We start from the raw sequence: 43,594 nt of genomic DNA, 5'->3' as shown, positions 1-43,594 counted from the left end.
AGAACAGCCCCTCGACCTGCCCCTGATCGTCCAGCCGGATGGTCTGGGCCGCCGGATGGCGCGGCAGGCCCGGCATGTTCATCACCTGCCCGCAGATCGCCACGACAAAGCCCGCCCCCGCGTTCAGCCGCACCTCGCGCACCGGGATCACATGCCCTTCGGGCGCGCCGCGCAGGTCGGGATCGGTGGAAAAGCTGTATTGCGTCTTGGCGATGCAGACCGGCATGCGGCCATGGCCCGCCGCCTCCCATGCCTCCAGCTGGGCGCGGATGCCGGGCGCGGCCTCGATCCGGGCGGCGCGATAGATGCGGGTGGCCACTGTCTCGATCTTTTGCCACAGGGGCATCTCGTCGGGATAGAGGGTGCGGAAATCGGCCCGCCCGCCCGTCGCCAGATCGTCGACGGCGCGGGCCAGATCCTCGGCCCCCGCGCCCCCCTCGGCCCAGTGACGCGCCAGCACAGCCTGTACACCGTGACCGGCACAATAGGTCGTCAGCGCGGCAATCTCGGCCTCGGTATCGCCTGCGAAATGGTTGACGGCGACGACGACGGGCAGGCCAAAGCTGCGGATATTCTCAAGATGGCGGCCCAGATTGGCGCAGCCGCGCGTGACCGCCGCGACATTCTCGGCGCCCAGATCGGCGCGCGCGACGCCGCCGTTCATCTTCAGCGCCCTGACCGTGGCCACCAGCACCACCGCCGCAGGCGACAGCCCGGCCAGCCGGCATTTGATGTTGAAAAACTTCTCGGCCCCCAGATCGGCGCCGAAACCGGCCTCGGTCACGACATAATCGGACAGGCGCAGGGCGGTGCGGGTGGCGATGACGCTGTTGCAGCCATGGGCGATATTGGCAAAGGGCCCGCCATGGACCAGCGCCGGATTATTCTCCAGCGTCTGAACCAGATTGGGTTGCAGCGCGTCCTTCAGCAGCACGGTCATGGCGCCGTCAGCTTGCAGGTCGCGGGCGGTCACCGGCTGGCGGTCCATGTCCTGCGCCACGACAATGCGGCCAAGCCGCGCGTGCAGATCGTCCAGATCGCGGGCAAGGCACAGGATCGCCATGACCTCGGAGGCGACGGTGATGTCGAACCCGGTCTGGCGGGCAAAGCCGTTGGCCGGACCACCCAGCCCCGCCGCGATGTCGCGCAGCGCCCGGTCGTTCATGTCCATCACCCGCCGCCAGGTGATCCGGCGCGTGTCGATGCGCAGCGCGTTGCCCCAATGAACATGGTTGTCGATCATCGCGGCCAGCAGGTTATGGGCCGAGGTGATGGCGTGGAAATCCCCGGTGAAATGCAGGTTCATCTCTTCCATGGGCACGATCTGGGCATGCCCGCCGCCCGCCGCCCCGCCCTTCATCCCGAAATTCGGGCCAAGGCTGGCCTCGCGGATGCAGATGGTGGCGCGGTGGCCCAATCGGTTCAGCGCATCGCCCAGACCCACGGTGGTTGTGGTCTTGCCCTCGCCCGCAGGCGTCGGATTGATCGCGGTGACAAGGATCAGCCGCCCCTCGGGGCGCCCCTCCAGCCCGGCCACGGCGTCATGGGTGATCTTGGCCTTGTCATGGCCGTAAGGCAGGATCTGTCCGGCGCCCAGACCCAGCCGGGCGGCGATCTCGGCAATGGGGCGCTTTGCGGCCGCGCGGGCGATCTGAAGGTCGGTCTGCATGGCCGTCAGATTGACGAAACCGGCCCGGCTGTCAACGACACACCGGGCCGCCTGCGCCTAACGCACGACCAGAACCGAGACGGGCGAGTGCCGCACCACCGCGTTCACATCGCGGCTGACAAGGATGCTGCGCAGCTCGTCCGGCTTGGGGCTGGCCATCACGATCAGATCGGCGTCGAACTTGCGCGCCGATTTGAGGATGGTTTCGGCCACATGCCCGTGCCCGACATGGATCTGCACCCGGTCATTGCCCGGGATATGCCGGGCGGCGAACCGGTCCAGATCCTCTTTCATCGACTGGAGGATCTTTTTCTCGTAGCCGGTGGGCAGGAAGGTCGCCACCATCGAGCTGCCGAAATCATGCACGATCCCCAGCAGATGGATCACGCCCGCCGTGCCCGCCATCCTGACGGCGGTGGGCAGGGCCTTGTCCCAGCTTTCAGGGTGCTGAAGATCGACGGGCAGCAGAATGTTGTCATGCATGACGTTTCCCCTCTTGCGACAATTCCGGTTCGGGCGCGGGTGCGCGGCGGCGCTGGACCCAGATGACGAAGGCCATCAGCAGGAAGGCCGGGATATAGATCCAGTAGCGCGAGGGCACCGAGGTGGGCGCCTGCACCGACAGGATGGTCTGATCCCAGTCCAGTCCGGCCTGTTGCGCCGGGCTGCCAAAGGCCACGTTGTCGATCATCACCTGATCGCCGCCCTGCGCCAGCTCGATCCCGGCGGCGGTCAGACGATCCTCGCCGGTCTCGCCTGCGGGAACCGGCAGCAGGGCCACGAACTCGACCGGGCTGCCGATGTCGTTCAGCCCCGCGATGCGCAGCCGCAGACCGTCACCCACCTCGCTGTTTTCCAGCGCCTGCACGAATTCTGTGCCGGGGCGCTCGTCAAAGGGCGCGAAGACATAGCTCCAGAAAAAGCCGGGGCGGAAGATGGTGAAGGCGATCAGCAGCAGGGTCGCGCTTTCCCACATGCGGCTGCGCACGAGGAACCAGCCCTGCGACCCGGCGGCAAACAGCAGCATGGCGATGGTCGCGGTGACAAAGACAAAGATGCCCTGCACCCAGCCCACATCTATCAGCAGCAGATCGGTGTTGAAGATGAACAGAAAGGGCAGCGCGGCAGTGCGCAGGCTGTAGAAGAACGCGACGACCCCGGTGCGGATCGGATCGCCCCCCGACACGGCCGCGGCGGCGAACGAGGCCAGACCGACAGGCGGCGTCACATCGGCCATGATGCCGAAGTAGAACACGAACAGATGCACCGCGATCAGCGGCACGATCAGCCCGTTCTGCTGCCCCAGCGTCACGATGACCGGCGCCAGCAACGCCGAGACGACGATATAGTTCGCCGTGGTCGGCAGCCCCATCCCCAGGATCAGCGACAGCACCGCCGTCAGCAGCAGGATCAGCATCAGATTGCCGCCCGACAACAGCTCGACCACATCGGCCAGCGCCGAGCCGACGCCGGTCTGGCTGACCACACCCACGATGACGCCTGCGGTCGCCGTGGCGATGCCGATGCCGATCATGTTGCGCGCGCCCGCGATCAGCCCGTCGACCAGATCGTTGATGCCGGTGCGCACCGCGCCAAGCGCCCCCGATTGCCCGCGCAGCAGCGCCATCAGCGGGCGCTGCGTCAGCAGGATAAAGATCATGTAGGCCGTCGCCCAGAAGGCCGACAGGCCCGGCGACAGACGGTCCACCATCAGCGCCCAGACCAGCACCACGACCGGCAGGATATAGTGCAGCCCCGACCGCACCGTCGGGCCCGGCAGCGGCAGGGCGGTGATCGGCGCATTGGGATCTTCCAGCACCAGCGGCTCTTCGCGCGAGGCGACCCACATCAGCCCGACATAGGCCGCCGTCAGCATGCCGAACACGACATAGCCCGCATTGTCGCCAAAGGTCGGGCGGATCCAGCCCATCGTGTAATAGACCACCATCGACAGCGCGCAGATGCCCGCGATGATGAAGGCCGCGACCATCAGGCGGCGCAGGATCGGCGGCGGCGTATAGGCGCGCGGCAGGCCCTTCATCCCGGCCTTCATCGCCTCCAGATGGACGATATAGACCAGCGCGATATAGCTGATCGTGGCGGGCAGGAAGGCGTGCTTGACCACGTCGAAATAGGGGATGCCCACATATTCGACCATCAGGAAGGCCGCGGCCCCCATGACGGGCGGCATGATCTGGCCGTTGACCGAGGATGCAACCTCGACCGCGCCGGCCTTTTCAGCCGAAAAGCCCACGCGTTTCATCAGCGGAATGGTGAAGGTGCCGGTGGTGACCACATTGGCGATGGACGAGCCCGAGATCAGGCCGGTCATGGCCGAACTGACCACCGCCGCCTTGGCCGGACCGCCGCGCAGATGGCCCATCAGCGAGAACGCCACCTGAATGAAGTAATTGCCCGCCCCTGCCCGGTCCAGCAGCGCGCCGAACAGCACGAACAGGAACACGAAGCTGGTCGAGACGCCAAGCGCGATGCCGAACACGCCCTCGGTCGTGACCCATTGGTGGTTGGCGACCTCGGACAGCGAATTGCCGCGATGCGCGATGATCGAGGGCATATGCGGCCCAAGGAAGGTATAGACCAGAAACACCGTCGCCACGATCATCAGCGCCGGGCCAAGGCTGCGGCGCGCGGCCTCCAGCAGCAGCATCAGGCCTATCACGGCCACGATCAGATCGGTCTGGATCGGCGCGCCGACGCGGCGGCCCAGCTCGTCACTGTAGACAAAGACGTAAAGTGCCGCGCCGACCCCGCACAGGGCCAGCGCCCATTCCCAGAGGGGCACGTAGCTTTTGGGACTGCCCAGCAGGATCGCCCCGATCACCGCCGCGCCGATCAGCGCGATCAGCCAGACGGGAAAGCTGGCAGGGGCGCCATAGATGAACAGGCCCGACAGGACCAGCGGCACAAGAATGCCAAGACCAAGCTGCACCGGCGAGCGTTCCGCCGGATAGGCCATGAAGGCCAGGAACAACGCAAAGGCCAGGTGCACAGCGCGCGCATCGGTGGCGCTGATGATGCCGAAATTCAGCATGAACGGCACCGGCGAGGCGATCCACAGCTGGAACAGCGACCAGCACAGCGCCACGCCAAGGATCAGCTTGCCGACAAATCCCGGCGGGGTCCGCGCGCCCGTGTCGGACGAGGCGACCAGCTCGTCCAGCTCGGCCTGTGACAGCTCGCCGCGGCCTGCCGCTGCCATCTCGACCGCACCTGCCTGTTGCTGGCGGGTCGTTTTGTCATTCCTGTCCGTCTCATTCATCACGGCACCCCTGCGACGCATCTTGTTATGATTGCTTCATGATGAAAGGGCGGCCCCCAGGGGCCGCCCGATCCAGTCCCGGATCACTCGATCCAGCCACGCTCGCGGTAGTAGCGGGCCGCGCCGTCATGCAGCGGCGCGCTGAGACCGTCCGACACCATCGCCTCGGGCTCCAGCGATGCGAAGGCCGGGTGCAGGCCCTTGAAGCGGTCGAAATTGTCGAACACGGTCCTGACCACCTGATAGACCGTCTCTTCGGGGACATCGGCCGAGGTCACGAAGGTCGCCAGCACACCGAAGGTCTCGGTGTCCTCATCGTTGCCCGCATACATGCCGCCGGGGATCGTGACCTTGGCGTAATAGGGGTTCTCGCTGACCAGCGCATCAATCGCCTCGCCCGCCACCGTCACAAGGCGCGCCGCCACGGTCGAGGTCGCCTCCTGGATCGAGCCGTTGGGATGGCCGACGGTGTAGCTGATCGCATCCACCTGATTGTCGCCCAGAGCTGCCGACTGCTCTGCCGGGCGCAGTTCGGAGGCCAGCGCGAAATCGGACATGCTCATGCCCATGGCCTCCAGCACGATCTCGAATGTCCCGCGCGAGCCCGATCCGGGGTTGCCCACATTCACGCGCTTGCCGGTCAGATCCTCGAAATTGGTGATGTCGCTGTCGGCGCGGGCCACGACGGTGAACGGTTCGGGATGCACGCCAAAGACGGCGCGCAGTTCCGGGAAGGCATCGCCCTCATAGTCCGAGCTGCCGTTATAGGCGTGGAACTGCCAGTCGGATTGCGCCACGCCCATGGTCATGTCGCCCGCCTTGATGGCGTTGATATTGGCGATCGAACCGCCGGTCGACGGCGCGGTGCAGCGCAGCCCGTGATCGGCGGTCTCGCGGTTGACCAGACGGCAGATCGACTGGCCCACGACATAGTAGACGCCGGTCTGCCCGCCGGTGCCGATGGTGATGAACTGCTCTTGCTGCGCCAGCGCGGGGCCGGCGGCCAGCGCGAAGGCGCTGCTCAGAAGGACGGATTTCATATAGCTCATTCGGCTTCTCCCATGTTCTTTTGCATCATGCGCGTCTTGGCCCTGCGCGGCAGCCAGCCAGAGGCGGCCACCCCGCAGAGGCCCTGCGTCAACCCGGAGCGTTCCGTGATGTGGACGGTCCCGTCAGGTCAATCCCGGAATTCTAGACGCGGTTCGGTATGTTAACCATCCCCAGCGCAGATTTTTTGCCTGCGGTTAAGGATCTGCCCGATTCCCGTCCTCGTCGCCCGCCATCGCCGCGCGCACGGCGCGGCGCAGATCGGGCAGCAAGTCGGCCTGAAACCAGGGATTGCGCGCCAGCCACGCGGTGTTGCGCCAGCTGGGATGGGGCAGCGGAAACACTGCGGGCGCATGGTCGCGCCACCGGGCCACCGCCGGGGTCATCTGCCGCGCGCCCAGATGCCAGCGGATCGCATGGCCGCCCACCAGCAGCGTCAGGCGGGGACGCAGTTGCGCCATCACCTGATCGCGCCATGTCTGCGCGCAGAGGGGCGGGGGCGGCAGGTCGGCGCCCTTCGCATCATAGCCCGGAAAGCAGAACGCCATCGGCACGATCGCCACCCGGTCCAGATCGTAGAACGACCCCGCATCCAGCCCGGTCCACTGCCGCAGCCGGTCGCCCGAACGGTCGGTAAAGGGCCGCCCGCTGTCATGGACCCGCGCCCCCGGCGCCTGCCCGACGATCAGCAGCCGCGCACCGGGCCGGAACCAGACCACCGGGCGCGGCATGTGGCGGCTGGCCGTCGCCGCGAAACGGTCGCGGCACAGACGGCAGGCGCGGATCCGGCAGGCCAGCGGAGCCTCGGCGGACAGGGGCAGGATCGCATGAGGCATGTCGGGCATTTAGGTTGCCTTTGCATGAAATAAAGGTCGCCTGATGACGGTTTGTCAGGCAGCATCGGCCATGCTGGACAGGCTGCTGACCGGGGCCTATGGTCCGGCGAATGCCGCCGAGGTTTCCGGCAAGGCATGCGTCGTGCGTAAATTGTAATTGGTAAAGCCACCCAAATGCTTGAATTCGATAGTGTGTCCAAGTCGTTCTGGACCGGGAAGCAGCACAAGATCATCCTTGATCAGGCGTCTTTCCGGGTCAATCTGGGGAATTCCCTGGGCATTCTTGCGCCCAACGGCACCGGCAAGACGACGTTGATCAACATGATGTGCGGACTGGAAAAACCCGACGAGGGACGGATCCGCCGCGACTGCCACATCTCGTTTCCTCTGGGCTTCATGGGTGGCGTCATCGGCCGCCATTCCGGCAATGAAAACGCCCGCTACATCGCGCGCATCTACGGGCTGGATCCCGATTACGTGTCGGCCTTTACCCGCTGGCTGACCGATATCGAGGAATATTTCGACATGCCCGTGGGCACCTATTCCAGCGGCATGCGCGCGCGGTACAATTTTGCGCTGCTGCTGGCGCTGGATTTCGACATCTACCTGATCGACGAAGGCATGCCGCATACGACCGATGCCGAATTCAACCGCAAGGCGGGGCGTGTCCTGTTTGACCGGCTCAAGCGGGCGACGACGGTGATCGTGTCGCACCAGCCCTCGACGATCGAGAAATTCTGCGACAGCGCCGCCGTCCTGCGTGACGGCAAACTCTATGTATTCGAGACCCTTGACGAGGCGAAACAATATTATGACTACACCTCCTAAGGCTCGGCGCTATCACGCGTCTGTCTCGGATTCCGTGACGCCGGGCGCCGCTCTGGAAACCGCAGCCGCCTCGCAGCGCACCGTTTCCGGGGCCGTCCGGGTCGAGGTCAGGCGCAAGACGCCCGCAGAGGGGACGCCCGCAGAGGGGATCACGCCCGGCACCACGACCGCCAACACCGGCCAGGGCAGCCGCCCGGCCACCGCCGATGAGATGATTGCCCGGCTGACGGCGACCGAACCTGCCGATGACGGTTTCGGCGGTCTGGGCCCCAAGGCCGCCGGGCCGCACGATACCCCGCCCGCATCGCCCGACGGGTCCCCCGCAGCCGAGGATGATCTGGAGGAAAAGCTGGCCGCGATCCGCGCCGAAAACCTGTCCGAGCGGCAGTTGCGGATCGCCCGGCGCATTGCCGGGCTGCATCAGATCCCTGTCAGCTCTGACGAAGAGGCCATTCTGCGGCTGCGCGAACGCGGCATCGACCCCTCGCATCGCGGCAGTCTGGGCAAGATCCTGACCGGGGATCGCGGCGCGAAGGCGCCACCTGTCACCGGGCCGGCAAATCCGGGTGCCGCAAAGCCGGGTGGGGCGAAATCGCTTGTGCCGGTGCCCAAGGGCATGCCGAACGCTCTTGTCCCGCAACCCGAGGGGGGCGGGCTGACGATGCCGCTTCCGTCGCGCGAGGATCTGACCGAGGAACGCCGCGCCGCCGAGATCTATCGCATCCAGCATGATCTTGCCCGGCGACGGCGCAAACGGATCATCCTGCTGGCCGCGCGGCTTCTGATCCTGGTGTTTCTGCCGACGGCGGTGGTCAGCTGGTACTACACAAAGATTGCCAGCCCGCTCTATGCCACCATCTCGCAGTTCCAGATCCAGAGCGCGGATGGCGCCGCAGGCGGTGGGCTGGGCGGGCTGCTGAGCGGGTCGGGACTGGCGGCAAACACCGATTCCGTGGGCGTGCAGAGCTATCTGACCTCGCGCGAGGCGATGATGCGGCTGGACGCGGATCTGGGCTTTACCCGCGCCTATCAGGACCCGGCGATGGACCCGGTCCGCCGCCTGCCCCCCGACGCCACGAACGAGGCCGCCTACCGGGTGTTCAGCAACTCGGTCAAGATCGGCTATGACCCGACCGAGGGCGTGCTGAACATGGAGGTGATCGCCCCCGATCCGGTGCTGAGCCAGCAGTTCTCACTGGCGCTGATTTCCTACGCGGAAGAGCATGTCGACCGCTTCACCGCCCGCCTGCGCGCCGATCAGATGCAGGGCGCCATCGACAGCTATCAGGATGCCGAGGCCAAGATGCTGGCCGCCCAGCAGCGCGTGCAGACGCTGCAGGTCCAGCTGGGCGTGCTGGACCCGGTGGCCGAGGGGTCGGTCGTCATGGGGCAGGTCTCGAATCTGGAAGGGCAGCTGACGGCCAAGCAGCTTGAGCTGGGACAGATCCTGACCAATCCCAGCCCGGTGCAAAGCCGTGTCGACGCCCTGCGTGGCGACATCGAACGGCTTGAAAATCAGATCGTACTGACCCGCCTGCAGCTGACCGAAGGCAATGAGACGCGCCGCTCGCTGGCCGCCATCTCGGGCGAATTGCGCGTGGCCGAGGCCGATATGGCGACCCGGCAGGAATTGCTTGCCGCCGCCGCCGCCCAGATGGAAACCGCCCGGATCGAGGCGAACAAGCAGGTCCGCTATCTGTCGCTGTCGGTGGCGCCGGTGGCACCGGACGAGGCGACCTATCCCAAGGCGTTCCAGAATTCGCTGGTGGCGCTTCTGATCTTTATGGGGCTATATCTGATGCTCTCGCTGACCGCGTCCATCCTTCGCGAACAGGTTTCGACATGACAACGCACCGCCATATCCCCATCGGCGCCCTGACCTGCGGCAATGATCTGCCGCTGGTCGTGATCGCCGGCCCCTGCCAGCTGGAAAGCCGCGACCACGCGCTGATGATCGCCGAGGCGATGGCAGCGGCCTGCGCCGCGTCCGGGGCGGGGTTCGTGTTCAAGGCCAGCTATGACAAGGCCAACCGCACCTCGCTGTCGGGGCGGCGGGGGCTGGGCATCGACGAGGGGCTGGCCGTTCTGGCAGATGTCCGCGAGGCGATCGGCTGTCCCGTGCTGACCGATGTGCATGATGCCGGGCAGGCCATCCGGGCCGCCGAGGTCGTGGACATCATCCAGATCCCCGCCTTCCTGTGCCGCCAGACCGACCTGCTGCTGGCCGCAGGGCGCACCGGCGCGGTGGTGAACATCAAGAAGGGTCAGTTTCTGGCGCCCTGGGACATGCCCAATGTCGCCGACAAGGTCGCCTCGACCGGCAACGAGAATATCCTGCTGACCGAACGGGGCTCCAGCTTTGGCTACAACACGCTGGTGGCGGACATGCGGTCGCTGCCGACCATGGCGCGGACCGGCTATCCGGTGATCATGGACGCCACCCATTCGGTGCAGCAGCCCGGCGGTCAGGGCGGCAGTTCGGGCGGGCAGCGCGAATTCGCGCCGGTCATGGCGCGGGCCGCAGTGGCGCTTGGCGTGGCTGGCGTGTTCATCGAGACGCATGAGGACCCCGACAGCGCCCCCTCGGACGGTCCGAACATGATCCCGCTGGATCAGATGCCCGCGCTGATCGCCTCGCTCATGCGGTTCGACGCATTGGCCAAGGCCGAGCCGATGGCTGCCGCCCAGGGCTGAACCGGCGCGGCGGGCTGATCGGGGTTTGGCTGATCGACCAGTGACCCCGACGCGCAGGCGCGCGCGGGGTGTCCGGATCAGAAAACGGCTGCCTCAGAAAGCGTCGGGCTCAGAAGCCGAAGGAGAACCGGCGCACCACGCCGAGGCGCAGCGAGGGCTGGTACTTTTCCTGCACCACGGGCGAATCTGCGGCATCGCCGATCAGGCGGCCATAGCGGACCTCGCCCAGCAGCGCGGTGCTTTCGGTCAGCGCATAGCGTGCCTCGAAGCTGATCGCCGCCTCGTTAAAGCCGGTGCCGGGGGCATAGGCCGCAAGCCCGCTGGCCGCGCTTTCATCCTCGGTCACGCCGAAATAGGTGTCGTTGAAACGCCCGTTGCCATAGACGGCCTGCACGCCCGACCACAGGGTCAGTTCGGGCGACAGTTCGGTGCGGTATTTCGCGCCCACGGCCCCCGTCACGCCCTCATGCCCGCCAAAGCCGCGCCGGACGGTCGCATAGGTGCTGACCGGACCCATGCCATAGCCGATCCGGGCGCCGATCTCGAAGGCGCGGTCGATCTCGTCCAGCCCGGCCAGCGCATCGCCGTCACTGCTGTCGCGCTTGCCCTTCAGGCCAAGGGACGGGCTGACCGAAAACCCCTGACCGTCCGCCGCCGCGCCATTGCGCAGGATGAACCACGGCGAGACCTTGCCATCATCCGCGCCCGGATATTCCGGCCCGGCAATCGCGCCCAGCCCCAGATCCAGTGTCGCATTCCGGCCCATCATCTGGGCGTGCAGCGGCGTTGCGGCAAGGGTCAGTGCGGTGGTCAGGCCAGCGGCCAGCGCGAAAGCAGGGGTCATGAGGTGATTCCCGGTCTTGAGGGGCGTGTCTGTTCCGCAGATATGCCGCAGGGGGGGGCGGAGGCAATCGGCCACAGGTCATGTGCGGTTTTTTTCCGCCCGACTGTGGCCCAGAGCTTCTGCGGCCCAGACCATATGCGGTTCAGACCTTATGCGGTTCAGACCTTCTCGGCGCGGTCCAGTTTTTCCAGCGCGGCCATCCACAGCTCTTCTGCAAAGGCCAGCGCCTTCACGGCCTCGGCCCGCTTCTTGCCCCATTTCTCGGCCTCGTAAGGGTCGTTATACAATCCGGGATCGGCCAGTTTGACATCCAGCTTGCCCATCATCTCGGTCAGCTTCTGCACGCGTTCCTCGGCCTTGCGCGCCTCGGAGCGCAGCGCCAGAACGGCATCGCGCGAGGGGCGTTTGGGCGCCGCCGGTTTCGCCGCAGCCTCGGGCTTGTCGGCTTTTTCGGCAGGCGCATCGCCCGACAGCAGAAAGCGGCGGTAATCGTCCAGATCGCCCTCATAGGGGGCCACCGCGCCATCCTTGACCAGCCACAGCCGGTCGGCCACCAGCCCCAGCAGGTGCATGTCGTGGCTGACCAGCACCACGGCGCCGGTATAATCGTTCAGCGCCTCGGACAAGGCCTCGCGGGATTCGATGTCGAGGTGGTTGGTCGGCTCGTCCAGAATCAGCAGATGCGGCGCGTCGATGGTCGCCAGCAACAGCGAAAGCCGCGCCTTCTGCCCCCCCGAAAGCGCGCGGACCCTGGTTTCGGCCTGCGCCTCCATCAGACCAAAGCCCGCCAGCCGCGCGCGCTGTTTGGCCTGTCCCTCATTGGGGCGCACCGACCGGATATGGTCCAGCGGCGTCTCGTCCAGCGACAGCTCATCGACCTGATGCTGGGCGAAATACCCGACCCGCAGCTTGGTCGACTGGGTGATCTTGCCCGCCATGGGCGACAACCGGTCGGCCAGCAGTTTGGACAGGGTCGATTTACCCTGCCCGTTGCGGCCCAGCAGGGCAATGCGGTCGTCCTGATCAATCCGCAGGCCAAGATGCGACAGCACAGGCCCCTTGTCATAGCCCACGGCCACCTGTTCCATCGCCACAATCGGGGGCGACAATTCCTCGGGCTGGGGAAAGCTGAATCGGAACAGCCTGGCCTCTTCGGGGGCGACAATCGGCACCATCTTGGCCAGCATCTTCACGCGCGCCTGCGCCTGCCGGGCCTTGGTCGCCTTGGCACCGAAGCGGTCCACGAAACTTTGCAGATGGGCGCGTTTTTCGGACTGCTTCTTGGCCTCGGCGGCCAGCAGCGCGCGCTTTTCGGCGCGGATGCGGGTAAAGCTGTCATAGCCGCCGGTATACAGCGTCAGCTTCTGGTTTTCGACATGCAGGATGTGACCCACGGCGCGGTTCAGCAGGTCGCGGTCGTGGCTGATGATGATGACGGTGTGGGGATAGCGGGCCAGATAGGTCTCCAGCCACAGGGCACCCTCAAGGTCCAGATAGTTGGTCGGCTCGTCCAGCAGCAGCAGGTCGGGCTGCGCAAACAGCACCCCCGCCAGCGCCACGCGCATCCGCCAGCCACCCGAGAAATCGCTTGTCGGGCGCTGTTGGTCGTTGGTGTCAAAGCCCAGTCCGTCAAGGATCGTGGCCGCGCGGGCCTCGGCGGACCATGCGTCGATATCGGTCAGGCGGGTCTGGATTTCCGCGATGCGGTGGGGGTCAGTGGCGGTGTTCGCCTCGGTCATCAGCTCGTTGCGCTCGGTATCGGCGTCCAGCACCGTGTCCAGAACCGAGCGATTGGTCGAGGCCGATTCCTGCGCCACACCGCCGATGCGGGCGCGGGTCGGCAGGGTGATCGCGCCGCCGTCCAGCCCCAGCTCGCCCCGGATCAGCTTGAACAGCGTGGTCTTGCCCGCGCCATTGGGGCCGACGAGGCCCACCTTGTGACCTTCGGGAACGGAAGCCGAGGCGCCGGTGAACAGCGGGCGGCCCTGAATGGAATACGAGATGTCGTCAATATGCAGCATGCGCGCGGCATGGCCCATCGGGGCCGGGGCGTCAATGGGGTCTGCAACCGGGCGGGCCACAACCGGCTTGCCACTAGATATGTTATACTATAACTTTTACTTGTCCCACTGATGAGGCCCGCCATGACCCAAGACCCCCGCCTTCCCGTCACCGTGCTGTCCGGCTTTCTCGGCGCGGGCAAGACGACGCTGCTGAACAATGTGCTGAACAACCGCGAGGGGCTGCGCGTCGCCGTCATCGTCAACGACATGTCCGAGGTGAATATCGACGCCGATCTGGTGCATTCCGGCCTGAACGGAACCGAAGGCGGCGTGACCCGGACCGAGGAAACGCTGGTCGAGATGTCGAATGGCTGCATCTGCTGCACCCTGCGCGAGGATCTGCTGGCCGAGGTGCGCGCGCTGGCACAGGCGGGGCGCTTTGACTATCTGCTGATCGAATCGACCGGGGTGTCCGAACCCCTGCCCATCGCCACCACCTTTGAATTCGAGGATGAGACCGGCGCCAGCCTGTCCGATGTGGCGCGGCTGGACACGATGGTCACGGTGGTCGATGCGGTGAACCTGACGCAGGACTTTTCCAGCCATGACTTTCTGGCCGACCGGGGCGAGGTCATGGGCGACGAGGACAACCGCACGCTGGTCGACCTGCTGACCGACCAGATCGAGTTCGCCGATGTGATCGTGCTGAACAAATGCGCCGATGCGGGGCCCGAACGCGTCGATGCCGCGCTGAAAATCATCCGCGCGCTGAACGCCGATGCCCATATCATCCGGACCGACCACAGCCGCGTGGCGCCGCGCGACATCCTGAACACGGGCCGCTTCGATTTCGACCGCGCCCATACCCATCCGATGTGGGCCAGGGAACTCTACGGCTTTGCCGACCACATCCCCGAGACCGAGGAATACGGCGTCACCTCTTTCGTCTATCGCGCCCGCCACCCCTTTGATCCGCGCAAGATCCACGAGCTGCTGAACGGCCCGCTGCCCGGCGTGATCCGCGCCAAGGGCCATTTCTGGGTCGCGACCCGGCCCGACTGGGTGGCCGAGTTTTCGCTGGCGGGGGCGCTGTCCAGCGTCCGGCCTCTGGGGCAATGGTGGGCTGCTGTCCCGCGCGACCGCTGGCCCACCCATCCGCAGGGGCGCGCCTATCTGGACAGCCACTGGGCCGAACCATTTGGCGACCGCCGGCAGGAGCTGGTGCTGATCGGCGCCGGGATGGACGAGGACCGGCTGCGCGCCCGCCTTGACGCCTGCCTGCTGGGCGAGGAATGGGGCGAAGATCCCCGCCAATGGGCGCATCTGCCCGACCCCTTCCCCCGCTGGCAGCGCGCGACCGAGGCCGCCGCATGACCCCGGACGCGGCGCGCATGGTCCCGCGCTGCGGCAATCTGGGCCGGACAGCGCAGCGCCTGCGCCGTCGCAGGCGCGACCCGATGGCCGCGTTCGACGCCCTGCCCGCGCCGCTGCGCCACTGGCTCGCCCATGCGGCGCTGCCCTGGTCGCCCGCCTCCTGCCTCAGGCTGTGGCAGCGGGGGGCGGCCCGTGGTCTGGATGTGCCGCAAAGACTGGCCGCCCTCGACCGCGCCGAGGCCCGCGCACTGGCCCGCGAGGCCATACCGGCCCCCTCCCGCGCCGCCTGACCCCAACCGGCCTCAACCCGCCTCGCCCAACCCCGTCTCACGCAGATAATGGCGCACCGCGTCGGCCACATGGCGAAAGCGGTCGCCCCCCAGATGCTTGCCCCCATACCAGCGCGTGACGATGACCACATGGTCCTGAAGCCCCGCCCGCTCCAGCATCTGCAGGATCAGCAGGCCCGCGCCCCCCTCGCCGTCATCATCCTTGACCGGCTCGCCCGACAGGATCGCGGCCCAGCTGTGATGTGTGGCCGCCCGGAACCGCTTGCCGCGCTTCAGCTCAGCCAGCATCGCCGCGACCCCGGCCCGGCTCGCCACAGCCCCGCCCGACACCGCATAGCGTGACCCCCGATCCGAGATGATCCTGTCGAAAACCTGCACCTGTCACCTTTGCCTTGGCCAAAATATCCCGGGGGGAGACGCCGCAGGCGTCGGGGGGCAGCGCCCCCCCCCTTAAACCCTCTGGCGCCGCCGGACATACAGCTCCAGCCGGTGATGGACGATCTCATAGCCCATCTCGGCGGCAATCTCGGCCTGCAACCGCTCGATCCGGTCGCTGGTGAACTCCATCACCTCGCCGCTGTCGACGTCGATCATATGGTCGTGATGGGCGTCATCGGCGGCCTCCCACCGCGCGGGCTCGCCCTGAAATTCCAGCTTCTCGATCACGCCCTGCCCGCGCAGGGTCGTCAGCGTGCGATAGACCGTGGCCAGCGACACACCCGCCCCCGCCGCCACCGCGCGCATGTGCAGCTCGGCCGCGTCGGGATGATCCGAGGCCGCCGCAATCACCCGCAGCAGCGCCGCACGCTGCCGCGTCACCCGCACCCCCGCGGCCCGCAAGGCCGTTTCCAGCCGATCTGCACGTTCATCCGTCATCGCCGCAATCTGCCGCAATCCCGCACCAGTTGCAACTGGTTCTCAACTCTTGACAGTTGCGAACGATTCGCAGATGTAGGGCGCAAAGGAGATCCCATGTCCCGCATGCTCACCGCCCTTCTTGCGCTTTTGCCGCTGTCGGCGCAGGCCCTCCTGCCCCTGTCGGCCCAGGCCGATCAGATCAAGGTCGCCACCAGCTTCACCGTGCTGGCCGACATGGCCCGCAACGTCGCGGGCGATCTGGCCGAGGTGCAGTCGATCACCCGCCCCGGCGCCGAGATCCACGGCTATCAGCCCACGCCCCGCGATGTGCTGGGGGTGCAGGACGCCGATCTGATCCTCGTCAACGGCATGAACCTGGAAGGCTGGATCGAGCCGTTTCTGGCCCGGCTGGGCGATGTGCCCATTGCCACCCTGACCGAAGGCGTGACGCCGATCGCGATCGCGGGTGGCGGCTATGACGGCCAGCCCAACCCGCATGCCTGGATGGCGCTGGACAGCGCGCAGGTCTATGTCGACAACATCGCCGAGGCCCTCGCCGGCGTCGATCCCGACAATGCCGCGACCTATGCCGCCAATGCCCAAGCGTATATGTCCCGGCTTGAGGCCGCCATCGCGCCCCTGCGCGACGCCGCCCGCGCCCTGCCCGGGGACCGCCGCTATCTGGTCACCTCCGAGGGCGCGTTTTCCTATCTCGCCCGCGATTTCGGCCTAACCGAGATGTATCTCTGGCCGATCAATGCCGAGGGTGAGGGCACGCCCCAGCAGGTCCGCCGCCTGATCGACCTGATGGGCGAAACCGGCGCGCCGGTGATCTTTTCCGAAAGCACTGTCTCGGACCGCCCGGCCCGCAGCGTCGCGGCGGAAACCGGTGCGCGCTATGGCGGCGTCCTCTATGTCGACAGCCTGTCCGAGCCGGATGGCCCGGTGCCGACCTATCTGGACCTGCTGCGCGTCACGGCAGACACCATCGTCACCGAGCTGTCCGCCCCATGACCGGCACCCCAGGCATCGAGGTCAGCCACCTGACCGTCGCCTATCGCAGCGGCGTCACCGCACTCAGCGATGCCAGCCTGACCGTGCCCACCGGCTCGGTCACGGCGCTTGTCGGCGTGAACGGTGCGGGCAAATCGACGCTGTTCAAGGCGCTGATGGGTCTGTTGCCGCATGGCAAGGGCTGCGTGCGCATTCTGGGCCTGCCGGTCGCGCAGGCGCTGAAACGCAACCTGGTGGCCTATGTGCCGCAGGCCGAAGAGGTCGACTGGACCTTTCCGGTACTGGTCGAGGATGTGGTGATGATGGGCCGCTACGGCCAGATGGGCCTGATGCGCAGCCCCCGCGCCGCCGACCGCGCCGCCGTCACCGAGGCACTGGCCCGCGTGGGCATCGAGCCGATGCGCCACCGCCAGATCGGCGAGCTGTCCGGCGGCCAGAAAAAGCGCGTCTTTCTGGCCCGCGCACTGGCGCAAGAGGCCCGCGTGATCCTGCTGGACGAGCCCTTCACCGGCGTCGATGTCGAGACCGAGCGCCGCATCATCGACCTGCTGGGCGCGATGCGCGACGAAGGCCGGGTGATGCTGGTCTCGACCCATGATCTGGGCGCGGTGCCGGAATATTGCGACCGGGTGGTGATGGTGAAGGGGACCGTGCTGGCCTCGGGGCCGACCGCCACGACCTTCACGCCCGAGAACCTGCGGCTGGCTTTTGGCGGCACGCTGCGCCATTTCGTTCTGGGCGGCGCCGATCTGCATGACGATGCAGACAGGCGGGCGCTGGACGTGTTCACCGATGATGAACGCCCGCTGATCCTCTATGATGATCGCCCCCAGACGCGGGGCAAAACATGAACCTGATTAATGTACGCACATATGCCGCCCATTGGCGCGCCTGCGAACCTGCCGACAGCGGGGCCCGGTGATGGACGCGCTGCTGGCCCCCTTTGCCTATGACTACATGACGACCGCGATCTGGGTTTCGGCGCTGGTGGGCGGGTCCTGCGCCTTCCTGTCGGCCTATCTGATGCTGAAAGGCTGGAGCCTGATCGGCGACGCGCTGTCGCATTCCATCGTGCCGGGCGTGGCGGGCGCCTATATGCTGGGCTTGCCCTTTGCGCTTGGCGCCTTTCTGTCGGGCGGGCTGGCGGCGCTGACCATGATGTTTCTCAACAACCGCACCGGGCTGAAACAGGACGCGATCATCGGGCTGATCTTTACCGGGTTTTTCGGCATCGGGCTGTTCATGGTCTCGCTCAATCCGATGGCGGTGAACATTCAGGCGATCACGCTTGGCAATATTCTGGCCATCGCGCCCGAGGATCTGCGCCAGTTGCTGATCATCAGCGGGGTCACGCTGGCCGTGCTGGTGGTGATCTGGCGCGACCTGCTGGTGGTGTTCTTCGATGAAAGCCATGCCCGCACGGTCGGGCTGCGGCCGGGACTGCTGAAGGTGATCTTTTTCACGCTGCTGGCGGGCTCGACGGTCGCGGCGATGCAGACGGTGGGGGCGTTTCTGGTGATCGCGCTTGTGATCACACCCGGCGCCACCGCCTATCTGCTGACCGACCGCTTTTCGCGGCTGATCATCCTGTCGGTGACCATCGGCGCCTCGACCTCGGCGATCGGCGCCTATGGCAGCTTTTTCCTCGACGGGGCGACGGGGGGGATCATCGTGCTGCTGCAGACGGGGCTGTTCCTGATCGCGCTGGTGCTGGCGCCCAAACACGGGCTGATCGCCAGCCGCCGCCGCGCCCGCCAAGGGATACCCGCACCATGATCGAGACCCTGTATCTGCCGTTTTCCTTTCCGGTCATGCGCGAGGCGGCGCTGATCGCGGTGATCGTGGCGGTGCCTGCCGCGCTGCTCAGTTGTTTTCTGGTGCTGAAGGGCTGGGCGCTGATCGGCGACGGGATCAGCCATGCGGTGCTGCCCGGCATCGTGCTGGCCCATCTGGCGGGGCTGCCGCTGCTGATCGGCGCCTTCGGGGCGGGGATGGTCTGCGCGCTGTCGGCGGGCTGGCTGGACGCCAACAGCCGCATCAAGCCCGACACGGCGCTTGGCGTGGTCATGGCGGGGATGTTCGCGCTGGGGCTGGTGCTGATCCTGGCCTTTCCGGGGCAATTGCACCTGAGCCATCTGCTGTTCGGCAATATTCTGGGCATCACGCCCGCCGATTTCGCGCAAAGCCTGCCCATCGCCGCCGTGGTGGCCGTGATTCTGGTGGTGAAATGGCGCGATTTCGCGCTGATGGCCTTTGATCCGGTGCAGGCGCGGGCGGCGGGGCTGGCCACGGGCTGGCTGCATTACGGGATGCTGGCGATGATCTCGGCCATGGTGGTGGCGATGCTGTCGGCGGTGGGGATCATTCTGGCCGTGGGTCTGCTGATCGCACCGGGTGCCATCGCCTTTCTGCTGGTGCGCCGCCTGTCGCAGATGCTGGTCCTGTCGGCCCTGATCGCGGGCGGTGCCAGTCTGGCGGGGGTCTGGGCCAGCTTCTGGCTGGACAGCGCGCCCGCCCCCACGATCATCGTGATCCTGACCGGCGTCTTCGTGCTGGCCTTCATGTGGCGACAAATCGCGGCCGCACGCGTCTGACCCCTTTCGCGACCCGTTCCGAACTGGCACTGTCAGCGCAAACAGAAAGGGTTCCCATGCTGCCGCCGCGCTCTGATTTCCCCGCCGATTTCGTCTTTGGCGCCGCCACCTCGGCCTATCAGATCGAGGGGACGGCGGGCGCGGGGCTGAACCACTGGGACACATTCGCGGCCACCCCCGGCAATATCACCGATGGCAGCGACGGCAGCCGCGCCTGCGATCACCTGAACCGCTGGCCCGAGGATCTGGACCTGATCCGCGATGCGGGCTTTGACGCCTATCGCTTCTCGACCGCATGGGCACGGGTGATGCCCGATGGTGTGACCGTGAACGCCGAGGGGCTGGATTTCTACGACCGTCTTGTCGATGGCATGCTGGAACGCGGGCTCAAGCCCTTTCTGACCTGCCATCACTGGGATCTGCCGGTCGATCTGGCCGCAAAGGGCGGCTGGCAGAACCGCGACATCGCCGCCCGCTTTGCCGATATGTGCGTGACGGTGCATGCCCGGCTTGGCGACCGCGTGGCCAGCACCGCCACCCTGAACGAGCCGTGGTGCATCGCCTGGCTGTCGCATTTTCTGGGCCATCACGCCCCCGGCCTGCGCGACATCCGCGCCGCCGCGCGCGCCATGCACCATGTGCTGCTGGCCCATGGCACCGCCATCCACGCCCTGCGCGCCGAAGGCGCGACCGATCTGGGCATCGTGCTGAATTTCGAGACCGCGCATCCCGCCGATGACACCCCCGAGGCCGCCCGCACCGCCGAGGTGCAGGACGCCATCTATAACCAGTGGTTCATCCGCGCGATCATGGGACAGGGCTATCCCGAGGCCGCGCTGGCGGCGCTGGAGCCGCATCTTCCGCAGGGCTGGCAGGCCGACATGGCCCTGATCGCGCAGCCGCTGGACTGGCTGGGGGTGAATTACTACACGCGCAGGCTGTACACCCATGCCCCCGGCCTGTGGCCCAATGCCGCCGAGGCGCCCGGCCCGCTGGCCAAGACCCAGATGGGCTGGGAAATCCGCCCCGAGGGCCTGTCGGAATTCCTGACCCGTCTGGCCCGCGACCACACCGGCAACCTGCCGCTTTATGTGACAGAGAACGGCATGGCGCAAGAGGCGGGCGCCGACATCACCGACGATGCCCGCCGCGTCGGCTTTATCGGCGATCACCTGCGCGCAGCCCGCGCGGCACTGGCGCAAGGCGTTGATCTTCGGGGCTTCTTTTACTGGTCGCTGCTGGACAATTACGAATGGGGCTTTGGCTATGGCCCCCGCTTTGGCCTTGTCCATGTCGATTATCAGACGATGACCCGCACCCCCAAGCAAAGCTGGCACGCCTTCCGCCAGATGCTGACCGCCTAGCGCGCGCCTTCGCGGGCAGCCGTCAGAATCATCTCGCTGGCCTTCTCGGCGATCATGGTGGCGGGTGCATGGGTATTGCCCGACACGATCGACGGCATGATCCCGGCATCCGCCACCCGCAAGCCCTCGATCCCGTGCACCCGCAGCGCCGGGTCCACGACCGCCATCGGGTCGCAGCCCATCTTCGTGGTGCCGACCGGGTGAAAGATCGTGGTGCCGACATCGCCCGCCGCCCGCAACAGATCACCGTCGCTGACCAGTTCCGCGCCCGGCTTGACCTCGACCGGCGCGAATTCCGCCAGCCGCTGCGTCGCCATCAGCCGCCGGGCATGGCGCAGGCTGTCGATGGCCACCTGCCGGTCGCCCCCGGTCGACAGATAGCGCGGCGCAATGGCCGGGGCGGCGTACGGATCGGGCGCCGTGATATGGCACGACCCCCGGCTTTCTGGGCGCAGATTGCAGACCGACACGGTCAGCCCCGGAAAATCGTCCAGCGGCTTGCCGAACGCCTCCAGCGACAGGGGCTGGACGTGGTATTCGATATTGGCCGTCGCAAAGGCGTCGGATGATTTCGCGAAAATCCCCAGCTGGCTGGGCGCCATCGCCATCGGCCCGGTGCGGCGCCAAGCATATTCCAGCGCGATCCCCGCCTTGCCCCAGATCGAGCGCGCCCGGTCATTCAGCGTCCGCGCACCCTTGATGCGGAACACCGTGCGCAACTGCAGATGATCCTGCAAATTCTCACCCACGCCGGGCAGATCATGGACCGGCGCGATGCCCAGTGCGGTCAGCCGCGCCGCCTGCCCGATGCCCGACAGCTCCAGCAGCGCGGGCGAGTTGATCGCGCCCGCCGCAAGGATCACCTCACCCCGCGCCCGCACGCGACGGATCATCCCGTGTTGCGCGACCAGCAGCCCGGTCACGCGCCGCCCCTCGAAGGTCAGGCGCGTGACCTGCGCGCCGGTCTCGATCCGCAGGTTCGGGCGGCCCCGCGCCGGGTCCAGAAATGCCTTGCGCGCATTCCAGCGGATGCCCTTGCGCTGTGTGACCGGGAAATAACCGACGCCCTCATTGTCGCCACAGTTGAAATCGGGGCACCAGGGCAGCCCCATCTCCTGCGCCGCCTCGGCCACGGCATCAAGGATCGGCCAGCGCAGCCGTTGCTGCTCGACCCGCAATTCGCCCTGATCGCCATGCAGGTCGCAGGCGGGTTCATAGTGGCGTTCGCTGCGCCGGAACAGCGGCAGCACATCGTCCCAGCCCCAGCCCGGATTGCCCGCCTGCCGCCAGCGGTCATAGTCGGCGGCCTGTCCGCGCATATAGATCATGCCGTTGATCGACGAACAGCCGCCCAGCACCCGCCCGCGCGGATAGTTCAGGCGCCGGCCGTTCAGCCCCGGCTCGGGTTCCGTCCGGTAACACCAGTCCAGCGCCGGATTGCCCATCGCATAGAGGTATCCCACCGGCACATGCACCCACAGCCGGTTGTCATGGCCCCCCGCCTCCAGCAGCAGCACCCGGTTCCCTGGGTCCGCCGACAGCCGGTTGGCCAGCACGCAGCCCGCAGATCCTGCGCCCACGACGACAAAGTCATACTCCCCCAGATCCTGCATCGCGCCCCCTCTGCCGGTCAGGCTAATGCGCCGGTCGCGCAGCGGCAAGATCGCGGCGACAGGTGAAAAAATCCGGCGGCGTTCAGCATTGCTTAATTCCTGCCCGGTAATCTCCAGCTGTGATTCCAGAGGGAAAGGCCACGCCGTGACGCATACAGACCCGAACGCCCCGATGGACCTGCAGGCACGGCTGGATTTTCTTGATCTGGGCGCGGATGATCAGGCCCGGCTGCGGGGGATCGCGGATCAGGTGGCGGCCAGTATCGGACCCGCCCTTGCCAGATTCTACGACAAACTCGCGCAGACCGAGGAACTGTCCCGCCATTTCCGCGATGACAGCCACCGCGACCACGCCCGCGACCAGCAACAGGATCACTGGCACCGGATCGTGGCGGCGGATTTTGCGCAGGATTACGCGATAGCGGTGCGCCGGATCGGCGAGGTGCATGCCCGGATCGGACTGGAACCGCGGTGGTATATCGGCGGCTATGGGCTGGTGCTGGATCACCTCATCCGTGATCTTGTCAGAGGCCGCCGCACATGGACGTCAGGCGGGCGCGACGGGCTGGCCCGCGATCTGTCGGCCCTGATCCGCGCCGCGCTGCTGGATATCGAAATGTCGGTCTCGACCTATCTCGACCAGATCGACCACCGCCGCGCCACCGCAGAAGACGAACAGCACCGCGCCTTCGCCGAGATTTCAGACGCGCTTGGCCGCTTGTCACGCGGCGATCTGGATGCCCGCATCAGCGGCCCGCTGTCCGAGCGGACAGGCTTCAACCAGACGCTGGAAGAGCTGGCGGCGGTCATCAGTTCGGTGCGCCGCGCGGCGCAGGACATCGGCACCGCCACAACCGAAATTTCGGCGGCCTCCGACGACCTGTCGCGACGCACCGAGCAGCAGGCGGCCAGCCTCGAACAGACCGCCGCCGCGCTGAGCGAAATGAATGGCGCAATCCAGACATCCGCCCGTCGCAGCCGCGACGCCGAGACGATGGTGGCGCGCGCACGCGAGGCGGCGGTACGCGGCAGCCAGATCATGGACCAGACCCGCGACGCCATGTCCTCGGTCTCGTCCAGCGCAGGCGAGATGGGCCAGATCATCAACGTCATCAGCGAGATTGCGTTTCAGACCAGCCTGCTGGCCCTGAATGCCGGGGTCGAGGCGGCGCGGGCGGGTGATGCAGGACGCGGCTTTGCCGTGGTGGCCGCCGAGGTGCGCGCGCTGGCCAAGCGCTCGTCCGAGGCGGTGCGGACCATCCAGTCGCTGATCGACCGCAGCGTCGAACAGACCGGCCATGGTGTCGAGCTGGTCGGCGCGACGCACACCGCCCTGGCCGAGATCGTGTCGGTCTTTGCCGATATCGAGGCGACGGTCACCGAGATGTCAGGCACGGCCCAGAACCAGGCCATCAGCATTTCCGAGATCAACAGTGCAGTCAGCCATCTCGATCAGGTGACCCAGCAGAATGCCGCGATGGTCGAAGAGGCGACCGCGACCAGCAGCCTGCTGCGCGCCGAGGCCGATGCGTTGACTCACCTTGTCAGTCGCTTCAGTGGCGAGCCCGGCGACCTGCCCGGTCTTCGCAAGACCGGATAGCGTCCGCCTGCGGATCTGTGCCGCGGCAGATGAACAGACGCGATCCCCGTGGCGCGCAAGCCCCCGCGACGCTCTGCCCCCCATGTGATCCGGGCCGCGACGTCGTGAGGCCGCCGCCCGGCCCCTACCCGTCCAGCAGCAGACGGGCGGTGACGTCATCGGTGATCAGGCTGTTGGCGATTCCCTGCCCCACGATGACGCGGATGATGTCGACCTTGTGCGGCCCTGCGGCGGCCAGCACCCGGTCGGGCACCTGCCGCAGCAGGTCCAGCGAGATGCCGATCGTGCGTTCGTCCAGCCGCGGGCAGACCGCCCGTCCCTGCCCGTCCAGAAAGCGGCAGACGACATCGCCGATGGCACCGTCACCGGTCAGGCTGGATTTGCTGACGCCGGCGGGCAGCCCCGACGAAATCAGATAGGACGCCGCCGAGATGTCGCTGCAGGTCAGGATGGCGGCATCCAGCGTGGCGAATTTTGCGAAATGCGTCTGAAAGATGTCCTGCGCCAGAAAGGCGTCGCGCTGCACGCGGTCGGCCAGAAAGATCGGCGCGGCCAGCAGCGAATAGCGCGCGCCCAGACGCTCCGCGAACCCCGAGGCAATGCCAAAGGAATTGAACGTCTCGCCCCGGCTGGTGCCGCCGATGATCGAGATGATCTCGACATCCGGCCAGGACTGACGCGGCATCCGGTCGATCGAGGCCTGCAGCGTCATCCCCCAGGACACGCCGATCCGGCGCCAGTCCCCCGCGCGCAGCCGGTCCTGCATATAGCTGGCAAGTGCGGCGCCGACGGGGCGGTTGAAATCATAGGCGTCGGGCCGGGCGGGCGCCACCAGCACCCGGTCCAGACCAAACCGGTCGCGCAGCCGGTCCTGCAGATCGAAATACGGCATGGCGGGCGATTCGATCTGGATCCGCACCATCCCCTGCGCGCGCGCCTTTTGGATCGCCTGATTGACGCGCAGCCGGGTGGCGCCAAGAAACTTGGCAATCTCGGCCTGCGTCATCTCATTGACGTAATAGTGCCAGCACACCTCGGCCACAAAGGCGTCTTCGGCGGGAAATTCGTCATCGCTCATGGTCGTATCTGATCCCTGCGCCGCCATGGGGTCAAGGCGCCAGCGCATCACCGCCTATTACACATGTATTGCTTAACTTACATATGGATTTTTTTCTTGCCTGAACGGCCGGTCCTGCGCCATGATGACGGCGCAATGACGAGGACCGGCCTCAGCGATGCCATGGTCCCGCGTGCCTTAGGGGAGGATGACATGAGCAATCACTGGACGACCGGCGCCTCGGCGCTGGCAATGGCGCTTGCCGCGACGACGGCCTTCGCGCAGGACGACAGCTTCTGGGCCGAGGCCGCGGCGGGCATGGAGGGGGTGACCCTGCGCGGCGTCACCGAATCCACGCCGCCCTCGAACTATGTCAGGAATGTGCTGGCGCCGAAATTCGAGGAACTGACCGGCATCCGCGTCGACATCGAAACCACCTCATGGGACCAGATGTATGACAAGGCGATCAAGGACATGGAGGCCGGCACCGGCATCTATGACATGGTCTATATCGAGCAGGACATCGTCTATGCCTATCTGTCCCGCGACTTCCTCGTCGATCTGACCGCAGCATTGGAGGCCAAGCCCGAACTGCGCGCGCCCAGCTTTGACGAGGCGCGGCTGACCAGCTTTGCCGACTATTTCCGGGGCGAGAACGGCAACCTCTACGGCATGCCGATGGAGGCTTTCGTCAAGCCGTATCTCTATCGCACCGACCTGTTCGGGGACACCGAGATTCAGGCGGCCTTCCGCGAAAAGACCGGCCGCGATCTGGCACCGGCCACCACCCATGACGAATACACCGAAATTGCCGAGTTCTTCACCGAATGGGGGCAGAACAACGGCGGTGACCTGTGGGGCACGACCGCGCAGGCCCATACCGGCCATCCGGCGTCCTGGTATGAATTTTTCGAATCGGTCGCGCCGACCTTTGGCGTCTATCACTGGGGCATCGACCCCGAAAACAACTATGCCGCCAGCGTCGAGAACGGTGGCCGGATGAACTCGGACGAGGCCAAGGCCGCGCTGCGCTGGTGGCTGCATCTGCGCGACATCGCCCCGCCGGAATCGGTGCAATCGACCTGGTCCGAGGTCGCCACGACCTTTGCCGCAGGCCGCGCGGCGCAGGGTCTGGTCTATGGCGAGAACGCCGCCTGGATCGCGACCGACGAAAGCCAGTCGCGCGTGGTGGGCAATGTCGGCGTGGCGCTGCCGCCGCTGGCCGAGGGCGTGCTGGAGGCGACCGAGGCCGGCGAGGGCTATATCGGCTATTATGACGGCGGCGCCTTTGGCCTGCCGGTCACCTCGAAAAATCAGGACGCGGCGGTGCTGTTCCTGCAGTTTCTGGCCGAAGAGGACATCCAGTCGGACTGGGCCTTGGCCGGGTCGCGCATCACCACGACCGCGACCTATGACGACCCTGCCGTGCAGGATCTGAACGAAAAGCTGAACGGCTATTTCGACATGATGCGCGATCAGGGCCACCTGTTTGCCGGGGCCCCGGCCTATCCGTTCCACGCCCAGGTGCGCGAGGCGACGGCGCCGATCTTTTACGACATCCTGACCGGGTCGCTGGAACCCGATGCGGGCCTCGACCAGATGGCCGCCAAGGCCGAGGAAGAGCTGACCGATCTGGGCTATCGCAACTGACCCCTGATCCCTGCCCCGCCCCCAAGGCCATGTGCCGCCGGGGCGGGGCGCCATGCGCGCAAACGGGGGCATTTCCGCATGCATTCCAAGACCTTGGGCTGGGCCTTGCTGGCACCGACACTGATCATTCTGTTCCTGTTCGGCGTGGCCCCATTCATCTATGTCATCATCGTGTCGTTCCATCAGTGGAACCCGTTCGGGGCCAACCCGAATATGGTGTTCAACTGGGCCAGCAACTATCGCCGACTGGTCTTTGACCAGCAGTTCATGGCCTCGCTTGGGGTGACGGCGGCCTTTGTGTTCTTTGCGGTCACGACCCAGCTGGTGCTGGGCTATGCGCTGGCGCAGGCCTTCATGCGCGACTTTCCCGGCAAGGCGATTTTCCGCACCATCCACACGCTGCCGCTGATCATGGCGCCGATCATCGTGGGGTCGGTCTGGAAGCTGATGACCACGCCCTCGATCGGGATCATCCCCAGCTTTCTGTCGGGCTGGCTGGGCTATGACCTCAACATCGGCCAAAGCGCGATGCAGGCTTTCGTCGTGACCGTCATCATGGATGTCTGGCACTGGACGCCGCTGGTCACGCTGACCATGATCGCGGCCCTGATCTCGTTGCCGCAGGACCCGTTCGAGCAGGCGCAGATCGACGGCGCCGGGCGCTGGCAGATCTTCTGGCACATCACCCTGCCGATGATCCGGCCCGCGATTCTGGCCACGCTGTTCATCCGCCTGATGGATGCGATGCGCACCGTGGACGAGGTGCTGATGCTGACCGGCGGCGGACCGGGATCGGCCACCCGCTTTGTCGGCGTGCATATCTTCAAAGAGGTCTTTCCGCGCACGAATTACGGCTATGGCTCGGCCATTTCGGTCATCGTGCTCTATCTGACCATCGTGGCCTGCTGGCTGATGTATGTCGGCCTGATCGCGCCGCGCAACCGTGAAAAGGACTGAGACCATGCGCCGCAAGGGCAACCCCTATCTGGCGGTCGTGCTGTGGACCGCCCTCAGCCTGGCCACGCTGTTTCCGATCTACTGGCTGTTCGTGATCTCGGTCAAACCGGCGGTCGAGCTGTTTTCGACCCCCTCGGTCTGGCTGGATAGCCTGTACTGGAAAAACTATGTCGATGTGCTGAACGACCGCACATTGCGCGGCTATATGATGAACTCGCTGATCATCTCGACCGGCAATGCGGTGCTGTGCACGGGTCTGGGCTTTCTGGCCTGCTATGCGCTGACCCGGTTCGATCTGCCGGGCAAGGAGAGCATCTTTTTCTGGACCATCACCAACCGGATGGCACCGCCCGCCGTGTTCCTGCTGCCGCTGTTTCTGCTGCTGACGCAGGTGTACCGCATCGGCGATTTCACCCTTGCCGATACACGCACGGGCATGATCCTGATCTATTGCACGTTCAATCTGCCCTTCGCGATCTGGACCCTGCGCCCGACGCTGGATTCGATCCCCAAAGAGCTGGACGAGGCCGCCTATGTCGATGGCGCCAGCCCGTGGAAGGTCATCACCGAGATCGTCTTTCCGCTGGCCCGCCCCGGTCTGGCCGTGACGCTGATCCTGACCTGGGTGTTTGCGTGGAACGAATATCTGCTGGCGGCCACGCTGACCAACTTCAACGCCCGCACCCTGACCACCGGCCTGTCGGAATATGTCACCACCACCGGCACGAACTGGGGGATCATGGCGGCGATTTCCGTCTTTACGCTGATCCCGGCGCTGATCGTTTTCAGCCTCGTGCAGCGTCATATCGTGACCGGCCTGACCTTTGGCGCGGTGAAAGGATAAATCATGGCCAAGGATCGCAAGGGCTTTCTGCCCATCCAGACCAACGCCTTTGACCGGCTGTTCATCTCGGTCGTGCTGTGGGTCGCGCTGTCGCTGTTCTGGCTGCGCTTTCTGGAACCGCTTGGCCTGTCGGTCTGGATCGCGGTGGCGATCTCGGTCGCGGGCGCCGTCATCATCATTCGCAGGGGCTGACCCATGAAGGCTTTGGTTCTCGAACATAAGGGCGCGCTGGCGCTGCGCGATGTCCCCCAGATCGACCGCGACGAGGAAACGCTTGGCCCCCGCGATGTGCGCATCCGGCTGCACACGGTGGGGATCTGCGGATCGGACGTCCACTATTACACCCATGGCCGCATCGGCCCGTTCGTGGTGAACGCGCCGATGATCCTCGGCCACGAGGCGGCGGGCACCGTGATCGAATGCGGGTCCGGGGTGACGACCCTGCGCCCCGGCGACCGCGTCTGCATGGAGCCGGGCATCCCCGACCCCAACAGCCGCGCCTCCCGGATGGGCATGTATAACATTGATCCTGCGGTGCGCTTCTGGGCGACGCCGCCGGTGCATGGCATCCTGCGCCCCACCTGCGTGCATCCCGAGGCGTTCACCTTCAAGCTGCCCGACCACGTGTCCTTTGCCGAGGGCGCCATGGTCGAGCCGCTGGCGGTGGGCCTCCACGCCGCGACCAAGGCGCGCATCCGGCCCGGCGATGTGGCGGTGGTGATGGGCGCGGGGCCGATCGGTCTGGTCACCGCATTGTCGGCGCTGGCGGCGGGCTGTTCGCGCGTTTTCGTCAGCGACATCGCCCGCGCGAAACTGGACATCGCGGCGGGCCTGTCACCTGCAATCGTTCCGGTCGATGCCTCATCCGACGATCTGGCCGCCCGCGTGCTGGAGGAAACCGAAGGCTGGGGTGCCGATGTGGTGTTCGAGGCGACGGGTTCCGCCATCGCAGCGGCCAGCGTGTTTCAGCCGCTGGCGCCGGGCGGTTGCGTCGTGATGATCGGCGGTCAGGCCGAGCCCATCGCCTATGACGCGGGCGCCGCCATGGTGCGCGAGGCGCGGGTCGAGAATATCTTTCGCTATGCCCATGCCTTTCCGCGCTGCGTGAACATGATCGCCTCGGGCGCGATCGACGTAAAGCCGCTGATCACCCGTAGATTTGACTTCAAGGACAGCGTGCAGGCCTTTGAAATCGCGGCGTCCGCGCCCGCATCAGACGTCAAGATGCAGATCGTTCTGCCGCAGGAAGGAGCCTGACATGGCCCATGTGAAAATCGACGCCGTGCAGAAACGCTATGGCGGGGTGCAGGTCATGCACGGGGTCAGCGTCGACATCGAGGATGGCGAATTCGTCGTGCTGGTCGGCCCCTCGGGCTGCGGCAAATCCACCCTGCTGCGGATGCTGGCCGGGCTGGAGGAAATCACCGAGGGTCAGATCTCCATCGGCGGGCGGGTCGTCAATGACGTGCCGCCCAAGGAACGCGACATCTCGATGGTGTTCCAGTCCTACGCGCTTTATCCGCACAAGACGGTGGCCGAAAATATCGGCTTTCCGCTGAAGATGGCGAAACGCCCCAAGGCCGAGATCGCCGAAAAGGTGCGTCACGCGGCCTCGATCCTGGACCTTGCGCATCTGCTGGACCGTTTCCCCAAGCAGCTGTCGGGCGGGCAGCGCCAGCGCGTCGCCATGGGCCGCGCCATCGTGCGCGACCCGCAGGTGTTTCTGTTCGACGAGCCGCTGTCGAACCTCGACGCGAAACTGCGCGTGACCATGCGGGTCGAGATCAAGGAGCTGCACCAGCGCCTGAAAACCACCATCGTCTATGTGACGCATGACCAGATCGAGGCGATGACCATGGCCGACAAGATCGTCGTCATGCGCGACGGCCGGGTCGAACAGATCGGCGCGCCGCTGGATCTGTATGACCATCCCGACAGCGTGTTCGTGGCGGGGTTCATCGGTTCTCCCTCGATGAATTTCCTGCATGGCGTGATCGCCACGCAGGACGGCGCGCGGGTGTTTCTCAGCGACAGCGGGCTGGCCTTGCCCCTGCCCCCGCAGGCCGCCGGTCTGGCCGAGGGTCATGCGGTCACCTATGGCATCCGCCCCGAACATATCTCGGTCGGCGATCAGGGTGTGCCGGTCAAGGTGGTCGTGACCGAGCCGACGGGGTCGGAAACCCAGATCTTCGCGCGGGCGGGCAATGATCTGATCGACGCGGTGGTCAAGGACCGGCTGCGCGCGGCACCGGGCAGCGCCATCGGGTTTGTCATCGACCCCGCACATGTCCATCTGTTCGACCGCCAGTCCGAGCGGCGGCTGTAACCCCATGGCGGCACCGAACCCCATCCGGGCCGTGATCTTCGACCTCGACGGCTGCCTTGTCGACAGCGAGCGTATGTCGCTGGCGGCGCTGGCAACCGAAATGGCCGAGGCCGGGCTGTCCGTCACACCCGACGATCTGCGCAAAAGGTTTCTGGGCGTCTCGATCCGCACGATCCGCGATCATGTGGCAAAGGCCACGGGCCGCCCCTGCCCGCCCGGCTTTGTGGACCGTTTCGAGGCCCGCCTGCTGGACAGCTACAGGGCGCAGGGTTTGGCGCTGATCGACGGCGTGCCCGCGCTGCTGGACCGCTTGCGCGACGCCGGGATCGCCACCGCCATCGCCACCGGCGGCTCGGTCGCGCGGATGACGGCGACGTTGCGGATCGCGGGGCTGGACGCGCATTTCATGGACCGTGCCTTCAGCGCCGATCAGGTCGCACGCGGCAAGCCCGCGCCCGATCTGTTCCTGCTGGCAGCTGCGTCCCTTGGCATTCCCGCCACCGCCTGCGCGGTGATGGAGGATTCGCCCCATGGCATCACCGGCGCGCGGGCGGCGGGCATGCATGCGGTGGGCTTTACCGGCGGCAGCCATCTGGACGGCATGCGCGACGATCATGCAGGGCGGTTGCAACAGGCGGGGGCGGCGCAGGTGCTGGCGACCCTCGGCGGCGTGCTGACCGCGCTTCTGTCGCCCCCACCCGACGGCAGGGCGCGAAGCGTTTGACCGCAAGGCGGCGCTGTTCCACAACAGGCCTGCACCTCAGGCAGATCAAACCGGCAGGATGATGAAGATGAGCTTTCTCGGACTGGACCTTGGGACTTCGGGCCTCAGGGCATTGCTGATCGACGATGCGGGCCAGCCCATTGGCGCGGCCGAGGCGCATTACGAGGTGGATCACCCCCATCCCGGCTGGTCGGAACAGAACCCCGCCGACTGGATCGAGGCCGTGCAGGCCGCCGTGGCCCAGCTGCGCGACCGCCATCCCGAATTCGCGGCCCTGCGCGGCATCGGCGTGGCGGGCCATATGCACGGCGCGACCCTGCTGGACGCCGATGACCGCGTGCTGCGCCCCTGCATCCTGTGGAACGACACCCGCAGCCATGCCGAGGCCGCCCGGCTGGACGCCAACCCCGATTTCCGCGCGATTTCCGGCAATATCGTCTTTCCCGGATTCACCGCGCCCAAGCTGGAATGGCTGCGCAGGCACGAGCCTGACATCCACGCCCGCACAGCCCGCGTGCTGCTGCCTGCGGCCTATCTGAATCTGTGGCTGACCGGGCAGCACGTGTCCGACCTGTCGGATGCCTCGGGCACCTCATGGCTGGATGTGGGCGGGCGCGACTGGTCGCCCGCGCTGCTGAAGGCCGGGCATATGCGTGCCGATCAGATGCCGCGACTGGTCGAGGGCTGCGCGCCTGCCGGGCAGTTGCGCGACAGGCTGGCCGCCGAATGGGGGCTGTCACAGCCGGTGACCGTGGCCGGGGGCGCGGGCGACAACGCCGCCGCCGCCTGCGGCATCGGTGCGATGGCCGAGGGGCAGGGTTTCGTCTCGCTTGGCACCTCGGGGGTGCTGCTGGCGGCGCGCGACGGCTATCGGCCCGCGCCCGAAACCGCGCTGCACAGTTTCTGCCATGCGGTGCCGGGGCGCTGGTATCAGATGGGGGTGATGCTGTCGGCGACCGACAGCCTGAACTGGCTGGCCCGCATGACCGGTAGCCGCCCGGCCGAGCTGACCGCCGGGCTGACCCGGCTGCGCCCGCCCGGCGCCGTGCGGTTCCTGCCCTATCTGTCGGGCGAACGGACGCCCCATAATGATGCGGTGATCCGGGGCAGCCTGACCGGCCTTGACGCCGCCACCTCGCGTGAGGATCTGACCCGCGCGGTGCTGGAGGGCGTGGCCTTTGGCCTGCGCGACAGCTTTGACGCGCTGCGGGCGACGGGCGCACAGCTGGACCGGCTGATGGCGATCGGCGGCGGCGCGCGGTCGCGCTATTGGCTGGCGGTCATCGCCACCGCGCTGGATGTGACGCTGGATCTGCCCGCTGATGGCGAATTCGGTGCGGCATTGGGGGCGGCGCGGCTTGGGCAGGTCGCAGCCGGGGCAGGCACCATCGACGAGGTGATGACGCCCCCGCGCGTGGCCGAGGAAATCACCCCCGACCCGGCCCTGCGCGACGCCTTTGACGCGGCGCATGCGGCATGGCGCAAAACCTATCCCGCCATCCGCGCCGTGCAATAGCGCCTTATCGCGCGGTATAGCCGCCATCGGCCATCAGCACCTCGCCGGTGATGATGGCCGCCTCGGCCGAGGCAAGGTAGCGGGCCGCCGCCGCGATCTCGGATGGTTTGGCAAAGCGGCCCACCGGGATCTCGGCCCGCGCGCGCAGGCCCTTTTCGCCCGACCAGCCGACCAGCGCCATCGGCGTGTCCACCACGGTGGGCGCGATGGCGTTGACGGTGATGCCATACCCCGCCCATTCTACCGCCAGCACCCGTGTCAGCAGGTTCAGCCCTGCCTTGCTGGCACCATAGGCGGCGTGATCGGCAATCGCCACCACGCCCGCCTGCGACGAGATATTGACCACCCGCCCCCGCCCCGACCGGCGCAGAAACGGCAGCGCCGCCTGCGCCATCAGCCATGGCGCGCGCAGGTTGATCGCCATCGTCCGGTCCCAGTCCGCGACCTGAGGCGCCTCGGCGGGAAAGACGATGCCCAGACCGGCATTGTTGATCAGAATGTCGATCCCCATCTGCGCCCCGATCTGCGGCACCATTGCGGCAATCGCCTGCGGGTCCGCCAGATCCAGCACAAAGGCGCGGTGCGCGGCCCCAAGCCGCGCCGCCAGATCGCCCGCATCCAGCAAATCGACCAGCGCCAGCCGTGCCCCCCCGGCGGCAAAGCATTCGGCCATGGCGGTGCCGATCCCGCCTGCGGCCCCGGTGACCAGAACCGTCAGCCCGTCGAACTGTCCCATGCCACGGCCTCCATCAGATATCGAAATTGGTGGGCAGCACGATCATGTCGCGGATGGTCACGTTGCGGGGCCGGGTAAGCATATAGATCACGGCGTCTGCGACCTCTTCCGGCTCGATCAGGCTGCCGGACTCGCGGGCCTTGCGCAGGTTTTCCTCGGGCCAGTCCGCCAGCAGCGCCGAGACCACCGGACCGGGCGAGACCTGCCCCACCCGCACACCCTGCTTGTTCAGCTGCCGCCGCATGGTCTGGACAAAACACGTCACCGCCCATTTCGAGGCGGCATAGACCGGCTCCCACGGGACCGGGAAATGGCCGGCGACCGAACAGGTGACGATAATGTCGCCGGACCCGCGCGCGGCCATATGCGGGATGACGGCGTGGACGTTCTTCATCACCGCATTGACGTTCAGGTTCAGCATCCGGTCGATCGTGGCCGCGTCCGTCTCGGACAGATCGCCGCCGATATAGGTGCCTGCGTTGCAATGCAGGATGTCGATGCGGCCCGCCTTGTCCAGCGCCTCGGGGACCATCGCGGCGCAGCTGTCCGCGTCCAGCAGATCGGTCACCTGCGGGATCGCCGCCGCGCCCAGCTCATCCGCCAGCCGCGCCAGCGCCGCCTGATCGCGGTCGGCCATCACCACCCGCGCCCCCTGCCCGATCAGCGCCCGCGCCGTCGCCAGCCCGATCCCCGATGCGGCCCCTGTGACCAGCGCCACCTTGCCCGTCAGACTGTCAGCCATGCTCCGTCCCCCTTAATGCGTCGTATATCCGCCATCCGCGACCAGCACCGCGCCGGTCACATAGCTGGCCGCGTCCGAGGCCAGAAACAGCGCGCAACTGGCCATTTCCTCGGGCCGGGCAAAGCGGCCCATCGGCGTGTTCTCGGTCCAGATGCGGTTCCATTCGGGCCGCGCGATGCCGCCCGCCGTCATGTCCGACACGACATATCCCGGCGCCAGCGCGTTCACCCGGATGCCCCGCGCGGCATATTCAAAGGCCATCACCCGCGTCATCTGATGCACCGCCGCCTTGGAGGCGTTATAGGCGACCTGAAGCTGCGGCTTGTTGGCGACCTCGGCCGAGATCGAGCCGATATTGACGATGGCGCCGCCGCCCTGCGCCAGCATGGGGCGCACCGCCGCGCGGGCAATGCGGAAGGGCGCCATCAGGTTCACCTCCATGATCGCGCGCAGGCGGGTGTCGTCGAAATCGTGGAAATCGCCATCATCGGCGATGCCCGCATTATTGACCAGCACGTCAAGCCGCCCGAAACGGTCCAGCGTCGCGGCCACCATCCCTTCGGGTGCGTCCTCACCGGTGACATCGGCTGCGTGCCATGCGCTGCGGTCGGGGTATTCGGCCAGCAATGCGGCCACGCCCTCGGTCCGGCTGCGGCCCGTCAGCAGACAGGACGCGCCCGCCGCCAGAAACATCCGCGCAATGGCCAGCCCGATGCCGCGACTGGCGCCGGTGATCAGCGCCACGCGCCCCTCAAGTCGAAAGAGATCGACAGTCATGTGTCCTCCTTGGTCATGCCACGGCATGCGGCGTGATAGCGGTGCAGCACGCGGCTGATGCGCCAGATGATGATGTCGTCAATGCTGGCCCGACCCTCGGCAAAGCCATCTGCACCGGGCAGGTGCTGCCAGATCAGCGGCAGCGGGATCGGCCTGTCCGCCAAGGCCGCGCGCAGAGCGTCCACCGCCGCCTGCGCCTGAGGGTCGGACCAGAAATACCGGATGCGGTCGGACAGCGAATAATGCCGCATCACCCGGCCCTCATCCCCCGGCGGATAGTGATCCTGCCACCCGCCGGGCCCGGCCTGCATCGCGGCCTCCATCCCGGTCATCAGCGGGCGGGCGCCATAGCCCGGCACCAGATCCGACGCGATCAGGTCCAGCGCATACAGCGCCTCGCGCAGCGCAAATGTCAGCTCGGGCCCGACCTTGAGGATCGCAAACCCGTCCGCCACCAATGCCGCCAACGCCGCGCCGGGCTGATAGTCGGTCGAATGCGCCTCGAACACCAGCCCCGGCAGACCGGCCAGAGCCGCGACCAGAGGGCGCGCGGCGGCGCGGTCATAGGGCACGATATTGCGGTTGCCGAACTCGACCCCCGGCTGCACCACCAGCGCGATCACGCGGGAAAACGCGTCCTGCAACCCCTGTTCCGCGAACAGGTCACGGTGAATGCGATAGCTGTGCCGCGCGGCATCCGGCGCGGTGGCCGCGATCTGATCCAGCGCGTGATCGGCGCCGCCGGGCGGCGGCACCTCGGTGCCGATGACATAGCGCGGCGCCGGGCCGGTCGCGGGGCGGGCCGCCTCGGCCACGCGCGCCAGCCGGGCGGCGCGCACCGCCGTCGCCGCATCATCCAGCGCGCGCGGCTCGCCCGCGCAGCCCATCGAGGCGTCCAGATGGATCTTGACGAAGCCCGCCGCGACAAAGGCCGCAACGCAGGCTTCGGCCTCGGCCATCGCCTGATCGGGGGGCAGATGGCGCCACGGATTCGGCCCCAGATGGTCGCCGCCCAGAATGACGCGATCGGGCGGGCAACCCTCGTCCTGCGCCAGACCGGCCACGAGGGCGGCAAAATCCGCCGGGGTCATGCCGGTATATCCGCCCTGATGGTTGACCTGATTGCAGGTCGCCTCGATCAGCACCGGCCCGCCTGTCTGCGCGCCGTGACGCAGGGCCGCGCACAGCACCAGCGGATGCGCCGAACAGACCGAGGTGATGCCCCGCCCCGCGGTCAGATGCGGCAGCGCGGTCATCGGCGCACCGGCATGGCTGCGGCAAAGGCGTCCAGCTGGGCACGGGTGCCCGCCCCCTCCATCGGCCCCATCACGGTGACATTGCGCGCACCCGCCGCGCAGGCCAGCCGCAGCGCCCCGGACACCGGCAGGCCAAGGCGCCGCGCGGTGACATAGGCGCCGCCAAAACAGTCCCCGGCCCCGGTCGGATCGGTCTCGGCGACGTGAAAACCGGGGTGACGGGTCGCGCCCCCGGCATCATACACGGTCGCCCCGTCGGCGCCGCGTTTCAGCGCGATTTCCGCGATGCCGCGCGCGTGCAGGGCGGCCACCGCCTGCGCCTCATCGGCGGGCGTTCCGGCCGCGTGGAACAGCTCGTCACCCGAGGGCAGCAGCAGGTCGGCCTGATCCAGCAACTGCTGGAACAGCGTCAGCGCGTCCTGTTCCGCGACCAGTTCCTTGCGCAGATTGGGGTCCAGCGACAGGCTGCCACCGCGCGCCCGGATCACACGGGCGGCCCGCGCAATCACGTCACGCGCAGGTCGCATCGTCAGCGCCGAGCCCATGACATGCAGATGCCCCGCCTGCGCCACCAGGGCCTGCACCGCGTCGGACCAGTCAAACCGCGCGGCGGCAGAACGGGCGATGTTGAACACGAAATCCCGCGCGCCGTCGGGGCGATAGCGGACAAATGCGCTGCCGGTGGGCCAGTCGGGATCGACCGCCACCGCCGAGACATCGACCCCATCCGCCCGCAGACGTGCAAGGGTCAGCGCGCCGAAGTCATCCGCGCCCACCGCCCCGACCATCGCCGCCCGGCCCCCCATCAACCCGCACTGACCGGCAAAGATCGCGGGCGCGCCGCTGGGATAGGGGCCGCGCAGCGTCTGGACGTCGCGGAACCCGCAGCCCGGCGTCGTGGCCATGATCTCGACCAGAATCTCACCGACGCACAGCGTGGGGCCAAGGGCATCAGGCGCCAGCATCGGCGCGTCCCTGCCCCGACCGGACAGGTGCCCGGTCCCGTGAATGGCTGTCAGCCCGTCCCATCCCGCCTGCCCTCCCCTGCTGCGGCGTCCCCGGCCCTGACAGCACGCCGGACCAACCTGAGAGGGACAGGAGCGGCGGCACAACGGCCGGGGAACAAGGCGACGTTACATTTGCATCATCACTCTTACAAATGATTTTTCGCGGCAGGGGGCACTTTTGCCGGTCACATGAAAACAGCGCCACCGCAGGGTTGCGATGGCGCTGTCATCCGTGCGGACGATACGAAAACGACTAGCGGCTCAGCCCGCCCGCCACGCTTGGCACATCGCCTGCGGCAAAGCCGTAATGGCGCAGCCAGCGCAGGTCCGATTCGAAGAAGGCGCGCAGGTCGGGGATGCCGTATTTCAGCATCGCGATCCGGTCGATGCCCATGCCAAAGGCAAAGCCCTGCCACTGATCGGGGTCGATCCCGCCCGCGCGCAGCACATTGGGATGCACCATCCCCGAGCCCAGAATCTCCATCCAGGAGTTCCCCTCGCCGATCTTCAGCTGACCGCCCTCCCAGGAACAGCGGATATCCACCTCGGCCGACGGTTCGGTAAAAGGAAAGTGGCTGGCGCGGAACCGCAGTTCGACGACCGGCACCTCGAAGAAGCTGCGGCAGAATTCCTCCAGCGTCCATTTCAGCTGCGCCATGCTGATGTCGCGGTCGATCGCCAGACCCTCGATCTGGTGGAACATCGGCGTGTGCGTCTGGTCCATGTCCATGCGATAGACGCGGCCCGGCGCGATCACGCGGATCGGCGCGCCCTGTTCCTGCATGGCGCGGATCTGAACCGGCGAGGCATGGGTTCGCAGCACATGCGGCGGGCGATTGTCGCCCGGCGCGCGGTGCATGTAGAAGGTGTCCATCTCTTGCCGCGCGGGGTGTTCGGGCGCGATGTTCAGCGCGTCGAAATTGTACCAGTCGCTTTCGACCTGCGGGCCCTCGGCCACGGCAAAGCCCATATCGGCAAAGATCTGGGTCACCTCGTCGGTCACCTGACTGATCGGGTGGATCGTGCCCTGACGGCGCGGGCGGCCCGGCAGAGTCACGTCCAGCCATTCGTCGCGCAGCCGCGCATCCAGCGCCGCATCTTCCAGCGACAGCTTGCGCGCGCGCAGGGCGGCGTCGATCTCGTCGCGCAATTCGTTCAGCAGGCGGCCGGTCGTCTGGCGCTCTTCGGGCGACATGCGGCCCAGCTCGCGCATCTTCAGGCTGATCTCGCCCTTTTTGCCCAGGGCACCAAGGCGCACCTCTTCGATGGCCTGCGGGTCGGCGGCTGCGTTGATGCGGTCAAGCCATTGCTGACGCAGGGGGGTCAGATCGTCCATAACGGGGGCCCTCATCTCTTTGGCCTCGCGTTAGCATGGCCGGGCGCGCGGGGGAAGACCGCGCGCCCGGCCCCGGTGTCACTTCCAGATGTCGCGGTTCACGCCCGGCGCAATGCCCGGATGGTCCGCGATGTGGAATTGCGGCTCGGTCCCGGCGCGACGCTGGCGCAGATAGTCGCGGGTGACATGGGCCACCGTGCCCGACAGCGCGACAATGGCGATCAGGTTGATCGTGGCCATCAGCCCCATGCTGGCATCGGCAAAGTCGAACACCGTCGCGACCGCCTGAAACGAACCCCAGACCACCATGGACAGCGCCGCCAGACGCAGCGCCATGATGCCCGGCTTGCCCGCGCCCAGATAGACGATGGCGTTTTCGGCATAGCTGTAATTGCCGATGATCGAGGTGAAGGCGAAGAAGAAGATCGCCACCGCCACAAAGATCTGCCCGAAATTGCCGAAATGATCGCTCAGCGCGGCCTGTGTCAGGTTCACCCCGGTCAGCGTGTCCGAGGGCATGACATCGGCCAGCAGGATCATCACCGCCGTCGCCGTGCAGACAAGGATCGTGTCGATGAACACGCCAAGCGCCTGCACAAAGCCCTGCGACGAGGGGTGATGCGGGTTCGGCACCGCCACGGCGGCGATATTGGGGGCAGACCCCATGCCGGCCTCGTTCGAGAACAGACCGCGCTTGATGCCGTTCAGCATCGCGGCCATGACGCCGCCCGCGACGCCGCCCACTGCCTCTTGCAGACCAAAGGCCGAGCGGATGATGCCCAGCAGGATGCCCGGCACCTCGGTCACGTTCATCGCCAGCACGATGGCTGCGGCCAGCAGATAGAGACCCGCCATCAGCGGCACGACCAGCTGCGCGGTGCGCGCGATCTGCGGGATGCCGCCAAAGATGATGACGCCCGACAGGACCGCCACGACAATGCCCACCAGCCCGGCGCCGATGCCAAAGGCACCCTCGACCGCCTGCGCGATGGAATTGGCCTGCACAGCGTTGAAGACCAGACCAAAGGCGATGATCAGCGCCACCGCGAACAGCGCCGCCAGCCAGGGCAGGCCCAGACCGCGCGCGATATACTGTGCCGGGCCGCCGCGATACATGCCGTCGGCGCCATGGGTCTTGTACAGCTGCGCCAGCGTCGATTCGGCATAGGCCGTGGCCATGCCGACCAGCGCCACCATCCACATCCAGAAGATCGCGCCGGGACCGCCAAGCGTCAGCGCCACCGCGACGCCCGCGATATTGCCGGTGCCCACGCGGCTGGCCAGCGACACGGACAGTGCCTGAAACGGGGTGATGCCATCCTTGTCGGTCTGACCCGAGCCGCGCACGCAGCGCCACATCTCGGCAAAGTTGAGAAACTGGATAAAGCCCAGCCTGACGGTGAAATAGATGCCCACGGCCAACAGGCCGTAAATCAGGACATAGCCCCAGAAAATCGTGTTCAGAAAACCGATGATGGCGGTCATGGCGCGCTCCGCTGCTGTGTTCGCGCCCAGTCTGTAACAGTCCCGTGAGCCACCGCAACCCGGTTAGTCGCGGCGCTCCTCGCGGGGGCTGACCTTCAGCCAGACGCCGCCATGCGGGCGCAGGGTCAGGATCATGCGCGGCTGCGGGTCGCGGCCCGGAATGCGCTCGAACCGGAACCGGGCCAGCAGGGTCGCCAGAATGATCACCGCCTCCTGCAGGGCAAAGCTGGCGCCGATGCAGATGCGCGGCCCGGCGCCAAAGGGCAGAAAGGCATAGCGGTCGGGCGCGGTCAGAAAGCGGTCGGGGTCAAAGGCGTCGGGACGCTCCCACAGCAGATGATGGCGATGCAGCGCATAGACCGGCAGCATGACGGTATCGCCGGGCCGCACCTCGCGCCCGCACAGCCGGTCGGGCGCCTGCGCGGTGCGCGACAGGAAGGCGGCGGGCGGATACAGGCGCAGCGTCTCGTTCACGATGCGCAGGGTCAGGGGCAGCGCGCCGAAATCGGCGGCGGTGGCGGCGCGGTCGCCCAGCACGGCCCGCGCCTCGGCGCTGGCGGCCTCTTGTACGGCGGGATCGAAGGCGCACAGATACAGCGCCCAGGCCAGCGTCAGGGCGGTCGTCTCGTGGCCCGCGACGATGAAGGTCAGCAGATTGTCGCGCAGCTCATCGCGGTTCATGGCGCGGCCCGTCTCGGGGTCCTGCGCGTCCAGCAGCAGGTCCAGCAGATCGGGCGGGCCGTCCCTGGCCGCAGCCTTTGCCCGCGCCGCAATCGCCTCATCGGCCAGCGCCTTCATCCGCCGCAGACCGGGGCCGGAAAACAGCCGCCCCGGACGCGGCAGCCATGCGGGCAGGCCCAGCACATCCATCAGCGACAGCTTGGCGGTCTGCGCGATATAGGCGTCGATCGAGTGATGCACCGCATCCCGGTCAAACATCCCGTCACCCGAAAAGGTGACGTCCGAGATCACCTCGAAGGTCGCGGCCACGGTTTCCCCGAACAGATCCACCGGCCCGGTCGCGGCGGCCAGACGGCGGCAGGATGCCTCGGCGGCGGCGGTCATCACCGGGCCCAGCCCCTCGACATGGCGCTGCGAGAATGCGGGCGCGGCGGCGCGGCGCTGCCAGCGCCAATGCGCGCCCTCGGCCACGAACAGGCTGTCACCGATGGCGGGGTTCAGGATCAGCTTGGTCGTGGTCGATTTGGGGTAATCCTCCACCCGCTCCTTCAGGATGCGGCGCAGGCTGTCGGGGTCCATGACCATATGCCAGCGGATCCCGGTCTTGCCCGAGACAATCGGCTGGCGGGTGGCGATGGCCGGGATCAGCTCCAGCACATTGCGACGCGCGGTGGCGGCGGTGCCCAGCAGTCCCAGCGGGCGCACCGCCAGCGGCACCTTGACCGGCTCGGCGGCAGTTCGGGGCGATCGGTCCGGATGTGTCGTCATCCGCCAAAGATAGGGTGCAAGCCGGGCCGGAACAATGCGCCCCGGCTGCGGCTAATGCGACAGCTTGCCCTCAAGCGTATAGTGCAGCCCGTCAGGATGCAGCACGGTCCGACCCTGCCCCTCGAAATAGGCGGGCACGATCACGGTCGTCAGCCGCGAGCCAAAGCCGGTCCGCGCGGCAGGCCCGATCCCCGCCACGCCGCTCTCGCGCCAGTCGAACCGGAAGCCGCCCGCCGGATCGGTCTGCCAGCCGATGCTGATATGCCCGGTCAGATCGCGCAGCGCGCCGTATTTCGTGGCATTCGTCGCCAGCTCGTACAGCGCCAGCGACAGGCCGACCGCCTGCTGCGAGGTCAGCGACAGCGGCGGGCCGGTGCGCGTCACCCGCTGCCAGTCGTCGATATGCGCGGCGATGGATTGTTCGACCACATGCCCGATCTCGGCCCGGTCGCCCAGTTCGGTCAGCAGTCCCTGCGCCTTGGCCAGCGCCATGATCCGCGCCGCCACGCTGTCGCGCGCCTGCGGCAACGAGGTCGCATTGCGCAGCGTCGCCGACACCACGGTCGAGGTCACCGTCAGGATATTGCGGATCCGGTGCAGCAGCTCCGCCTGCAGGATCTGCTGGTTGCGCCGCGACATGACATTGGGCGTCACATCGACCGTGACATTCAGCAGCCCCGCCACCTGCCCCTGATCGTCAAACAGCGGGCCATAGGAAAAGGTCCAGAAGGTCTCCTCTTCATAGCCGTTGCGCGTCATCACCAGCCGCATTTCCTGCGAGAACGTGCTTTCGCCGGACAGCGCCTTGATGACCAGAGGCTCGACATCCGCCCAGACATCCGACCAGATCTGCCTGAAAGGCGCGCCCAGCGCCCGCCCCTCCTTGGCGCCCAGCAGCGGCGCATAGGCGTCGTTATACAGCATCGTCAGCTCGGGTCCCCAGAACATGCACATCGCATGCCGCTGGCTGAGCATCATCCTGACCGTCGTCATCAGCGCGGTCGACCAGCCCTCGACCGGGCCCAGCGGCGTCCCGGCCCAGTCGTGGCCTGCGGTGGCGCGTGCCATCCGCCCCGCGCCCCACGAGAACAACACAGGCCGAGCCGTTTCGATGTCAGGCCACTGAGTGCTCACGGTATCCTCCTGCACGCCAACCCTCATCATTGGTCAGCCGACCAGCCGAGGCAATGGGAACAACACAATGGCGGGGCGCGGTTAACATAAAGCTATTTATCCGGCCAAACCAAAGGCATGACGCAGAAAAAAGGCCCGTCCTGCTGGACGGGCCTCTGGTCATTCTGCCCGGACGGGCCGGGTTCAGGCGGCGGCTTTCGCCTTTTCAACGATCGCGCCAAAGGCGTCGGGCTCGTTGACGGCCAGATCGGCCAGAACCTTGCGGTCAACCTCGATGCCGGCTTTCGACAGCAGGTTGATGAACCGCGAATAGGTCATTTCGGCATCGACCGCACGGACGGCGGCGTTGATCCGCTGGATCCACAGGGCGCGGAAATTGCGCTTGCGGTTCTTGCGGTCGCGGGTGGCGTATTGGTTGGCCTTGTCGACCGCCTGCGTGGCGGTGCGGAAGTTGCGCGACCGCGCGCCATAATAGCCCTTGGCTTGCTCAAGGACCTTCTTGTGGCGGGCGTGGGTCACCTTGCCGGATTTAACGCGTGACATATGTGGTTCTCCTGATCAGCGAGCGTAGGGCATGTATTTCTTGACGATCTTGGCATCCGCATCCGACAGGATGGTGGTGCCGCGCGCGTCGCGAATGAACTTGGTCGAGCGCTTGATCATGCCGTGGCGTTTGCCGGCCTGACCTGC

At 66.8% G+C, this 43,594-nt stretch carries 41 protein-coding genes; 19 read left to right on the top strand and 22 right to left on the bottom strand.

Annotation, left to right across the window (positions count from 1 at the left end; translation table 11 throughout):
• From ACK41U_RS12695 to ACK41U_RS12675, 5 genes are all read right to left on the bottom strand, one after another.
• A partial coding sequence (locus ACK41U_RS12695; RefSeq protein WP_409680704.1) for a formate--tetrahydrofolate ligase occupies nucleotides 1-1,669 on the bottom strand: 1,669 nt, incomplete at its 3' end.
• Between the two features lie 57 nt (nucleotides 1,670-1,726).
• On the bottom strand, nucleotides 1,727-2,152 hold the full coding sequence (locus ACK41U_RS12690; protein ID WP_409680701.1) for a universal stress protein: 426 nt from the start codon (nucleotides 2,150-2,152) through the stop codon (nucleotides 1,727-1,729).
• Entirely contained in the window at nucleotides 2,145-4,949 is a 2,805-nt protein-coding gene (locus ACK41U_RS12685; RefSeq protein ID WP_409680698.1) for a TRAP transporter permease, read from the bottom strand. The genes ACK41U_RS12690 and ACK41U_RS12685 overlap by 8 nt, the downstream gene beginning before the upstream one ends.
• A gap of 83 nt (nucleotides 4,950-5,032) precedes the next feature.
• Nucleotides 5,033-5,998 carry a TAXI family TRAP transporter solute-binding subunit gene (locus ACK41U_RS12680; protein WP_409680695.1) on the bottom strand — a complete coding sequence of 322 codons (966 nt, stop codon included), beginning with the start codon at nucleotides 5,996-5,998 and terminating at the stop codon, nucleotides 5,033-5,035.
• A 195-nt stretch (nucleotides 5,999-6,193) separates the two neighbouring features.
• Nucleotides 6,194-6,841, bottom strand: coding sequence for a uracil-DNA glycosylase family protein (locus ACK41U_RS12675; protein WP_409680692.1), 648 nt, complete (start codon nucleotides 6,839-6,841; stop codon nucleotides 6,194-6,196).
• A 165-nt stretch (nucleotides 6,842-7,006) separates the two neighbouring features.
• Here ACK41U_RS12675 and ACK41U_RS12670 point away from each other — a divergent pair, with 165 nt between their 5' ends.
• Genes ACK41U_RS12670 through kdsA form a run of 3 tightly spaced genes read left to right on the top strand, consistent with a single transcriptional unit; the run spans nucleotide 7,007 to nucleotide 10,354 of the window.
• Entirely contained in the window at nucleotides 7,007-7,660 is a 654-nt protein-coding gene (locus ACK41U_RS12670; RefSeq protein ID WP_409680689.1) for an ABC transporter ATP-binding protein, read from the top strand.
• The gene (locus ACK41U_RS12665) at nucleotides 7,644-9,506 is read left to right on the top strand and encodes a capsule biosynthesis protein (RefSeq protein ID WP_409680686.1); all 1,863 of its coding nucleotides are present in this window, start codon (nucleotides 7,644-7,646) and stop codon (nucleotides 9,504-9,506) included. Before ACK41U_RS12670 ends, ACK41U_RS12665 begins: the two co-directional genes overlap by 17 nt.
• The gene (gene kdsA, locus ACK41U_RS12660; RefSeq protein ID WP_409680684.1) at nucleotides 9,503-10,354 is read left to right on the top strand and encodes a 3-deoxy-8-phosphooctulonate synthase; all 852 of its coding nucleotides are present in this window, start codon (nucleotides 9,503-9,505) and stop codon (nucleotides 10,352-10,354) included. Before ACK41U_RS12665 ends, kdsA begins: the two co-directional genes overlap by 4 nt.
• A gap of 109 nt (nucleotides 10,355-10,463) precedes the next feature.
• On the opposite strand, the gene ACK41U_RS12655 is transcribed toward kdsA, so the two are convergent.
• Together ACK41U_RS12655 and ACK41U_RS12650 are read right to left on the bottom strand one after the other, a co-directional pair.
• A complete protein-coding gene (locus ACK41U_RS12655; RefSeq protein WP_409680682.1) occupies nucleotides 10,464-11,198 on the bottom strand; it encodes a MipA/OmpV family protein in 735 nt (244 codons plus the stop codon).
• A gap of 158 nt (nucleotides 11,199-11,356) precedes the next feature.
• Entirely contained in the window at nucleotides 11,357-13,219 is a 1,863-nt protein-coding gene (locus ACK41U_RS12650) for an ABC-F family ATP-binding cassette domain-containing protein (RefSeq protein WP_409680679.1), read from the bottom strand.
• 123 nt (nucleotides 13,220-13,342) lie between these two features.
• Between ACK41U_RS12650 and ACK41U_RS12645 the strand changes: the two genes are divergently transcribed.
• Both ACK41U_RS12645 and ACK41U_RS12640 read left to right on the top strand, forming a co-directional pair.
• Nucleotides 13,343-14,575, top strand: a complete 1,233-nt coding sequence (locus ACK41U_RS12645; RefSeq protein WP_409680677.1) for a GTP-binding protein — start codon at nucleotides 13,343-13,345, stop codon at nucleotides 14,573-14,575.
• The gene (locus ACK41U_RS12640) at nucleotides 14,572-14,865 is read left to right on the top strand and encodes a DUF6525 family protein (protein WP_409680674.1); all 294 of its coding nucleotides are present in this window, start codon (nucleotides 14,572-14,574) and stop codon (nucleotides 14,863-14,865) included. Before ACK41U_RS12645 ends, ACK41U_RS12640 begins: the two co-directional genes overlap by 4 nt.
• 12 nt (nucleotides 14,866-14,877) lie before the next feature.
• On the opposite strand, the gene ACK41U_RS12635 is transcribed toward ACK41U_RS12640, so the two are convergent.
• Together ACK41U_RS12635 and ACK41U_RS12630 are read right to left on the bottom strand one after the other, a co-directional pair.
• On the bottom strand, nucleotides 14,878-15,243 hold the full coding sequence (locus ACK41U_RS12635; protein WP_409680671.1) for a YigZ family protein: 366 nt from the start codon (nucleotides 15,241-15,243) through the stop codon (nucleotides 14,878-14,880).
• A gap of 72 nt (nucleotides 15,244-15,315) precedes the next feature.
• Nucleotides 15,316-15,741, bottom strand: coding sequence for a Fur family transcriptional regulator (locus ACK41U_RS12630; RefSeq protein ID WP_409680669.1), 426 nt, complete (start codon nucleotides 15,739-15,741; stop codon nucleotides 15,316-15,318).
• Nucleotides 15,742-15,846: 105 nt separating this feature from the next.
• Between ACK41U_RS12630 and ACK41U_RS12625 the strand changes: the two genes are divergently transcribed.
• The 5 genes from ACK41U_RS12625 (at nucleotide 15,847) to ACK41U_RS12605 (ending at nucleotide 20,695) form a co-directional block, all read left to right on the top strand.
• Entirely contained in the window at nucleotides 15,847-16,737 is an 891-nt protein-coding gene (locus tag ACK41U_RS12625) for a metal ABC transporter substrate-binding protein (RefSeq protein ID WP_409680713.1), read from the top strand.
• Nucleotides 16,734-17,588: a manganese/iron ABC transporter ATP-binding protein gene (locus ACK41U_RS12620; RefSeq protein ID WP_409680667.1), complete on the top strand. Its 855-nt coding sequence runs from the start codon at nucleotides 16,734-16,736 to the stop codon at nucleotides 17,586-17,588. Before ACK41U_RS12625 ends, ACK41U_RS12620 begins: the two co-directional genes overlap by 4 nt.
• A gap of 70 nt (nucleotides 17,589-17,658) precedes the next feature.
• Entirely contained in the window at nucleotides 17,659-18,513 is an 855-nt protein-coding gene (locus ACK41U_RS12615) for a metal ABC transporter permease (protein WP_409680665.1), read from the top strand.
• Nucleotides 18,510-19,331 carry a metal ABC transporter permease gene (locus tag ACK41U_RS12610; protein ID WP_409680662.1) on the top strand — a complete coding sequence of 274 codons (822 nt, stop codon included), beginning with the start codon at nucleotides 18,510-18,512 and terminating at the stop codon, nucleotides 19,329-19,331. Before ACK41U_RS12615 ends, ACK41U_RS12610 begins: the two co-directional genes overlap by 4 nt.
• A gap of 56 nt (nucleotides 19,332-19,387) precedes the next feature.
• Entirely contained in the window at nucleotides 19,388-20,695 is a 1,308-nt protein-coding gene (locus ACK41U_RS12605) for a GH1 family beta-glucosidase (RefSeq protein WP_409680660.1), read from the top strand.
• On the opposite strand, the gene ACK41U_RS12600 is transcribed toward ACK41U_RS12605, so the two are convergent.
• Complete coding sequence (locus tag ACK41U_RS12600) at nucleotides 20,692-22,308, bottom strand: GMC family oxidoreductase (RefSeq protein WP_409680658.1); 1,617 nt, start codon at nucleotides 22,306-22,308, stop codon at nucleotides 20,692-20,694. The two genes, ACK41U_RS12605 and ACK41U_RS12600, sit on opposite strands and share 4 nt — an antisense overlap.
• Nucleotides 22,309-22,453: 145 nt before the next feature.
• On the opposite strand from ACK41U_RS12600, the gene ACK41U_RS12595 reads away from it, so the two are divergent.
• Nucleotides 22,454-23,908, top strand: coding sequence for a methyl-accepting chemotaxis protein (locus tag ACK41U_RS12595; protein ID WP_409680656.1), 1,455 nt, complete (start codon nucleotides 22,454-22,456; stop codon nucleotides 23,906-23,908).
• 124 nt (nucleotides 23,909-24,032) lie between these two features.
• Here the strand turns inward: ACK41U_RS12595 and ACK41U_RS12590 are convergent, their stop codons facing one another.
• On the bottom strand, nucleotides 24,033-25,034 hold the full coding sequence (locus ACK41U_RS12590) for a sugar-binding transcriptional regulator (protein WP_409680654.1): 1,002 nt from the start codon (nucleotides 25,032-25,034) through the stop codon (nucleotides 24,033-24,035).
• Between the two features lie 144 nt (nucleotides 25,035-25,178).
• On the opposite strand from ACK41U_RS12590, the gene ACK41U_RS12585 reads away from it, so the two are divergent.
• From ACK41U_RS12585 to xylB, 8 genes are all read left to right on the top strand, one after another.
• On the top strand, nucleotides 25,179-26,615 hold the full coding sequence (locus ACK41U_RS12585) for an extracellular solute-binding protein (RefSeq protein WP_409680651.1): 1,437 nt from the start codon (nucleotides 25,179-25,181) through the stop codon (nucleotides 26,613-26,615).
• A gap of 78 nt (nucleotides 26,616-26,693) precedes the next feature.
• A complete protein-coding gene (locus tag ACK41U_RS12580; protein WP_409680649.1) occupies nucleotides 26,694-27,572 on the top strand; it encodes a carbohydrate ABC transporter permease in 879 nt (292 codons plus the stop codon).
• Nucleotides 27,573-27,576: 4 nt separating this feature from the next.
• On the top strand, nucleotides 27,577-28,416 hold the full coding sequence (locus ACK41U_RS12575; protein ID WP_409680647.1) for a carbohydrate ABC transporter permease: 840 nt from the start codon (nucleotides 27,577-27,579) through the stop codon (nucleotides 28,414-28,416).
• A gap of 3 nt (nucleotides 28,417-28,419) precedes the next feature.
• Nucleotides 28,420-28,608: a DUF2160 family membrane protein gene (locus ACK41U_RS12570; protein WP_409680645.1), complete on the top strand. Its 189-nt coding sequence runs from the start codon at nucleotides 28,420-28,422 to the stop codon at nucleotides 28,606-28,608.
• 3 nt (nucleotides 28,609-28,611) lie between these two features.
• The gene (locus tag ACK41U_RS12565) at nucleotides 28,612-29,673 is read left to right on the top strand and encodes an NAD(P)-dependent alcohol dehydrogenase (RefSeq protein WP_409680642.1); all 1,062 of its coding nucleotides are present in this window, start codon (nucleotides 28,612-28,614) and stop codon (nucleotides 29,671-29,673) included.
• Nucleotide 29,674: 1 nt separating this feature from the next.
• A complete protein-coding gene (locus ACK41U_RS12560; protein WP_409680639.1) occupies nucleotides 29,675-30,742 on the top strand; it encodes an ABC transporter ATP-binding protein in 1,068 nt (355 codons plus the stop codon).
• Nucleotides 30,743-30,746: 4 nt separating this feature from the next.
• Nucleotides 30,747-31,466, top strand: a complete 720-nt coding sequence (locus ACK41U_RS12555; protein ID WP_409680636.1) for an HAD family hydrolase — start codon at nucleotides 30,747-30,749, stop codon at nucleotides 31,464-31,466.
• Nucleotides 31,467-31,533: 67 nt separating this feature from the next.
• Nucleotides 31,534-32,982 (top strand): xylulokinase, encoded by a 1,449-nt coding sequence (gene xylB / locus ACK41U_RS12550; protein ID WP_409680633.1) that lies wholly within the window; start codon nucleotides 31,534-31,536, stop codon nucleotides 32,980-32,982.
• 4 nt (nucleotides 32,983-32,986) lie between these two features.
• On the opposite strand, the gene ACK41U_RS12545 is transcribed toward xylB, so the two are convergent.
• The 11 genes from ACK41U_RS12545 to ACK41U_RS12495 all read right to left on the bottom strand — a co-directional run.
• Nucleotides 32,987-33,718 carry an SDR family oxidoreductase gene (locus tag ACK41U_RS12545; RefSeq protein ID WP_409680631.1) on the bottom strand — a complete coding sequence of 244 codons (732 nt, stop codon included), beginning with the start codon at nucleotides 33,716-33,718 and terminating at the stop codon, nucleotides 32,987-32,989.
• A 13-nt stretch (nucleotides 33,719-33,731) separates the two neighbouring features.
• Nucleotides 33,732-34,460 (bottom strand): SDR family oxidoreductase, encoded by a 729-nt coding sequence (locus ACK41U_RS12540; protein WP_409680628.1) that lies wholly within the window; start codon nucleotides 34,458-34,460, stop codon nucleotides 33,732-33,734.
• Between the two features lie 12 nt (nucleotides 34,461-34,472).
• Nucleotides 34,473-35,237, bottom strand: coding sequence for an SDR family NAD(P)-dependent oxidoreductase (locus ACK41U_RS12535; protein WP_409680625.1), 765 nt, complete (start codon nucleotides 35,235-35,237; stop codon nucleotides 34,473-34,475).
• The gene (locus ACK41U_RS12530) at nucleotides 35,234-36,493 is read right to left on the bottom strand and encodes a class II D-tagatose-bisphosphate aldolase non-catalytic subunit (protein WP_409680622.1); all 1,260 of its coding nucleotides are present in this window, start codon (nucleotides 36,491-36,493) and stop codon (nucleotides 35,234-35,236) included. Before ACK41U_RS12530 ends, ACK41U_RS12535 begins: the two co-directional genes overlap by 4 nt.
• Nucleotides 36,490-37,458, bottom strand: a complete 969-nt coding sequence (locus tag ACK41U_RS12525; RefSeq protein ID WP_409680619.1) for a sugar kinase — start codon at nucleotides 37,456-37,458, stop codon at nucleotides 36,490-36,492. Before ACK41U_RS12525 ends, ACK41U_RS12530 begins: the two co-directional genes overlap by 4 nt.
• Before the next feature lie 295 nt (nucleotides 37,459-37,753).
• Nucleotides 37,754-38,836 carry a phenylalanine--tRNA ligase subunit alpha gene (gene pheS / locus ACK41U_RS12520; protein ID WP_409680710.1) on the bottom strand — a complete coding sequence of 361 codons (1,083 nt, stop codon included), beginning with the start codon at nucleotides 38,834-38,836 and terminating at the stop codon, nucleotides 37,754-37,756.
• Between the two features lie 78 nt (nucleotides 38,837-38,914).
• Nucleotides 38,915-40,321 (bottom strand): alanine/glycine:cation symporter family protein, encoded by a 1,407-nt coding sequence (locus ACK41U_RS12515; RefSeq protein ID WP_409680616.1) that lies wholly within the window; start codon nucleotides 40,319-40,321, stop codon nucleotides 38,915-38,917.
• Between the two features lie 63 nt (nucleotides 40,322-40,384).
• Complete coding sequence (locus tag ACK41U_RS12510; RefSeq protein WP_409680613.1) at nucleotides 40,385-41,770, bottom strand: cytochrome P450; 1,386 nt, start codon at nucleotides 41,768-41,770, stop codon at nucleotides 40,385-40,387.
• A gap of 51 nt (nucleotides 41,771-41,821) precedes the next feature.
• Entirely contained in the window at nucleotides 41,822-42,904 is a 1,083-nt protein-coding gene (locus ACK41U_RS12505; RefSeq protein WP_409680610.1) for a sensor histidine kinase, read from the bottom strand.
• Between the two features lie 183 nt (nucleotides 42,905-43,087).
• The gene (gene rplT, locus ACK41U_RS12500; protein ID WP_409680607.1) at nucleotides 43,088-43,447 is read right to left on the bottom strand and encodes a 50S ribosomal protein L20; all 360 of its coding nucleotides are present in this window, start codon (nucleotides 43,445-43,447) and stop codon (nucleotides 43,088-43,090) included.
• 15 nt (nucleotides 43,448-43,462) lie between these two features.
• Nucleotides 43,463-43,594: 50S ribosomal protein L35 (locus tag ACK41U_RS12495; protein WP_409680707.1), on the bottom strand; the 132-nt coding region annotated here is incomplete at its 5' end.

Source organism: Paracoccus sp. (in: a-proteobacteria) (genome assembly GCF_046289755.1).
Taxonomy (GTDB): Bacteria; Pseudomonadota; Alphaproteobacteria; order Rhodobacterales; family Rhodobacteraceae; genus Paracoccus.
Note: the sequence above shows the minus strand (reverse complement) of the source record. Positions and strands in the feature narration are given on the sequence as shown.

Excerpts from the sequence above, each read along its gene's own strand:
- ACK41U_RS12515 (WP_409680616.1), bottom strand. The coding sequence starts at position 40,321 with ATGACCGCCATCATCGGTTTTCTGAACACGATTTTCTGGGGCTATGTC.
- ACK41U_RS12585 (WP_409680651.1), top strand. The coding sequence starts at position 25,179 with ATGAGCAATCACTGGACGACCGGCGCCTCGGCGCTGGCAATGGCGCTT.
- ACK41U_RS12580 (WP_409680649.1), top strand. The coding sequence starts at position 26,694 with ATGCATTCCAAGACCTTGGGCTGGGCCTTGCTGGCACCGACACTGATC.
- ACK41U_RS12625 (WP_409680713.1), top strand. The coding sequence starts at position 15,847 with ATGCTCACCGCCCTTCTTGCGCTTTTGCCGCTGTCGGCGCAGGCCCTC.
- ACK41U_RS12620 (WP_409680667.1), top strand. The coding sequence starts at position 16,734 with ATGACCGGCACCCCAGGCATCGAGGTCAGCCACCTGACCGTCGCCTAT.
- ACK41U_RS12640 (WP_409680674.1), top strand. The coding sequence starts at position 14,572 with ATGACCCCGGACGCGGCGCGCATGGTCCCGCGCTGCGGCAATCTGGGC.
- ACK41U_RS12645 (WP_409680677.1), top strand. The coding sequence starts at position 13,343 with ATGACCCAAGACCCCCGCCTTCCCGTCACCGTGCTGTCCGGCTTTCTC.
- ACK41U_RS12610 (WP_409680662.1), top strand. The coding sequence starts at position 18,510 with ATGATCGAGACCCTGTATCTGCCGTTTTCCTTTCCGGTCATGCGCGAG.
- ACK41U_RS12680 (WP_409680695.1), bottom strand. The coding sequence starts at position 5,998 with ATGAGCTATATGAAATCCGTCCTTCTGAGCAGCGCCTTCGCGCTGGCC.
- rplT (WP_409680607.1), bottom strand. The coding sequence starts at position 43,447 with ATGTCACGCGTTAAATCCGGCAAGGTGACCCACGCCCGCCACAAGAAG.
- ACK41U_RS12685 (WP_409680698.1), bottom strand. The coding sequence starts at position 4,949 with ATGAATGAGACGGACAGGAATGACAAAACGACCCGCCAGCAACAGGCA.
- ACK41U_RS12575 (WP_409680647.1), top strand. The coding sequence starts at position 27,577 with ATGCGCCGCAAGGGCAACCCCTATCTGGCGGTCGTGCTGTGGACCGCC.
- pheS (WP_409680710.1), bottom strand. The coding sequence starts at position 38,836 with ATGGACGATCTGACCCCCCTGCGTCAGCAATGGCTTGACCGCATCAAC.
- kdsA (WP_409680684.1), top strand. The coding sequence starts at position 9,503 with ATGACAACGCACCGCCATATCCCCATCGGCGCCCTGACCTGCGGCAAT.
- ACK41U_RS12670 (WP_409680689.1), top strand. The coding sequence starts at position 7,007 with ATGCTTGAATTCGATAGTGTGTCCAAGTCGTTCTGGACCGGGAAGCAG.
- ACK41U_RS12675 (WP_409680692.1), bottom strand. The coding sequence starts at position 6,841 with ATGCCCGACATGCCTCATGCGATCCTGCCCCTGTCCGCCGAGGCTCCG.
- ACK41U_RS12510 (WP_409680613.1), bottom strand. The coding sequence starts at position 41,770 with ATGACGACACATCCGGACCGATCGCCCCGAACTGCCGCCGAGCCGGTC.
- ACK41U_RS12525 (WP_409680619.1), bottom strand. The coding sequence starts at position 37,458 with ATGCTGGCGCCTGATGCCCTTGGCCCCACGCTGTGCGTCGGTGAGATT.
- ACK41U_RS12565 (WP_409680642.1), top strand. The coding sequence starts at position 28,612 with ATGAAGGCTTTGGTTCTCGAACATAAGGGCGCGCTGGCGCTGCGCGAT.
- ACK41U_RS12655 (WP_409680682.1), bottom strand. The coding sequence starts at position 11,198 with ATGACCCCTGCTTTCGCGCTGGCCGCTGGCCTGACCACCGCACTGACC.
- ACK41U_RS12605 (WP_409680660.1), top strand. The coding sequence starts at position 19,388 with ATGCTGCCGCCGCGCTCTGATTTCCCCGCCGATTTCGTCTTTGGCGCC.
- ACK41U_RS12650 (WP_409680679.1), bottom strand. The coding sequence starts at position 13,219 with ATGCTGCATATTGACGACATCTCGTATTCCATTCAGGGCCGCCCGCTG.
- xylB (WP_409680633.1), top strand. The coding sequence starts at position 31,534 with ATGAGCTTTCTCGGACTGGACCTTGGGACTTCGGGCCTCAGGGCATTG.
- ACK41U_RS12560 (WP_409680639.1), top strand. The coding sequence starts at position 29,675 with ATGGCCCATGTGAAAATCGACGCCGTGCAGAAACGCTATGGCGGGGTG.
- ACK41U_RS12530 (WP_409680622.1), bottom strand. The coding sequence starts at position 36,493 with ATGACCGCGCTGCCGCATCTGACCGCGGGGCGGGGCATCACCTCGGTC.
- ACK41U_RS12570 (WP_409680645.1), top strand. The coding sequence starts at position 28,420 with ATGGCCAAGGATCGCAAGGGCTTTCTGCCCATCCAGACCAACGCCTTT.
- ACK41U_RS12535 (WP_409680625.1), bottom strand. The coding sequence starts at position 35,237 with ATGACTGTCGATCTCTTTCGACTTGAGGGGCGCGTGGCGCTGATCACC.
- ACK41U_RS12690 (WP_409680701.1), bottom strand. The coding sequence starts at position 2,152 with ATGCATGACAACATTCTGCTGCCCGTCGATCTTCAGCACCCTGAAAGC.
- ACK41U_RS12630 (WP_409680669.1), bottom strand. The coding sequence starts at position 15,741 with ATGACGGATGAACGTGCAGATCGGCTGGAAACGGCCTTGCGGGCCGCG.
- ACK41U_RS12555 (WP_409680636.1), top strand. The coding sequence starts at position 30,747 with ATGGCGGCACCGAACCCCATCCGGGCCGTGATCTTCGACCTCGACGGC.
- ACK41U_RS12590 (WP_409680654.1), bottom strand. The coding sequence starts at position 25,034 with ATGCGCTGGCGCCTTGACCCCATGGCGGCGCAGGGATCAGATACGACC.
- ACK41U_RS12615 (WP_409680665.1), top strand. The coding sequence starts at position 17,659 with ATGGACGCGCTGCTGGCCCCCTTTGCCTATGACTACATGACGACCGCG.
- ACK41U_RS12665 (WP_409680686.1), top strand. The coding sequence starts at position 7,644 with ATGACTACACCTCCTAAGGCTCGGCGCTATCACGCGTCTGTCTCGGAT.
- ACK41U_RS12540 (WP_409680628.1), bottom strand. The coding sequence starts at position 34,460 with ATGGCTGACAGTCTGACGGGCAAGGTGGCGCTGGTCACAGGGGCCGCA.
- ACK41U_RS12545 (WP_409680631.1), bottom strand. The coding sequence starts at position 33,718 with ATGGGACAGTTCGACGGGCTGACGGTTCTGGTCACCGGGGCCGCAGGC.
- ACK41U_RS12600 (WP_409680658.1), bottom strand. The coding sequence starts at position 22,308 with ATGCAGGATCTGGGGGAGTATGACTTTGTCGTCGTGGGCGCAGGATCT.